Annotated in this window: 57 protein-coding genes and 2 pseudogenes (2 of these 59 cut by a window edge); 36 read left to right on the top strand and 23 right to left on the bottom strand. The window is 66.6% G+C overall.

The window, feature by feature from the left end; translation table 11 throughout:
- Together WS54_RS22905 and WS54_RS22900 are read left to right on the top strand one after the other, a co-directional pair.
- On the top strand, window positions 1-976 hold the 3' portion of the coding sequence (locus WS54_RS22905) for an acetyl-CoA C-acyltransferase (protein ID WP_034207530.1). It extends 203 nt beyond the left edge of the window; only the last 976 of its 1,179 coding nucleotides appear in the window; the start codon falls outside the window, past its left edge; its stop codon occupies window positions 974-976.
- A 267-nt stretch (window positions 977-1,243) separates the two neighbouring features.
- Window positions 1,244-2,644: a GGDEF domain-containing protein gene (locus WS54_RS22900; protein ID WP_034207529.1), complete on the top strand. Its 1,401-nt coding sequence runs from the start codon at window positions 1,244-1,246 to the stop codon at window positions 2,642-2,644.
- A 100-nt stretch (window positions 2,645-2,744) separates the two neighbouring features.
- On the opposite strand, the gene WS54_RS22895 is transcribed toward WS54_RS22900, so the two are convergent.
- Entirely contained in the window at window positions 2,745-4,886 is a 2,142-nt protein-coding gene (locus tag WS54_RS22895; protein WP_059780949.1) for a hypothetical protein, read from the bottom strand.
- 702 nt (window positions 4,887-5,588) lie between these two features.
- On the opposite strand from WS54_RS22895, the gene WS54_RS22890 reads away from it, so the two are divergent.
- The 5 genes and pseudogenes from WS54_RS22890 to WS54_RS22870 all read left to right on the top strand — a co-directional run.
- On the top strand, window positions 5,589-5,924 hold the full coding sequence (locus WS54_RS22890; protein ID WP_059780951.1) for an ArsR/SmtB family transcription factor: 336 nt from the start codon (window positions 5,589-5,591) through the stop codon (window positions 5,922-5,924).
- A 30-nt stretch (window positions 5,925-5,954) separates the two neighbouring features.
- Entirely contained in the window at window positions 5,955-6,449 is a 495-nt protein-coding gene (locus WS54_RS22885) for an arsenate reductase ArsC (RefSeq protein WP_059780953.1), read from the top strand.
- Window positions 6,450-6,513: 64 nt separating this feature from the next.
- The gene (arsB, locus tag WS54_RS22880; protein ID WP_059780956.1) at window positions 6,514-7,587 is read left to right on the top strand and encodes an ACR3 family arsenite efflux transporter; all 1,074 of its coding nucleotides are present in this window, start codon (window positions 6,514-6,516) and stop codon (window positions 7,585-7,587) included.
- Between the two features lie 20 nt (window positions 7,588-7,607).
- On the top strand, window positions 7,608-8,330 hold the full coding sequence (gene arsH, locus WS54_RS22875; protein WP_059780959.1) for an arsenical resistance protein ArsH: 723 nt from the start codon (window positions 7,608-7,610) through the stop codon (window positions 8,328-8,330).
- A gap of 172 nt (window positions 8,331-8,502) precedes the next feature.
- Window positions 8,503-8,784 (top strand): annotated as a pseudogene (locus WS54_RS22870) (SOS response-associated peptidase family protein); the annotation flags it as partial.
- A gap of 86 nt (window positions 8,785-8,870) precedes the next feature.
- Here WS54_RS22870 and WS54_RS22865 read toward each other — a convergent pair.
- The gene (locus WS54_RS22865) at window positions 8,871-9,167 is read right to left on the bottom strand and encodes a DUF4189 domain-containing protein (protein ID WP_257792067.1); all 297 of its coding nucleotides are present in this window, start codon (window positions 9,165-9,167) and stop codon (window positions 8,871-8,873) included.
- A gap of 333 nt (window positions 9,168-9,500) precedes the next feature.
- Between WS54_RS22865 and WS54_RS22860 the strand changes: the two genes are divergently transcribed.
- Window positions 9,501-10,349 carry a hypothetical protein gene (locus tag WS54_RS22860; protein WP_059780966.1) on the top strand — a complete coding sequence of 283 codons (849 nt, stop codon included), beginning with the start codon at window positions 9,501-9,503 and terminating at the stop codon, window positions 10,347-10,349.
- Window positions 10,350-10,395: 46 nt separating this feature from the next.
- On the opposite strand, the gene WS54_RS22855 is transcribed toward WS54_RS22860, so the two are convergent.
- A complete protein-coding gene (locus WS54_RS22855; RefSeq protein WP_236872772.1) occupies window positions 10,396-11,337 on the bottom strand; it encodes a tyrosine-type recombinase/integrase in 942 nt (313 codons plus the stop codon).
- Here WS54_RS22855 and WS54_RS22850 point away from each other — a divergent pair.
- The 4 genes from WS54_RS22850 (at window position 11,318) to WS54_RS22835 (ending at window position 13,701) form a co-directional block, all read left to right on the top strand.
- On the top strand, window positions 11,318-11,632 hold the full coding sequence (locus tag WS54_RS22850; RefSeq protein WP_006483902.1) for a Dabb family protein: 315 nt from the start codon (window positions 11,318-11,320) through the stop codon (window positions 11,630-11,632). The two genes, WS54_RS22855 and WS54_RS22850, sit on opposite strands and share 20 nt — an antisense overlap.
- Window positions 11,629-12,108 (top strand): PaaI family thioesterase, encoded by a 480-nt coding sequence (locus WS54_RS22845; protein WP_034207511.1) that lies wholly within the window; start codon window positions 11,629-11,631, stop codon window positions 12,106-12,108. The genes WS54_RS22850 and WS54_RS22845 overlap by 4 nt, the downstream gene beginning before the upstream one ends.
- Before the next feature lie 159 nt (window positions 12,109-12,267).
- A complete protein-coding gene (locus WS54_RS22840) occupies window positions 12,268-13,227 on the top strand; it encodes an alpha/beta hydrolase (RefSeq protein ID WP_034207510.1) in 960 nt (319 codons plus the stop codon).
- Between the two features lie 27 nt (window positions 13,228-13,254).
- Entirely contained in the window at window positions 13,255-13,701 is a 447-nt protein-coding gene (locus WS54_RS22835; protein WP_034207509.1) for a GNAT family N-acetyltransferase, read from the top strand.
- 16 nt (window positions 13,702-13,717) lie between these two features.
- On the opposite strand, the gene WS54_RS22830 is transcribed toward WS54_RS22835, so the two are convergent.
- Window positions 13,718-14,563: an NRDE family protein gene (locus tag WS54_RS22830; RefSeq protein WP_034207508.1), complete on the bottom strand. Its 846-nt coding sequence runs from the start codon at window positions 14,561-14,563 to the stop codon at window positions 13,718-13,720.
- A 76-nt stretch (window positions 14,564-14,639) separates the two neighbouring features.
- Entirely contained in the window at window positions 14,640-15,674 is a 1,035-nt protein-coding gene (gene ygfZ / locus WS54_RS22825) for a CAF17-like 4Fe-4S cluster assembly/insertion protein YgfZ (protein WP_059780968.1), read from the bottom strand.
- Between the two features lie 77 nt (window positions 15,675-15,751).
- Here ygfZ and mltG point away from each other — a divergent pair, with 77 nt between their 5' ends.
- The 9 genes from mltG to WS54_RS22780 all read left to right on the top strand — a co-directional run bounded on the left by mltG (window position 15,752) and on the right by WS54_RS22780 (window position 24,421).
- Window positions 15,752-16,771, top strand: coding sequence for an endolytic transglycosylase MltG (gene mltG, locus WS54_RS22820; protein ID WP_034207506.1), 1,020 nt, complete (start codon window positions 15,752-15,754; stop codon window positions 16,769-16,771).
- Window positions 16,771-17,391: a dTMP kinase gene (tmk, locus tag WS54_RS22815; RefSeq protein WP_059780970.1), complete on the top strand. Its 621-nt coding sequence runs from the start codon at window positions 16,771-16,773 to the stop codon at window positions 17,389-17,391. Before mltG ends, tmk begins: the two co-directional genes overlap by 1 nt.
- Window positions 17,392-17,409: 18 nt before the next feature.
- Entirely contained in the window at window positions 17,410-18,438 is a 1,029-nt protein-coding gene (locus WS54_RS22810; RefSeq protein WP_059780974.1) for a DNA polymerase III subunit delta', read from the top strand.
- Between the two features lie 141 nt (window positions 18,439-18,579).
- Window positions 18,580-19,359, top strand: coding sequence for a TatD family hydrolase (locus WS54_RS22805; protein WP_034207503.1), 780 nt, complete (start codon window positions 18,580-18,582; stop codon window positions 19,357-19,359).
- Window positions 19,360-19,402: 43 nt separating this feature from the next.
- Window positions 19,403-20,113, top strand: coding sequence for an ankyrin repeat domain-containing protein (locus tag WS54_RS22800; protein ID WP_059780976.1), 711 nt, complete (start codon window positions 19,403-19,405; stop codon window positions 20,111-20,113).
- A 118-nt stretch (window positions 20,114-20,231) separates the two neighbouring features.
- The gene (locus tag WS54_RS22795) at window positions 20,232-20,588 is read left to right on the top strand and encodes a Rap1a/Tai family immunity protein (RefSeq protein WP_006485939.1); all 357 of its coding nucleotides are present in this window, start codon (window positions 20,232-20,234) and stop codon (window positions 20,586-20,588) included.
- Between the two features lie 90 nt (window positions 20,589-20,678).
- Window positions 20,679-21,851: a mechanosensitive ion channel family protein gene (locus WS54_RS22790; RefSeq protein WP_034207501.1), complete on the top strand. Its 1,173-nt coding sequence runs from the start codon at window positions 20,679-20,681 to the stop codon at window positions 21,849-21,851.
- A gap of 43 nt (window positions 21,852-21,894) precedes the next feature.
- Window positions 21,895-23,070: an AAA family ATPase gene (locus WS54_RS22785; RefSeq protein WP_059780979.1), complete on the top strand. Its 1,176-nt coding sequence runs from the start codon at window positions 21,895-21,897 to the stop codon at window positions 23,068-23,070.
- Window positions 23,071-23,356: 286 nt separating this feature from the next.
- On the top strand, window positions 23,357-24,421 hold the full coding sequence (locus tag WS54_RS22780) for a glycosyltransferase family 4 protein (RefSeq protein WP_034207499.1): 1,065 nt from the start codon (window positions 23,357-23,359) through the stop codon (window positions 24,419-24,421).
- Window positions 24,422-24,543: 122 nt separating this feature from the next.
- On the opposite strand, the gene WS54_RS22775 is transcribed toward WS54_RS22780, so the two are convergent.
- The 3 genes from WS54_RS22775 to WS54_RS22765 form a co-directional block, all read right to left on the bottom strand.
- Window positions 24,544-25,131 (bottom strand): BPSL1445 family SYLF domain-containing lipoprotein, encoded by a 588-nt coding sequence (locus WS54_RS22775; protein WP_034207498.1) that lies wholly within the window; start codon window positions 25,129-25,131, stop codon window positions 24,544-24,546.
- Window positions 25,132-25,370: 239 nt separating this feature from the next.
- Window positions 25,371-25,820 (bottom strand): membrane protein, encoded by a 450-nt coding sequence (locus WS54_RS22770; protein WP_034207497.1) that lies wholly within the window; start codon window positions 25,818-25,820, stop codon window positions 25,371-25,373.
- Between the two features lie 258 nt (window positions 25,821-26,078).
- Complete coding sequence (locus WS54_RS22765; RefSeq protein WP_011549641.1) at window positions 26,079-26,369, bottom strand: PsiF family protein; 291 nt, start codon at window positions 26,367-26,369, stop codon at window positions 26,079-26,081.
- Between the two features lie 261 nt (window positions 26,370-26,630).
- Between WS54_RS22765 and WS54_RS22760 the strand changes: the two genes are divergently transcribed.
- Window positions 26,631-27,653: an asparaginase gene (locus WS54_RS22760; RefSeq protein WP_059780982.1), complete on the top strand. Its 1,023-nt coding sequence runs from the start codon at window positions 26,631-26,633 to the stop codon at window positions 27,651-27,653.
- A 103-nt stretch (window positions 27,654-27,756) separates the two neighbouring features.
- Here the strand turns inward: WS54_RS22760 and lysM are convergent, their stop codons facing one another.
- From lysM to gcl, 4 genes are all read right to left on the bottom strand, one after another.
- Window positions 27,757-28,227 carry a peptidoglycan-binding protein LysM gene (gene lysM, locus WS54_RS22755; protein WP_034207495.1) on the bottom strand — a complete coding sequence of 157 codons (471 nt, stop codon included), beginning with the start codon at window positions 28,225-28,227 and terminating at the stop codon, window positions 27,757-27,759.
- A 521-nt stretch (window positions 28,228-28,748) separates the two neighbouring features.
- Complete coding sequence (locus WS54_RS22745; protein WP_059780987.1) at window positions 28,749-29,639, bottom strand: 2-hydroxy-3-oxopropionate reductase; 891 nt, start codon at window positions 29,637-29,639, stop codon at window positions 28,749-28,751.
- Between the two features lie 41 nt (window positions 29,640-29,680).
- Window positions 29,681-30,490, bottom strand: a complete 810-nt coding sequence (gene hyi / locus WS54_RS22740) for a hydroxypyruvate isomerase (protein ID WP_034207492.1) — start codon at window positions 30,488-30,490, stop codon at window positions 29,681-29,683.
- A 44-nt stretch (window positions 30,491-30,534) separates the two neighbouring features.
- The gene (gcl, locus tag WS54_RS22735; RefSeq protein ID WP_034207491.1) at window positions 30,535-32,310 is read right to left on the bottom strand and encodes a glyoxylate carboligase; all 1,776 of its coding nucleotides are present in this window, start codon (window positions 32,308-32,310) and stop codon (window positions 30,535-30,537) included.
- 171 nt (window positions 32,311-32,481) lie between these two features.
- On the opposite strand from gcl, the gene WS54_RS22730 reads away from it, so the two are divergent.
- The 10 genes from WS54_RS22730 to WS54_RS22685 all read left to right on the top strand — a co-directional run bounded on the left by WS54_RS22730 (window position 32,482) and on the right by WS54_RS22685 (window position 40,103).
- A complete protein-coding gene (locus WS54_RS22730; protein WP_059780989.1) occupies window positions 32,482-33,393 on the top strand; it encodes a substrate binding domain-containing protein in 912 nt (303 codons plus the stop codon).
- Between the two features lie 166 nt (window positions 33,394-33,559).
- On the top strand, window positions 33,560-34,207 hold the full coding sequence (locus tag WS54_RS22725; protein WP_034207489.1) for an RNA polymerase sigma factor: 648 nt from the start codon (window positions 33,560-33,562) through the stop codon (window positions 34,205-34,207).
- Window positions 34,197-35,087 (top strand): anti-sigma factor family protein, encoded by an 891-nt coding sequence (locus WS54_RS22720; RefSeq protein WP_059780991.1) that lies wholly within the window; start codon window positions 34,197-34,199, stop codon window positions 35,085-35,087. The genes WS54_RS22725 and WS54_RS22720 overlap by 11 nt, the downstream gene beginning before the upstream one ends.
- Before the next feature lie 231 nt (window positions 35,088-35,318).
- Window positions 35,319-35,693, top strand: a complete 375-nt coding sequence (gene rpsF, locus WS54_RS22715; RefSeq protein ID WP_027784636.1) for a 30S ribosomal protein S6 — start codon at window positions 35,319-35,321, stop codon at window positions 35,691-35,693.
- Window positions 35,694-35,733: 40 nt separating this feature from the next.
- Window positions 35,734-36,033, top strand: a complete 300-nt coding sequence (priB, locus tag WS54_RS22710; protein ID WP_011885023.1) for a primosomal replication protein N — start codon at window positions 35,734-35,736, stop codon at window positions 36,031-36,033.
- A gap of 4 nt (window positions 36,034-36,037) precedes the next feature.
- Window positions 36,038-36,313 (top strand): 30S ribosomal protein S18, encoded by a 276-nt coding sequence (rpsR, locus tag WS54_RS22705; protein ID WP_006486248.1) that lies wholly within the window; start codon window positions 36,038-36,040, stop codon window positions 36,311-36,313.
- Between the two features lie 27 nt (window positions 36,314-36,340).
- Window positions 36,341-36,793 (top strand): 50S ribosomal protein L9, encoded by a 453-nt coding sequence (gene rplI / locus WS54_RS22700; RefSeq protein ID WP_027784634.1) that lies wholly within the window; start codon window positions 36,341-36,343, stop codon window positions 36,791-36,793.
- Between the two features lie 141 nt (window positions 36,794-36,934).
- Window positions 36,935-38,317: a replicative DNA helicase gene (locus WS54_RS22695; protein ID WP_034207487.1), complete on the top strand. Its 1,383-nt coding sequence runs from the start codon at window positions 36,935-36,937 to the stop codon at window positions 38,315-38,317.
- A gap of 138 nt (window positions 38,318-38,455) precedes the next feature.
- The gene (locus WS54_RS22690; RefSeq protein WP_006478627.1) at window positions 38,456-39,082 is read left to right on the top strand and encodes a DUF47 domain-containing protein; all 627 of its coding nucleotides are present in this window, start codon (window positions 38,456-38,458) and stop codon (window positions 39,080-39,082) included.
- A 10-nt stretch (window positions 39,083-39,092) separates the two neighbouring features.
- Entirely contained in the window at window positions 39,093-40,103 is a 1,011-nt protein-coding gene (locus WS54_RS22685; protein ID WP_034207486.1) for an inorganic phosphate transporter, read from the top strand.
- Window positions 40,104-40,252: 149 nt separating this feature from the next.
- Here WS54_RS22685 and WS54_RS22680 read toward each other — a convergent pair whose 3' ends face one another.
- Window positions 40,253-41,338: a C40 family peptidase gene (locus WS54_RS22680; protein ID WP_059780994.1), complete on the bottom strand. Its 1,086-nt coding sequence runs from the start codon at window positions 41,336-41,338 to the stop codon at window positions 40,253-40,255.
- Between the two features lie 236 nt (window positions 41,339-41,574).
- Entirely contained in the window at window positions 41,575-43,377 is a 1,803-nt protein-coding gene (locus WS54_RS22675; RefSeq protein ID WP_059780997.1) for a PhoH family protein, read from the bottom strand.
- On the opposite strand from WS54_RS22675, the pseudogene WS54_RS34475 reads away from it, so the two are divergent.
- A pseudogene (locus tag WS54_RS34475) lies at window positions 43,273-43,514 on the top strand (hypothetical protein); the annotation flags it as partial. The gene WS54_RS22675 and the pseudogene WS54_RS34475 overlap by 105 nt on opposite strands.
- Before the next feature lie 198 nt (window positions 43,515-43,712).
- On the opposite strand, the gene WS54_RS22665 reads toward WS54_RS34475, so the two are convergent.
- The 9 genes from WS54_RS22665 to WS54_RS22625 all read right to left on the bottom strand — a co-directional run bounded on the left by WS54_RS22665 (window position 43,713) and on the right by WS54_RS22625 (window position 52,067).
- The gene (locus tag WS54_RS22665; protein WP_034207483.1) at window positions 43,713-44,174 is read right to left on the bottom strand and encodes a peroxiredoxin; all 462 of its coding nucleotides are present in this window, start codon (window positions 44,172-44,174) and stop codon (window positions 43,713-43,715) included.
- Between the two features lie 102 nt (window positions 44,175-44,276).
- On the bottom strand, window positions 44,277-45,173 hold the full coding sequence (locus WS54_RS22660) for a polysaccharide deacetylase family protein (RefSeq protein WP_059504999.1): 897 nt from the start codon (window positions 45,171-45,173) through the stop codon (window positions 44,277-44,279).
- Between the two features lie 13 nt (window positions 45,174-45,186).
- Window positions 45,187-46,242: a bifunctional UDP-4-keto-pentose/UDP-xylose synthase gene (locus WS54_RS22655; RefSeq protein ID WP_059504997.1), complete on the bottom strand. Its 1,056-nt coding sequence runs from the start codon at window positions 46,240-46,242 to the stop codon at window positions 45,187-45,189.
- Window positions 46,239-47,186, bottom strand: a complete 948-nt coding sequence (locus WS54_RS22650; protein ID WP_059781000.1) for a formyltransferase — start codon at window positions 47,184-47,186, stop codon at window positions 46,239-46,241. The genes WS54_RS22655 and WS54_RS22650 overlap by 4 nt, the downstream gene beginning before the upstream one ends.
- Window positions 47,183-48,220 (bottom strand): glycosyltransferase, encoded by a 1,038-nt coding sequence (locus WS54_RS22645; protein ID WP_059781002.1) that lies wholly within the window; start codon window positions 48,218-48,220, stop codon window positions 47,183-47,185. Before WS54_RS22645 ends, WS54_RS22650 begins: the two co-directional genes overlap by 4 nt.
- Window positions 48,221-48,226: 6 nt before the next feature.
- Entirely contained in the window at window positions 48,227-49,378 is a 1,152-nt protein-coding gene (locus tag WS54_RS22640; protein WP_059781005.1) for a DegT/DnrJ/EryC1/StrS family aminotransferase, read from the bottom strand.
- Window positions 49,379-49,508: 130 nt separating this feature from the next.
- Complete coding sequence (locus WS54_RS22635; protein WP_006482863.1) at window positions 49,509-49,880, bottom strand: EamA family transporter; 372 nt, start codon at window positions 49,878-49,880, stop codon at window positions 49,509-49,511.
- A 13-nt stretch (window positions 49,881-49,893) separates the two neighbouring features.
- A complete protein-coding gene (locus WS54_RS22630) occupies window positions 49,894-51,570 on the bottom strand; it encodes a glycosyltransferase family 39 protein (protein ID WP_059781008.1) in 1,677 nt (558 codons plus the stop codon).
- Between the two features lie 122 nt (window positions 51,571-51,692).
- Window positions 51,693-52,067, bottom strand: coding sequence for an Mth938-like domain-containing protein (locus WS54_RS22625; RefSeq protein ID WP_012328660.1), 375 nt, complete (start codon window positions 52,065-52,067; stop codon window positions 51,693-51,695).
- Window positions 52,068-52,382: 315 nt separating this feature from the next.
- Here WS54_RS22625 and WS54_RS22620 point away from each other — a divergent pair, with 315 nt between their 5' ends.
- The 3 genes in view from WS54_RS22620 to thrC are tightly spaced (at most 54 nt apart) and all read left to right on the top strand, a layout consistent with a single transcriptional unit that may run on beyond the window.
- Window positions 52,383-53,621, top strand: coding sequence for a pyridoxal phosphate-dependent aminotransferase (locus tag WS54_RS22620; protein ID WP_034207477.1), 1,239 nt, complete (start codon window positions 52,383-52,385; stop codon window positions 53,619-53,621).
- Window positions 53,622-53,675: 54 nt separating this feature from the next.
- The gene (locus tag WS54_RS22615) at window positions 53,676-55,004 is read left to right on the top strand and encodes a homoserine dehydrogenase (RefSeq protein ID WP_059781010.1); all 1,329 of its coding nucleotides are present in this window, start codon (window positions 53,676-53,678) and stop codon (window positions 55,002-55,004) included.
- Window positions 55,005-55,014: 10 nt separating this feature from the next.
- Window positions 55,015-55,860, top strand: the 5' portion of a protein-coding gene (thrC, locus tag WS54_RS22610; protein ID WP_059781012.1) for a threonine synthase. Its footprint extends 606 nt past the window's final position; 846 of the gene's 1,452 nt are visible here — the first part of the coding sequence; it begins with the start codon at window positions 55,015-55,017; its stop codon lies beyond the right edge, outside the window.

Raw genomic sequence — 55,860 nt, 5'->3', positions numbered from 1 at the left:
GCGGCAGATCGCGCTGCGCGCCGGGCTGCCGGTGAGCGTGCCGGGGATGACGGTGAACCGTTTCTGTTCGTCGGGGCTGCAGACCATCGCGCTGGCTGCGCAGCGGATCATCGCGGGCGAAGGCGACGTCTATGTGGCCGGCGGCGTCGAATCGATCTCGTGCGTGCAGAACGAGATGAACCGGCACATGATCCAGGAAGGCTGGCTCGTCCAGCACAAGCCCGAGATCTACTGGAACATGCTGCAGACCGCCGAGAACGTCGCGAAGCGCTACGGCATCTCGAAGGAGCGGCAGGACGCGTACGGCGTGCAGTCGCAACTGCGCGCCGCGGCCGCGCAGGAAGCCGGGCGTTTCCGCGACGAGATCGTGCCGATCACCGTGCTCGCGGGCATCGCCGACAAGGCGACGGGCCGCCTGTTCACGCAGGAAGTGACGGTGTCGGCCGACGAGGGCATCCGCCCCGACACGACGCTCGAAGGCGTGTCGAAGATCCGTTCGGCCGTGCCGGGCGGCGTGATCACCGCGGGCAATGCGAGCCAGTTCTCGGACGGCGCGTCGGCCTGCGTCGTGATGAGCGCCGACGCCGCGCAGCGCGACGGGCTGCAGCCGCTGGGCGCGTTCCGCGGCTTCGCGGTGGCCGGCTGCGAACCGGACGAAATGGGCATCGGCCCGGTGTTCGCGGTGCCCAAGCTGCTGAAGCAGGCCGGGCTGACAGTCGACGACATCGGCCTGTGGGAGCTGAACGAGGCGTTCGCGGTGCAGGTGCTGTACTGCCGCGACACGCTCGGGATTCCCGACGATCGCCTGAACGTGAACGGCGGCGCGATCGCGGTCGGCCATCCTTACGGCGTGTCGGGCGCGCGCCTGACCGGCCACGCGCTGATCGAAGGCAAGCGGCGCGGCGTGAAGTACGTGGTCGTCACGATGTGCATCGGCGGCGGGCAGGGCGCGGCCGGCCTGTTCGAAATCCTCTGATCTTTGCGCGGCGGCGTGCAGCGGCGCTGCGGCGTCGCCGCACGCCGCACGTCGCTTTAGCGAATCGGCGCAGCCGACGCGCCATTCGCTACGACGGGGAACCAAAAGGCACGCACCCGGCAATGCCGTTTCCCCTGACTTGTCAAACGAATTGCCCCACCTATACTTGCTCTGACATTTGCCTTTCGGCACGATGGGCCGGATCGTGCGTCGCGCGATCCGCGCCGCGAAGATTCGAATCAACGCAGCAGACCGACCGGGGACCGAATGAGTACGACCTATGCAGCCGGGGAACCGCCGCGCGTCGTCAGCGCGGCCGCGAGGCTCTACGCGAAATGCCTGCTGGTCGGATTCGCGTTGCTGCCTGCCTATCTGATTGCCTATCTGTGGTTCTTCAGCGACCGGAGCGTCGTGTTCGAGAATCACGCCTTCCATGAAATCGCGATCGCGGCGGCGACGATCGAAGGTGCGTTCGTCACCTACGTGACGTGGGTGTGCTACCGGTCGTCGGGCGAGCCGCTGCTGCGCTGGCTGACGCTCGGCTTTCTCGGCTTCGCGATGATCTATGCGTTGCACGGCGCATTCACCGGGATGGCGCACCACAATATCTGGCTGTTCCTGCTGTACGGGCCCGCGTCGCGTTTCGTGATGTCGGCGCTGCTGCTCACGGGCCTGCTGTCGTATTCGCGTCCGCCCGACCGGATCGACAAGCGCACGAGCGCGCGGATGTGGCTGCCGTGGATCGTGTTCTTCGTGATCGTCAACGTGGCGGTCGCGTACATCGCGTATTCGCCGGTCGCGGGCGCGCTCGGCACGCGGCTGTCGATGGAAGGCGGCGCGCTGGTGTTCTCGCTGCTGAACGTGTGCGTGCTGCTCGCGCGGCGGATCCGCTCGCCGCTGATGGTGATCTACGGCGTGTCGATCATGGCGTTCGCGCTGTCGTCGCTCGCGTTCATCCTCGGCAAGCCGTGGAATCACATGTGGTGGCTCGCGCATGCGATCTTCGCGGGCGGATTCTTTCTGCTCAGTTACGGCGTCGTGCAGGCGCTGCAGACGACGCGCTCGTTCTCGGCGATCTACAGCCAGGAAGATCTGATGAGCCGGCTGTCGGAATCGATGGCGCGCACCGAAAGCGCGCTGCAGGAGCTGCGGCGCACGAACCAGAAGCTCGAGTACATGGCCGCGACCGACCCGATGACGGGTGCGTCGAACCGCCGCCAGTTCATCGCGCAGGTCGAGCGCGAGATCGTGCGGGCCGAGCGCGACGGCACGCCGTTCTGCCTGCTCGCGCTCGATCTCGACAATTTCAAGAACATCAACGATGCATACGGGCACCAGATCGGCGACGAGGTGCTGCGCGGCGTCGTGCGCCAGTGCCTCGAGGCGATCCGGCCGGCGGGTGCGCTTGCGCGGGTCGGCGGCGAGGAGTTCATGGCGCTGTTGCCGGAGATGCCGCTCGAGGGCGCGCGGATGACGGCCGAGCGCGTGCGTTCGTCGATCGCGAGTGCGCCGTTCGGGCTCGACTTCAAGCGCGTGCAGGTGACGGTCAGCGTCGGCGTCGCGCAATACGGCATCGACGGCGGCACGGTCGATGCGCTGCTGCGGGCGGTCGACGAGCGGCTGTACCAGGCGAAGCGGGAAGGGCGCAACCGCGTGGTGTCGCGATGATCCGCATCCCGCCGACGCCCCGGCGGCGGGTGCGCCACCGGGGCTTTTTCAGACCAGTGCCGGTGCCGGCCGGCACGCCCGGCACGCGCGCGGCGACGCGCTAGCGCGACGCCACCGCCGTCGCCTGTTTCGGCTGCGCCTCTTCCATCGGCTGCGACGCCTGCCACCAGTACTTGCCCGCGCGCTGCTGCGGATCGCGGATCGCGAGATACGTCGTGCTCCAGAGCTGCGCGGCGTTGGCTTCGGTCGCGTCGGCGCTGCGCGTGCCGAATGCGTCGGTCTGGTACTTGCCGTTCACGTAGGACCACGTCCACATTTCCGATGTGCGCATGTCGCGCCCGTTCGAGATCACCTGCCAGATCGTCTGCCGCGCCTGCGTGAGCAGCGTGCGCGTCGTGGCCGACAGGTCCTGGCGCGCAAGCTGACGATCGAGCCCGGCCACCCACATCGCCTGCTGCCACGACCAGATCACCGTGCCGTGATACGCGGAGCTCGTGAACTTCGGCCACAGCGACGGGTTCGCGTACGCGGGGTTCGCGATCAGCATCCCGGCATCGGTCACGAGCCCGGTCGGGAACGGCCGCGTGACGTCGGCGACGATCCGCTGAAGCTGGTCGTCCGGCGGCGTGCCGAACAGCAGCGCGAAACCGCCGTCGGAATTCATCACCGGAATCGGATTGCCCTGCTGGTCGAGCGACAGCGCGTAGAAGGCCAGCGGCGCGTTGGGCGCGGCGCCGGCCGGCACGCCGGCGGACGGCGCATAGGCCGACACGTCGGTGGCCGCCTGCGCGGCCGGCACGCTGACCTGGAACAGCGGCGGCGCCTGGGTTTCCCAGATGGCCGCTTGGTTCGCCGTGTTGGCGAGCGTCGCGCGCTGCCCGGCGTCGAGGTACGGATCGAGCAGGCCGCGGGCGAGGAACGCGTTCGCCGCCCGCAGCGCGGCCGGCACGAGCACCGCGTTCACGTCGTACGGGTACACGCCGCCGCCGAGGCCGTCGGTGCTGTCGCGCCAGTTGCCGACGATTTCGCCGGGCCGCAGATGGATCAGGTTCGCGACCGACGGCTGCTGCGCGAACGGCTGCGCGGTCGTCGCGACGTGCAGCAGATTGACCACGAGGCGGCTGCCGTTGGTCTGTCCGTCGCTGCCGCGCTGCGCCAGGTACGCGGCCGCGCGCGCCTGGCCGCGCGTATCGTCGATCAGCCACGCGGCCGCGATCGGCGCGAGCAGGTAGTCGCTGTCGATCATCTTGTAGTCGTAGGTCGGTGTCGCATCGTTCGGCCGCCCGTTCTTCTGGTTGTCGATCAGCGCGAATTCGCCGATGCCTTCCTCGTGCGCGACCTTGCCGTCGGCCGACAGGCGACTCAGCACCGACGACAGCCCGGCCTCGATCGCCGCCGGTTCGAGCACGGGCATCAGCATGCGGACCGAGATCAGCGTGTCGCGGCCGAAGTACGTGTCGTACTGCCACGAGCCGGCCAGCAGCTTGTCGTTGAAGCTGAGGAATTCGAGCACGTTCTGGCTGACCGGGTCGGGATTCACGGACGGGGCGAACAGGTCGGCGTGCGTGATCGGCGACAGCGGCGTCTCGCCCGACAGCGCATCGACGTGCAGCTTAAGCGTGTGCGAGCCCGCCGGCGCGCTCAGCACGAGCTTGCCGCCCGCTGCCGGCGCGATGCTGCCGCCGTCGCGCAGCGTGATGCGCAGCGCATAGCCGGGCGCGCCGTCGATCCGGTCGCGTTGCCATTGCGCGGTGCTGCCCTGGACCGTCGGCGCGGTGAGGATCTGTTGCGGAATCGTGGCGCCGCCGTTGAAGTCGCGCAGGAAGCGCACGTTGCTGAGCACGCCCTGGCGGATCGTCAGCGTACCGGTGTCGACCGACACGTCGGCGCCGATGCCGTAGAGCGGGCGCCCGTGTGCGTCCGGGGCCGACAACGCGGACGGCGGCGTGTCGAGGCTCCAGTTCACCGGCTGCGCGGTGTCGTCGAACCACAGCCCGGTGCCGCTGTTGCCGGCGGGGAAGACCACGAGCAGGCGCGGCTTCGTCGACGAGCGCACGAGCAGGTGCGCGGCGACCTTGTCCTGCCGGTAGAACGCGTTGATCTGGCCGCCGGTATCCATGCGGAACGACAACGCGGCGGTGTTCGACGGCGGGTTGTTCGATTTGACGTCGTCGTCGTTGCAGGCCGACAGCAGACCGGCACAGACGAGCCCGAGACACAGCGACTTCGCAAGGCGATGCATGTTGATGTCCCTCCTGATGACTGACGATTTTTATCTGGATGTTCTAATCGGCGGATCTCGGGTCCGCTTGATCCCATCTTGTATTCATTCTGGCGAATGACGGGAACTAATCGGGATGTTGCGATTCTTCGAAAGGAAACAGGTTGGCAATAACCGAATGGCCGGTAAATGCCGAAAGCTGAAAACGACAGGGGCGACGCGTCGATGTTCCGCGAAAAAGGCGATGCGCAAGCCCTTCGCGCGGGTGAGTGGCGAATCCGGGGCGGCGAAGAAGATGATACGTAAGCCGTTGTAGGCGATTCTAAATTTACGGGAAAGTCGAAGTCAATAATGTTTTTGTTTTCGAATATTGAATTGAAAAGACGGCCGCAATTATTACTCGTCTCGCCGGTAAAATGTGCAATTTAACGGATGCGGATTAATTCACTTCGGATATCCGGTGACGAAACCGATCGGCAATACCGTATCGCGCCGGCGATTGATGCCGGACAGGAAAGGAATCGTCATGCTCGTCTCGCCATTTGGCTCACGAGCTGGCGCGCCCCGGGGCGGTGCGCACGCGGCAGTGCAATTCGCGTTCCTGTTCTTCAACCAGGCTCGTGTATTTCGCTTCACCGGAACCGCCCCTTGGGCAGGCGTGGCGGCTATCGTCGCTCATCTGACTCGCTACACAACGTTCCATATTTCGACTATTATGGAAATATGGAAACAAATCAGATCATCGCTGCGCTTGCAGCGCTCGCACACGAATCCCGGCTCGCGGTGTTTCGTGCGCTCGTCCAGGCCGGGCCGGAAGGCATGCCGGCCGGGCAGATCGCCACGTTGCTGGACGTGCCGCCGTCGTCGCTGTCGTTCCATTTGAAGGAGCTCGCGCATGCGCAACTCGTGACGAGCCGGCAAGAAGGCCGCTTCGTGTTCTATTGCGGAAATTTCGCGACGATGAACGGCTTGCTGGCCTACCTCACCGAGAACTGCTGCGGCGGGAATCCCTGTTCGCCGGTGGTGGCGTGCCCGACGCCCGATCGCTGCCAATCCTGACGCCCCGACACGCATGCGCGTGCATCGCCCATGACCACGAACGTACTGATTCTCTGCACCCACAACTCCGCCCGCAGCGTGCTGGCGGAGGGCATGCTCAATTTCTGGGCCGCGACGCTCGGCAAGGACGTCCGGGCGTACAGCGCCGGCAGCGCGCCGAGCGGTCGCGTCAACCCGTTCGCGCTGGAGGCGTTGACGAACGCCGGCGTCGACGTTGACGGATACCGCAGCAAAAGCTGGGACGAATTCGCCGGCGACGGCGCGCCCGAGATGCGTGTCGTCATCACGGTGTGCGATAGTGCGGCAGCCGAAACGTGTCCGTACTGGCCCGGCAGCCCCGTCAAGGTCCATTGGGGTTACGCCGATCCGTCGAATGCGGCCGGCGGTGACGAAGGCAGGCGACTGGCGTTCGACCTGACGCGTCAAGCGATCGGCTATCGCATGCTGCAGTTGCTGGCGTTGCCGCTCGAGCGCATGAGCAATGCCGAGCTTCAGCACGCATTGACCGATATCGCGCGACATTGATCGCCCGTACGACGGCCCGCCGACGTGAGCGGCGGGCGACGCCTTCGAGACCGAACCCCGTGCAATGACCGCGTACGACACCGCCCCGCCGAGCAAGGCCGCTGCCAAGCCGGCCATCAATTTCTTCGAACGCTACCTCACGCTCTGGGTCGCGCTGTGCATCGTCGCGGGTATCGCGCTCGGCCGGGTGCTGCCCGGTTTGTTCCGGCAGCTCGGCCGGATCGAATACGCGCAGGTCAATCTGCCCGTCGGGCTGCTGATCTGGGTGATGATCGTTCCGATGCTCGTCAAGGTCGACTTCGCCGCGTTGCACGAGGTACGTCGACACATGAAGGGCATCGGCGTCACACTTGTCGTGAACTGGCTCGTCAAGCCGTTCTCGATGGCATGCCTGGGCTGGCTGTTCATTCGCCATCTGTTCGCACCGGTGTTGCCGACGGACCAGCTCGACAGCTACATCGCGGGCCTGATTCTGCTGGCCGCGGCGCCGTGTACGGCGATGGTGTTCGTGTGGAGTCGACTCACGGGCGGCGACCCGCTGTTCACGTTGTCGCAGGTCGCGCTGAACGACAGCATCATGGTGATCGCGTTCGCACCGATGGTCGGGCTGCTGCTCGGCATGTCGGCGATCACCGTACCGTGGGCGACGCTGCTCGCCTCGGTCGTGCTGTACATCGTCATTCCGGTCATCTTCGCGCAGTTGTGGCGCAAGCGCCTGCTCGCCAAGGGCGCGGCTGCATTCGATGCCGCAATGGTGAGGACTGCTCCCTGGTCGATCGCCGCGCTCCTCGTGACGCTCGTCCTCCTGTTCGCCTTTCAAGGCGACGCGATTCTGGCGCAGCCGCTCGTGATCGCGCTGTTGGCGGTGCCGATCCTGATTCAGGTGTTCTTCAATTCGGCATTGGCCTACTGGCTCAACCGCACGGTCGGCGAGAAGCACAGCGTGGCATGTCCGTCGGCGCTCATCGGTGCATCCAACTTCTTCGAACTGGCCGTCGCCGCGGCGATCAGCCTGTTCGGATTTCACTCGGGCGCCGCGCTGGCGACCGTCGTCGGCGTGCTGGTCGAGGTGCCGGCGATGTTGCTGGTCGTGCGTGTCGTCAACCGGTCGAAGGGCTGGTATGAGCATCGGGCCTGAGTACACCGAAGAATCTGCAGATGACCGACGACACGAACGATCTACCGCAACTCGACACCGAGCAGTTCCGCGTGCCGGATGCTGCCCAATTGCGGCCGGCGGCGCCGTCGACGCATCCTCCCCGGATTCTGCTGCTCTATGGCTCGCTCCGCGAGCGCTCGTTCAGCCGCCTGCTGGTCGAGGAAGCGGCACGCTTGCTCACGGCGATGGGCGCCGAAGCCCGCGTGTTCAATCCGAGCGGACTGCCTCTGCCGGACGACGCGCCCGACAGTCATCCGAAGGTCGTCGAGCTTCGCGAACAGGTGACGTGGTCGGAAGGGATGGTGTGGTGCTCGCCGGAGCGGCACGGCGCGATGACGGGCATCATGAAGTCGCAGGTCGACTGGATTCCGCTGTCGGTCGGCGCCGTGCGACCGACGCAGGGCAAGACGCTCGCGGTGATGCAGGTCAGCGGCGGTTCGCAGTCGTTCAACGCGGTGAACCAGATGCGGGTGCTCGGACGCTGGATGCGCATGCTGACCATCCCGAACCAGTCGTCGGTGGCGAAGGCTTTCATGGAATTCGACGAAGCGGGGCGGATGAAGCCATCCGCTTATTTCGATCGTGTCGTGGACGTGATGGAAGAATTGGTGAAGTTTACGTTGCTGACGAGAGACATCGGCCCGTACCTGGTCGATCGGTACAGCGAGCGGAAGGAGAGCGCCGAAGCGCTTTCACGGCGTGTGAATCAGCGAAGCATCTAGCGTCCTACGGAAGGACGAGCCGGGGTGGGGCGTGGCGGGACACATCTCGGCGTGGCGTGACGAGCCCGGCGCCGGGCGTTTTCTGGATCGATATCGGCCGTGCAACTCGACGTCGGTATGCTCGCGCTCCTCGAACCTCGAGATACGGCGCCACGGGTGCTCGGGCAATACGCGTATCGGTGTAATCGACCGCCCGACGATGTGCGTTGCCGGCATCTGGCAAACGCTGCGTCGCCGGGACGGCACGGACGTCAATGCGATGGCGATGCTTACCGTCAACGCCGACGGCCACCCGCTGATGTCGCACATGCACAAGCCGGCCGACGAGAAGCGGTCTGTCGTGATCCTGCGGCCCGACGACTGGGAGGAATGGTTGACGACGTCCAACGTAGAGGCTGCGCGCGCGATGCTGCAGCTCTATCCGGCGGACGAGATGGTGGCGGAGCCAAAGTAACTTGACCGTTCGAAGGCTCAACAGAGAGAGTATCTGGCTAGGCGCAAGCCTTCAGACTGTCTCGCGCGGGCTGCCGCTGGGCGTACTTACTGGATCGCCCTGGGCAGGCTGCAACCGGAATAGAACACGCGACAGCCGCTGTCGGCTGCGTTACATGTCTTCAGCGCCTTTGCTGTTGCCTCGTCTAACGTGGTGCCGTAATTGGAGTTGTGCGTGGTCTGGCCCACGACCATTGCTCCGCAGCCGTTGGAGAAAGACACTTCAATCTCGCAATGCGGGCCGCCTTTGGCGGCGCAGTCGGCCATCGCGGCACGTTCAGCCGCCTGCTGGGTATCGAGTCCCATCGACGCCCCCAGCGCACCGACCTTGCCGTCGGTGGCAATGGCTCCTCACCGGGATTCCCACCGGACAGGTGCCTGTTGCTGCTGTGAATTGCCGCGTGCTTGGCGCGGAGCCGGGCCACAGACGCTCGTCGACTGATCGGTGCCATAAGCAATTGTGCCTGGTGGACACGAGATCTGAGCGTGGCTGATCGAAGCCATACCAATGCTTGCCGCAAAGAGGAGGCTACGCACTAGTTTCATGTTTTCTCCGTCCTTTGCGCCGCGTCTACGGGAAGGCAGCGGCGCATTTTTGGGGAACGTATACCGATCGGTCTCGTTTGACTAGGTTTCCGCTAAACTCTGCGGACTAACATCTCACAACGAGGGACGCACATGGCAGGGGTCCACAAGATTACGCCGTCAAACCCACGACTCTCGTCGCCGCTCGCCTTGGTCAACCAGATGATCGCGGATATGTCGCGTCAACGCTCGTTGCTTGTGCGCGCGACAGTCGGGATATTGCTTGTCGCCAGCGTGTTTTCAGGGTGTGCGCCCCTATCGGCGTCTGCGCCGACGGATCCTCAACAACGGTTTGCCGCAGAGCAGCGGAATGCGAATGCGTTGTATAGCCAGAAAGTGTTGGCATATAAGCCGATGTTTGAGAATCCTGGCGGCTATGATCGAGCGCAGATACTGGAAGCGTACGAGGCAGTGCTGCAGCAGTACTCCGTCGCAGCAATCGCTTATGCCCGCACCATTTATCCCGAGGCTCGACAGACGCTTCCACCTTCCCTGCAGGCATTGCCGACGCCGTCGGGGACGGTCACGCTGGCGGTCGTCAATCGCGACTACGAACATGCGCTCGGAATGGACGCTGCGTTGTGGGAGATGAATATGGCGGCAAAGTTTGGCCGACCGTCCAAGTTGCCGATACCGAAATACACCGGCCCTGTGCTTATCATGCCGCCTGCGCCACCGTTACCGCCCCTGCAGGATGTTCGCGATCCAAAGTTCGCGCGGCTCGTGACCATGACGAAGAAACTCGACGATGCGCAGAAGGCCGATCTGGCACGAGAGCAAGCCGCGATCGAGCAACAGTATGCCGACCAAGCCGCGTGGAGGGCTCGACATCCCACGGGGCAGTATGACCACATCGATCCGAGGACCGGACTACCGTATGCGCCTCCGCAACAGGAGATGCAGCGATGGTGCATGATGGGCGGTGGCCGAGTGCCTTGCTGAAACGTACGCGATCAATCAATGGCGCCTTTTTCATAAAGGTCAGCAGCTAGGTGTCCGCGCGGACACTCGTTCGCGGAAGCAGCATCATCAGCAATCGAATCGCAATCGCGGTTCGTCTGCCCCTGTAGGTCGGAAGCTGGCGAAAGAGCCTCTTCAGCTCTTCACGGCTCAACGCCCGAGCATTCTCTGTCGGTGGTTTCAGGACCGAGCCACGTAGCACCGATGCAGGATTTGTATCGGCTCGCAGGGTGATCACCGCATACTGGAACACGTTGGACACGTACTGGCGCAGTTTGATCGCTACAGAAGGGGAACCACGCTCTTCGACCCGCCGCATCAAAGCAAGCACGTCATGGGCGGTGACAGAGCGCATCGGGCGGTTTCCGATGTACGGGTACGCGTCGGTTTCGAGCATCCGCAGAATCTCGCCAAAGTGCCGCTCGGTCCAAGTCTTCCGCTTCTTCTCCAGCCACTCGTCGCTGATTGCGCGAAAAGTTGCTTTGCCTTCGTCGATACGCGCCGACAGCACTTCCTGTCGCGCATGCGACGGGTGCAGTCCCTTCTTGACGAGTTCGCGGGCATGGTCACGCGCTGCGCGAGCCTCTTGAAGGCTGATCGTGGGGTACTCGCCGATGGCGAAGAGATTTTCCTTCCCGGCAATTCGGTACTTGTAACGCCAGAGCTTGGAGCCGGGCGGCTTCACCAATAGATACAGTCCATTGCCGTCGGTAAGTTTGGTAGGCTTGTTGTCTGCCTTTGCTTGTGGGATCTCGACGTCGGTAAGCGGTACGGTGAAAATGTGGGTATCGTCTCTCGATGGCCGACATGATGTCCGCCTTTTATACCCCTTTTTTCTCGGCCGAACACGATTTCCGGCGAACGCAAGCGAACGGTGGAAGGGCGTGAAGTGCCCAACCGGCAACGATTTCAGGCAAACAGCCGAACCAACACGAACAGGAGCGAACGAAGTGATCAGACATATCGTCATGTGGAAGTTGAAGGAATCGGCGGAAGGCGCGACGCGTGCGCAGAACGCGCTGAAGCTGAAGGAGAAGCTCGAAGGCTGCCGCGATCTCGTGCCGGGCACCTTGCAGATCGACGTCGGCGTGGCGACGCCGGGCCTCGACGCGACCGCCGACATCGTGCTCGTCTCCGATTTCGCCGACAAGGCCGCGCTCGACGCGTACCAAGTGCATCCGGTTCACCAGGAAGTGAAGAAATTCGTCGTCGCGGTGGCCGAATCGCGCGAGTGCGTCGACTACATCGTCGACAACGCACGATGAGCGACGCGGCAACCCCGACGGAAGGCCCGTCGATCGAAAGCCCGTTCGTCGATCTGCTCGGCGTGCAACTGGTGTCCGCGAAGGATGGCGCGAGCGAGATCGCGCTGCCGCTCGAGGAGCGCCACATGAACACGTGGAGCATCGCGCACGGCGGCGTGACGATGACGCTCGCCGACATCGCGCTCGCGATGGCGGCGCGCAGCCTGACCGACGACGGCGTCGGCGTCGTCACGGTCGAGATGAAGGTGAACTTCATGCAGCCGGGCCGCGGCGAATTGCGCGCTTACGGGCGCGTGATGCACCGCTCGACGACGATGGCCTACTGCGAAGGCGAAGTGCGCGACAGCGACGGCAATTTCGTCGCGAAGGCGCTCGGTACGTTCAAGTACATGCGGCGGCTCGCGGTCGGCCGCGACATCAAGCGGCAACGCTCGCGCACCGCGCCTGACGCCCAGCCCGGCCCGAGCGACGCGTAAGCATCCGTCGCGCACGGCCCTGTCCCTTCGATGAGGCAGGGCCGTCTCGTTTGGGCGCACGGGCGGGCCGGCGCACCGCGCGCCGCGCCCGCCGGCCGCGCGCGTGGCATCATGTCACGCTTGTCCGTTCACGGCGCCACGCGGGCGCCGTCCACACCGATGCCGCTGAATCCGAAGATCGCCCAGGTGCTCGACATGATCGAGCGCGCGAAACGTCCGTCGTATCACCACCAGACGCCGCAGCAGGCGCGCGCCGCGTACGAGAAGAGCGCGCCGATCCTCGACGTCGCGCCGGCGCCGATGCATTCGGTGGAGGCATGCGTCGTGCCGACGCGGGACGGCCGCACGATCGGTGCGCGGCTGTATCTGCCGGTCGAGCCGAGCCTGGCGGAGCCGCTGCCCGCGCTCGTGTACTACCACGGCGGCGGCTTCACGGTCGGCAGCGTCGACACGCACGATGCGCTGTGCCGGATGTTCGCGCACGATGCGCAATGCGCGGTGCTGTCGGTCGGCTACCGGCTCGCGCCCGAACACCGGTTTCCGACCGCGGTGAACGACGCGGACGACGCATTGCAGTGGCTGCATCGCGAGGCCGCCGCGTTCGGCATCGACGCCGCGCGGCTGGCCGTTGGCGGCGACAGTGCGGGCGGGACGCTCGCGACGGTCTGCGCGGTGCTCGCGCGCGACGCGGGCATCCGTCTTGCGCTGCAACTGCTGATCTATCCGGGCGTGACGGGTTACCAGGACACCGAATCGCATGCACGGCTCGCGAACGGCTACCTGCTGACGCAGGACACGATCCAGTGGTTCTTCACGCAATACGTGCGCGATCGGGCGGACCGCGACGACTGGCGTTTCGCGCCGCTCGACGGCACGCGCGATGCGCCGTCGTTCGCGGGTGTCGCGCCGGCCTGGATCGCGACGGCCGAATTCGATCCGTTGAGCGACGAGGGCGCCGCGTACGCGGACAAGTTGCGCGCGGCCGGCAACACGGTCACGCTGGTCCGCTATCCGGGGATGATCCACGAATTCTTCAAGATGGGCGGCTACGTGCCGGAGGTGCGGGCCGCGCATGCCGATGCGGTCGCGGCGCTGAAGGCTGCATTCGACGAGGTTTGACGGCGCGCATGCCGCGGGAGAGCTGCGATGACGAACGGCGCGGGCGAAGTGGAAACGGGCGACTGGACGGTGCTGGGCGGCGACGCTGCGCGGATTCGCGACGCGGTGTTCGTGCGCGAACAGCAGATTCCGCCGGAATGGGAACTCGACGACGACGATCCGCTGTCGCTGCATGCGGTCGCGTACCGGACCGATGCGGCGACAGGGCTGCGCCGCGCGGTCGCGACGGGGCGGTTGCTGCCGTCCGGCACGATCGGCCGCGTCGCGGTGCTCGCCGACATGCGCGGGCAGGGTGTCGGGTCGGCCGTGCTGAATGCGCTGCTGGACGCCGCGCGGCGTCGCGGCGAAGCCGTCGTGCGGCTGTACGCACAGGATTCGGCGGTGTCGTTCTATCTGCGGCACGGGTTCGCGGCGGTCGGCGAACCGTTCGTCGAGGCCGGCGTGCCGCACGTCGAGATGGCACGCGCGCCGTAGCGCGCAAGGCGTGCGCTCAGCGCGGTCGCGTCGCGTCGATATCGAACGCGAACGCGCGCTCGAACGCGCCCGGGCGGACGGTCCGGTGCGAGCCGTCGTCGTCGCTGCGCTCCTTGACCTCGACCGTCAGCCGCACGCCTTCCTTCATCGTGACGCGCAGCGCCGTGGTGCCGCGCGTGCCGTATTCGGGCGTTTCGATGAACGCGGCCGACAGCGCACGCTCGCGCTCGATCGGAATGCCCGTGTGCGGCAGTGCGTCGTCGTCGGCGACGTGCGGGTCGCGCATCAGCGCGATCAGTTCGTCGAGCGACGGGGTCGGATTGTCGGTGAGCAGCGTGCCGAGCTCCGCGCGCTTGCGCACCACTTTCGGCCAGGGCGTGTCGAGCCGCGCATTCGACAGCGCATGCACGCCCGGTGCTATCGCGACGGGCGCGGCGACGCGGCTTTCGCCCTCGGGCGCGCGGTTGCAGAACCATGCGAGTTCGCGCCGGCGCCAGTCGCCGACGAGCAGGTTGAAGCCGTTGTACACGGCCGCGTGTTCGGCAAGTTGCGCGAGATAGTCGAGCGGCGCGACGGACGCGCCGCCGAGAAAGTCGGATACCAGCTTGCCGCGGGTCGGCGCGCCCGCGCGGATGTCGAACGGCGCGCGGTAGTTGGTCAGCGCGGCGAAGCGGCCGTCGCGCGATACGCCGAGCCACGTGCCGCCCGCTTCGAGATCGCGGCCGGCCAGTACGCCCGGCACGTCCTCCCACCACGAGAGCGGCGCGCTGGTCCGGCGAAAGAACTCGTCGCGATTGGCGGCGAGGGTAAAGACGGGACCGGCGGCGGCATCGGGCTGCCAGTCGAAGGCAATCAGACACATCGGGCGAATCTCTCGCAGGAAACGTCGCGGGCCGGCTGCGACTCGCGAGCCGGCCCGCGAACGGGTTGTCAGTGCATCACGCTTCGGTCGGCCACGCGTACGGCAGCGCGTCGAACGCGAGTGCCGGGCCGTCGGCCGAACCGAGGTGCACCGAGCCGCTGTCGAGCGCGGCGAGCTTGATCTCGACCAGCGCGTCGACGCCGCCCGCCGGCGCGGCCGCCGCATTGACGATCATCCCGCACGGCTGGCCCGGGTCGTCGCTGTGGAACAGCTCGACGCCGGCATGCACGGTATCGGTCTCGCCGGCGACGTGCGCGAGCGCGGTGCGGCGCTTGATCGTGCCGCGGTACTGGCTGCGCGCCACGACTTCCTGGCCCGGGTAGCACCCTTTCCTGAAGTTAACGGCACCGATCACGTCGAAGTTGACCATCTGCGGGACGAACTGCTCGACGGCCGGCTGCGTGATGCGCGGCTCGCCCGCGCGAACGTCGAGCCAGTCCCACACGGCGGGCGACACGACGGGCAGCGTGCCGGTGAGCGCGGCGACGCGCGCATCGACTTCGGCGCGCGGGCCGATCCACAGATAGCGCTTGCGGCCGGCCGCATCGGGCACGCGGATCAGCGCGCCGGCCGGGCCGTCGACCTTCACGTGCACGCCGTCGGGCAACGCATCGAAGATGCCCGACAGCGCCTCGCGCACGTCGCCGACGAAGCCGGCCACCGCGAGCGTGTCGCTCGCGTCGGTCAGCTTCGCCTTCGCGCGCAGCACGAACATCGACAGCCGCTTCTGCACGGCCGGCTGCACGTCCTTCGACACGAGCAGGCGCACGCCGTGGCCGGCCCGCCACGCGAGGAACGACGCAAGCAGGCGGCCCTTCGGCGAGCAGTACCCGGACAGCCGCGCGCTGCCGGCATCGAGATGCTCGATGTCGTTGGTGAGCTGGCTGTGCAGGAACGTGGCGGCGTCGTCGCCGGCCACGTCGATCACGCCGAACTGCGGCAGCGGCATGCAGGCGCCCGGCGCGTCGAAATCGGCGGCGGACGGGCGGGGGAAAACGGGGAGCGAGGCAGATGCGGCCTGGGCAGCCGGTGAAGCGAACGGTGTGCTCATGGAATGAGGGAACAGTCAACCCTGACTTTGACGGAGGCGAGCAAGTATTATATGGGTCTTACCTGAGTCACGTTTCCATGTCCCTACTGAAGAAATGCGCCGCGACGATCGTGGCGCTGGCCGTCGTTGTGGCCGCTGCCGGCGCGGGCGGCGGGTATTACTGGGCGACCCGGCCGCTGTCGCTGGGTTCGGCATCGCTCGACGTCACGATCAAGCCGCGCAGCAGCGTGAAAAGCGTCGCGTCGCAGCTCAAGCGCGGCGGCGTGCCGGTCGAGCCGCTCGCCTTCGTCGCGATGACGCGCGTGCTCGGGCTGTCGAGCCGGCTCAAATCGGGCAACTACGAATTCAAGACCGGCATCACGCCTTACGACGTGCTGCAGAAGATCGCGCGCGGCGACGTGAACGAGTACGTCGCGACGGTCATCGAGGGCTGGACCTTCAAGCGGATGCGCGCGGAGCTCGACGCGAACCCCGATCTCGCGCATTCGACGGCCGGCATGAGCGACGCCGAGCTGCTGCGCGCGATCGGCGCATCGGACAGCGCGGTACAGCGCGGCAGCGGCGAGGGGCTGTTCTTTCCCGATACCTACCTGTTCGACAAGGGCACGAGCGACCTGAACATCTACCGGCGCGCCTACCGCCTGATGCAGACGCGCGTCGACGAGGCATGGGCCGCGCGCACGCCGGGGCTGCCGTACAAGACGCCTTACGAAATGCTGACGATCGCGTCGATCGTCGAGAAGGAAACCGGCCATGCGGCCGACCGCGCGTTCGTCGCGGCCGTGTTCGCGAACCGGCTGCGCATCGGCATGCCGCTGCAGACCGATCCGTCGGTGATCTACGGGCTCGGCGACGCGTACGACGGCCGTCTGCGCAAGCGCGACCTGCAGGCCGACACTCCTTACAATACCTACACCCGACGCGGGCTGCCGCCCACGCCGATCGCGTTGCCGGGTGTCGCCGCGCTGCAGGCGGCGATCAATCCGGCCCCGACGAGCGCGCTCTATTTCGTCGCGAAGGGCGACGGCACGAGCGTGTTCTCGGACACGCTCGGCGACCACAACAAGGCCGTGGACAAGTACATACGAGGTCAATAATGGCGAGCGGTAAATTCATCACGTTCGAAGGCATCGACGGGGCGGGGAAGACCACCCACCTGTCATGGTTCTGCGAACGCCTCCAGGACCGGCTGGCCGCGGCCGGCCGGCAGGTCGTCGTCACCCGCGAGCCGGGCGGCACGCAGCTTGGCGAGAAACTGCGCGAGATCCTGCTGAACCAGCCGATGGATCTCGAGACGGAAGCGCTGCTGATGTTCGCCGCGCGTCGCGAGCACCTCGCGCTCGTGATCGAGCCGGCGCTCGCGTGCGGCGACTGGGTCGTGTCGGATCGCTTCACCGACGCGACCTTCGCGTACCAGGGCGGCGGCCGCGGGCTGCCGCGCGACAAGCTCGAGACGCTCGAGCGCTGGGTGCAGGGCGGTTTCCAGCCCGACCTCACGGTGCTGTTCGACGTTGCGCCGCAGGTCGCGAGCGAGCGTCGCGGCGCCGCGCGCATGCCGGACAAGTTCGAAAGCGAGTCCGACGCGTTCTTTACCCGCACACGCGCCGAATACCTGCGGCGCGCGGAAGAGGCGCCGCACCGCTTCGCGGTCGTCGACGCGACGCGATCGATTCCCGAGATCCGCCAGCAGCTCGAACGCGTGCTCGCCGCGCTGTAACCCGCAAGGAACGCCCCCATGATCTATCCGTGGCAAACCGACGACTGGAACCGCCTGCAGCAACTGCGCGCGCAATGGCCGCATGCGCTGCTGCTGCACGGCCAGGCCGGGATCGGCAAGCTGCAGTTCGCGCAGCATCTCGCGCAGGGTTTCCTGTGCGAATCGCCGCAACCGAACGGCGAGCCGTGCGGCGCCTGCGCGGCCTGCAACTGGTTCTCGCAGGGCAACCATCCGGACTACCGGATCGTGCTGCCCGAGGCGCTGGCGGGCGAGGCGCCGGGTGCGGCGGACGACGCGAAGCCGGCCGACGCGGACGAAGGCGGCAAGAAGACGCGGGCGCCGAGCAAGGAAATCAAGATCGAGCAGGTGCGCGCGCTGCTCGACTTCTGCGGGGTGGGTTCGCACCGCGGCGGCGCGCGCGTCGTCGTGCTGTATCCGGCCGAGGCGCTCAATGTGGCCGCGTCGAACGCGCTGCTGAAAACGCTGGAGGAACCGCCGCCGGGCGTCGTGTTCCTGCTCGTGTCGGCGCGCATCGACCGCTTGTTGCCGACGATCGTCAGCCGCTGCCGCCAGTGGCCGATGACCGTGCCGGCGCCGGAGGCCGCCGCCGCGTGGCTCGCGGCGCAGGGTGTCGACCACGCCAGCGCGCTGCTCGCCGAAGCCGGCGGCGCGCCGCTCGCCGCGCTGGCGCTCGCGAGCGACGAGAACCGTCCGCTGCGCGACTACACGCTCGGGCAACTGGCCGCCGGTGCGGCCTGCGATCCGTTCGCGTGCGGCGAGACGCTGCAGAAGCTGCCGGTGCCGCTGGTGCTCGGCTGGCTGCAGCGCTGGCTGTACGATCTGCTCGCCCAGCGAATGGCCGGTGCGCCGCGCTACTTCCCGATGCATGCGGCAGCCCTGGCGCGCTGCGCGGAAGCGGTCGACGCGAACGCATTCGCGCGCTTCATGAAAGCCGTGACGCGGCAGCGGACGGTCGAGAACCATCCGCTCAACGCGCGGCTCGTATTCGAGGAATTGTTTCTCGGATATCGGGAAATATTCGCTTGATTCTGCATTGTTTCCGATGGGTTGCGAAACGATGAACGGATCACGCGGGGGCGCGACCGTGGCCGGCCGATCCACCCACGTCGCCCGGTGTCGCATGCCGGCGGGCGCATGAGCGCCCGTCTCACGTATTCAGGAAACACGATGTTCGTCGACTCTCACTGCCACATCAATTTCAAGGGCCTGGCCGACCGTCTGCCGGCCGTTCTCGAGAACATGCGCGAGCACGACGTCACGCACGCGCTGTGCGTGTCGGTCGATTTCGAGACGCTGCCCGACGTACTCGCGATCGCCGACGCGCACGACAACGTGTACGCATCGGTCGGCGTGCATCCCGATCACGAGGATGCGCGCGAGCCGACGCTCGCGGAGCTCGTCGAGCTGGCCGCGCACCCGAAGGTCGTCGCGATCGGCGAAACCGGCCTCGACTACTATCGCCTCGAAGGCCGCTCGATCGCCGACATGGAATGGCAGCGCGAGCGCTTTCGCACGCACATCCGCGCGGCGACCGCGACGATGAAGCCGCTGATCATTCACACGCGCGCGTCGTCGGAAGACACGCTGCGCATCATGGCCGAGGAACGCGCGGACGTGCCGGGCGGCGTGATGCACTGCTTCACCGAGCCGTGGCCGGTCGCCGAGCAGGCGCTCGCGCAGAACTTCCATATCTCGCTGTCGGGTATCGTCACGTTCAAGAACGCGACCGACGTGCAGGACGTCGCGCGGCGCGTGCCGCTCGACCGGCTGCTGATCGAGACCGACTCGCCGTACCTCGCGCCGGTGCCGTATCGCGGCAAGCCGAATGAACCTGCGTACGTCAGCCATGTCGGACGCTTTATCGCATCCGAACGCGGGATCGCCGTCGAGGCGCTCGCCGATGCGACGACGCAGAACTTTTTCCGGCTGTTCAAGATCGCCCGCTAACGACGGGCGCGCAGCCGACAACCCAGGGAAGGAGCCCACAACAATGACGAAGCCGACCAACCATCTGTCCAAACGCGCACTCGTTGCGGCCGCATTCGTCGCGAGCGGGCTGTTCGCCGCCGCCGGCGCGCATGCCGAGTCGCTCGACGCGATCGTCAAGGCCGTCAAGTTCGACGACATCGCCGATATCGGCAAGCAGCTCAAGAGCGGCAAGCTCGATCCGAACACGCTCGCGCCGAACGGCGACCCGATCCTCGTGATCGCCGCGCGCGAGAAATCCGACAAGGTCGCGGCGGCGATCGCCACGACGCCGAACGTCGATCTCGAGAAGGAAGACAAGGCCGGCGAAAACGCGCTGATGCTCGCGTCGCTGAACGGCGACCTCGATCTCGTCAAGCTGCTGATCGACAAGGGCGCGGAAGTCAGCAAGAAGGGCTGGGCGCCGCTGCACTACGCGGCGACCAACGGCCACGACGCGGTCGTCAAGGTGCTGCTCGACCACGACGCGTACATCGACACCGCGTCGCCGAACGGCACGACGCCGCTGATGATGGCCGCGCGCGGCAACCATGCGTCGACGGTCACGCTGCTGCTCGACCAGGGCGCCGATCCGCAGGTGAAGAACCAGCTCGGCATCACGGCGCTCGAGTTCGCGAAGCACTACAACGCGCCGGACGCGATCGAGATCCTGAGCAAGCGGACGACGCGTATCGGTGCAGCGACGCCGGCAGATGCTCAAAAGAGTGCAAAATAACGGTTTTTGGTGCGGCGGCGCCTGTCCGCCCGGCCGCCTTCCGGCCGGAACAGGGCATCCGGCGCCGCACCGGCCAACGCAGCAGGCGGTCCCCCGCCGCATTGACATAAGGAACACCATGTTGCGCGCAATGTTTTGTGCCGCGGCGTTTGCCGTGCCGTTGTCGGCGGCGGCTTTCACGGGCGCGGATCTCGACCGGCTGTGCGCGAAGACGGACGTCAAGTCGCGGGCGTCGTGCGCGGCCTATATCGAAGGCGCTGCCGACGGCGTCTACAACACGATCGATGCGATCGGCGGCACCACGGGGCCGCGCGTCGGTCAGTACTTCTGCCTGCCGCCCGACATCCGGGCGCAACAGATGACGGACGCGGTGCGCAAGTACATCGCGGAAAATCCGAAGCTGGCCGACTACAACGCGAGCACCGCGGTGTCGCTCGGTCTCGGCAAGGCGTTTCCCTGCCGGAGCGGCAACTGATCTGACGCCGTGTCCGGGCGCGTGCGCGGCCCGGACGTCGCCGACGCATCCCAGGACGAAGCCAGTGCGCTTCATCACGCGAGGGCGCCGATGATTTCAATCGAGGAACTGCAGCGCATCGCCGATGCGCCGTTGCATTCATGGCTCGGCACGCTGGGCGTGTCGGTCATCGTCATACTGATCGTCGCGGTCGTGCACCGCCTCGGCGCACGCATCGTCAAGCGCGTCGCGCAGCCGTATCCGCTGATGAGCGCGATCCTGCGCTACATCGACAAGCCGTCGCTCGTCGTGCTGGCGCTGCTGGCGCTCGAATTCCTGTGGCTCCAGGCGGACGACGGCATATCGTTCGTGCGCGGCATGCGCACCGCGGCCGCGGTCGGCTCCATCGTGTCCCTCACGTGGCTGCTGGTGCGGCTCGCGGCCGGCGTCGGCGACGCGATCATCCAGGCCCATCCGATCGATACGGCCGACAATCTCCAGGCGCGGCGCGTCCATACGCAGGCCAAGGTGCTCGTGCGGACCGTGATGGTGCTGATCGTGATCATCGGCACCGGCGCCGCGCTGATGACGTTCCCGAACGTGCGCCAGATCGGCGCGAGCCTGCTGGCGTCGGCCGGTGTGGCAGGGCTGGTCGCCGGTATCGCCGCGCGGCCGGTGCTCGGCAACCTGATCGCCGGATTGCAGATCGCGCTCACGCAGCCGATCCGGCTCGACGACGTGGTCGTGATCCAGGGCGAGTGGGGGCGCATCGAGGAAATCACCGGCTCGTTCGTGTCGGTGCGGCTGTGGGACCAGCGGCGTCTCGTCGTGCCGCTGCAGTGGATCATCGAGAACCCGTTCACGAACTGGACGCGCAGCAGCGCGGAGATCATCGGCACCGTTTACCTGTCGGTCGATTACCGCACGCCGCTCGCGCCGCTGCGCGAGGAACTCGCACGGCTCGTCCATGCCGCGCCGGAATGGGACGGCCGCGTGCAGGTGCTGCAGGTGACCGACGCGACGGAGCGCACGATGCAACTGCGTGCGCTCGTCAGCGCGGCCGACTCGTCGTCGTGCTGGGATCTGCGCTGCCGCGTGCGCGAAGGGCTGATCGCCTATCTGCAGAACCGCTACCCGCAATGCCTGCCGCGCAGCCGGATGGAACTGTATCCGCACGAATCCGCGCCCGATGCGCCGAATCCCGAACGGCCGCACGCGCGCTCGCCTGCCGCCAGCACGGCGGCCAACACCGCAGCCGACCCGCAGGCCGTCGACGGCCGCTGAACGCGGCCCGGCGCCGGCCTGCCATGCCCCATCGCCCATTCCCATGACCGCGCTGAAGACGCTCGCCATCGCCAATTACCGCTCGCTGCGCGAGCTCATCGTGCCGCTCGCGGCGCTCAACGTCGTCACGGGGCCGAACGGCAGCGGCAAGTCGAGCGTGTACCGCGCGCTGAGGCTGCTCGCTGACACCGCGCAGGGGCGCGTGATCCCGTCGCTCGCGCGCGAGGGCGGCTTGCCGTCGACGTTGTGGGCCGGGCCCGAGCGCTTTTCGCGCGCGATGCTGGCCGGCGAGGTGCCGGTGACGGGCACCGTGCGCAACGGGCCGGTGAGCCTGAAGCTCGGCTTTGCGTGCGACGATTTCGGCTATTCGATCGATCTCGGCCTGCCGCTGCCGAGCAGTTCGCAGTTCGCGCTCGATCCGGTGATCAAGCGCGAATGCATCTGGGGCGGCGCGTTGCCGCGCCCGTCCACGCTGCTGGTCGACCGGCAGGGCGCGCAGATTCGCATGCGTACCGCGTCGGGCGACTGGCGGACGATTCCGCAACCGGTCGCGAGCTTCGACAGCATGATGACCGAGTTCGCCGATCCGACCGGCGCGCCCGAGATGATCGCGGTGCGCGAGCGGATTCGTTCGTGGCGCTTCTACGACCATTTCCGGACCGATGCGCAGGCGCCGGCGCGCCAGTCGCACATCGGCACCCATACGCCGGTGCTCGCGGACGACGGGGCCGACCTGGCCGCCGCGCTGCAGACGATCCGCGAAATCGGCGACGCGGCGGCGCTCGACGCGGCGATCGACGACGCGTTTCCCGGCGCGTCGGTCGAGATCGACAATCCGGGCGGCCGCGGTCGCTTCGACGTGCTGATGCGCCAGCCGGGGCTGCTGCGGCCGCTGGCGGCGGCCGAGCTGTCCGACGGCACGCTGCGCTACCTGCTGCTCGCGGCCGCGCTGCTGACGCCGCGGCCGCCGGCGCTGATGGTGCTGAACGAACCCGAGACGAGCCTGCATCCCGATCTGCTGCCGGCACTCGGCCGCCTGATCGCGCAGGCCGCCCGGCATTCGCAGGTGCTGGTCGTGTCGCACGCGGCGCGGCTCATCGCGACGCTCGAGCGCGAGGCCGGCTGCGAATCGCTGGTGCTCGACAAGCAGCTCGGCGCGACCGCGCTCGTCGATGCCGACTCGCGCGACCTGCCGGCCTGGAAGTGGCCGTCGCGCTGACGGCCTGATGGCGTGCGTTGGGTCGCGATCGGCGCGCGAAGGCATCGGATCGGCGCCGAGCGGGCTCGATGCGAGGCGGCCGGGCCCGTGCGGCGGAATGTATCCGGTCTGTAACAACCCCCAAAAAATGAAAGGCCTGCGGTTCCGCTCATCGGGATCGCGAATAATAATGGGATATCCGGCTGGCGCCGCGCCGGCCGGCGCGGCATGGACGCGGGGCGTGCGCGCGCAAGCGCGGCCCCCTGCCGGCCGTCCCGCAACGGACAGGACACAGGAGACGTGGACCATGAGAATTGCGCAGATCGCCCCGCTGACCGAATCCGTCCCGCCGAAGCTGTACGGCGGCACGGAGCGCGTCGTGTCCTACATCACCGAGGCGCTCGTCGAGCTCGGCCACGATGTGACGCTGTTCGCGAGCGGCGATTCGACGACGCGGGCGAAGCTCGAGCCCGTGTGGCCGCGCGCGCTGCGACTCGATTCGTCGATCCGCGACCGGGTCGCGCCGCACATGCTGCTGATGGAGACGGTCGCGCGCCGCGCGAAGGATTTCGACGTGCTCCATTTCCACATGGACTACTACTCGTTCTCGGTCTTCAACCGACAGGAAACGCCTTACGTGACGACGCTGCACGGCCGGCTCGACCTGCCCGAGCAGCAACCGGTGTTCGACACGTTCAACACGGCGCCGGTGATCTCGATTTCCAATTCGCAGCGCCAGCCGTTGCCGCAGGCGAAATGGCTGACGACCGTCTATCACGGGTTGCCCGAGACGCTGTACATGCCGCAGCCCGTCGAGCCGCGCTATCTCGCGTTCCTCGGCCGCATCTCGCCGGAAAAACGCGTCGACACAGCGATCCGCATTGCCGGCCAGTGCGGGTTGCCGATCCGGATCGCCGCGAAGATCGACGCGGCCGACCAGGAATACTTCGACCGCGAGATCAAGCCGCTCTTCGCGTTGCCGCACGTCGAATACGTCGGCGAGATCGCCGATCACGAGAAGGCTGAATTCCTGTCGGGCGCGCATGCGCTGCTGTTTCCGATCGACTGGCCGGAGCCGTTCGGCCTGGTGATGATCGAGGCGATGTCGTGCGGCACGCCGGTGATCGCGTTCAACCGCGGTGCGGTGCCGGAAGTGGTGGACGAGGGCGTGTCGGGTTTCATCGTCGAGGATGAAATCAGCGCGGTGGCCGCCGTGAACCGGCTGCACCTGCTGCCGCGTGCGCGCGTGCGGCAGCGCTTCGAGGCGCGTTTCACGTCGCGCCGGATGGCGCAGCAGTACGTGGACGTGTACCAGTCGGTGATCCGCGCGCAGAAGCGCTCGCGCTTCAAGGTGATCGATTCGACGACCTGAGCGGCCCGGCCGACCCGACCGCATTGGCGCAGCGCGCCGGCGGATAAAAAACGGCGATGCCCGCGAGGACATCGCCGTTTGCGCACGACCCGCGCGCGGCACGCGCGGGCAGGGCGTCAACGTCAGATCTTGAGCTTCGTGACCTTCGTGCCGTTGATCGACACGTCGCCCATCAGGCCGGCGTTGGTCAGCACGACGACCTGGACCGGTGCGGTGGCCGTGTTGGAGTCGACCGCGCCGTTCGCGCCCATCTTCACGAGCGCGACCGATGCGCCGGCGCCGGCGGCCCAGCCGTCCGAGTTGCGGAATTCGTCGAGCGCCTGCTGCGTCATGAACAGGAACACGATCGCCTTCGACTGCGCGCCGGCCTGCAGGCCGACCGACAGCGACGACGTGTTGTAGTAGCCGACCGTGCTGCCGCCGACGCGCAGCGCGCCGTTGCCGGACTGGCCGCCGACGATGAAGCCGGCTTGCAGCACTTCGGGGAAGACCAGCACGCCGCGCGATTTCGCGACGAGTTCGCGCGAACCCTTGACCGTGGAGTACATGCGCGACAGCGTGGCGTCGACGCTCGCGTCGATCGACTGGCGTTTGGACGCGTTGGTCGCGGCGTTGTCCGGCTTGTCCGGGGTGGTGGTGCAACCGGTGAGCGCGAGGCTACCGACGATGAGCGCAGCGGCGGCTTTCAGCACAAGATTCCGTTTTTGCATCGTTGTTCTCCATCGGATGACGTTCGGAGTGAGTCTCGCTCAAGGAGCGGATCACGTCGGCAGTTATATCACAGCGGATTACGGCCTCTTTTCGTTGCCGCGTGAAAAAGCGTCAAATCGCGTGAGGGTGTCGCGGCGCGCCAACGGACGATGCGGCGCCGACGCGCGAGGGGCGGGTCGGCATGCGGGGCGCGCGACGGCCGGGCGGGAGGGCGAGGCGTCTGCAGCGCGCGCCCGTGTCAGTGTGTGACGGGCGGAACGGGCGGCTTGATCGGCGGGCGGCGAAGCGCGCGGCGGATCAGCGCGATCACGATGCCGCACGCGAACAGGAACGCGGCCGGGACGACCCAGTAGCCGACGAACGCATGCCACAGATAGCCGGCGAGCGTATTGCGGCGTACCACGTATTCGTCGCGCGCCGCCTGCTGGCGCGGCGCGTTGGCGGCGAGCACGTCGGCCGGGCAGCCGGCCGCGCGCGCTTCGTCAGGATCGCCGTGACACTTCGCGGCGGCGCCGGCGGCCTGCTGCGTGTCGGTGAGCTGCCAGGTGGTCAGCGCGAGCTGCAGGTCCGCTTTGTTGTAGGCCATTTCCTCGCGGATCTCGCGGACGGCGACGATCGCGACGGGCACCGCCCAGAATACGATCACGATCAGCCAGCGGCGGAACCAGCGGTGTTGTCTCCATGCCATCCAAGCCTCCGTTTGACGCGCGTGCGCGTCCGTCTCGAGGGCGGCCCGATGGCGCTTCTTGGTCTTGGGTGGGCCGCGTTGCAGCCATCATAGAAGAAAACGCGGCGAAATGCCGCACCATGTGGCGGCGCCGGGCCGCCAGCCGGAAAAAACGGGGCGGGAAAGACGGGAATGCATGCGTCGATGCGCGTGCAACGAAAACGAAAATGCCGCGCCCGCCGAAGCGGGGCGCGGCATTCGGGACGGGAGCGCCGGGACTCAGGCGGCCGGCTGGTTGCTCAGGCAGCTCTTCATGAACGCCTTGCGATCGTCACCCTTCTTGCCGGTGGCCTGCGTATTGCACGCCTTCATCTTTTCCTGCTGCGTCATCGCCTTCGCGGGCTTCGCCGACAGGCAGTCCTTCATGAACGCCTTGCGTTCGTCGCCCGTCTTGCCGGCTGCCTGGGTGTTGCAGGCCTTCATCTTGTCCTGCTGGCTGTTCGCCGCGAACGCGGGGGAAGCCAGCATGCCGCCGAGAAGCACTGCGGCTACGAGCGATTGGATTTTCATTTCGACACTCCCATGGGGTGAATTGCGTGTGATCGACGCCGTCACGAAGCACGACGCGATGAGGACAGGGCCACATCGCACCGCGCGCTCCGATTATGGCAAATCAAGGTGAAAACACCAAAACGGCACTTTCTATAACGTTGCGGACGCCACGGCCGTTGACGCCGCGCGCGGCCCGGAGATCAGGACAAACCATGATGCGCGCCGGCCGCCGCGCCGGAACCTGCCGGCTCGCGGCCGCGAGCCATTACAATCGCGGCCATGAATACACCGAACACCGCATCCCCTTCGTCCGCGGCGACACTGCCGCGCATCGCTGTACTCGCCACCGGCGGCACGATCGCCGGCGCCGCGCCCGACGCGGCCAGCACGGCCGGCTACCAGGCCGGCGCGCTCGGCGTCAATTTCCTGGTCGACGCCGTGCCGGCGCTCGCGTCGGTCGCTCGCATCGACGCGGAACAGGTCGCCAGCATCGACAGCAAGGATCTCGCGCTGTCGCTGTGGAACACGCTCGCCGCGCGGATCGACGCGCTGATGGCCGACCCGGCCGTCGACGGCATCGTGATCACCCACGGCACCGATACGCTCGAGGAAACCGCGTATGCGTTGCATCTGGTCGTGCGGGGCGACAAGCCGGTCGTGCTGACGGCCGCGATGCGGCCGGCCACCGCGCTGTCGTCCGACGGCCCGCTGAACCTGCTGAACGCGGTGACGGTGGCCGCGCATCCGGCCGCGCGCGGGCAGGGCGTGCTGGTCGCGTTCAACAACCGGATCCACGGCGCGCGCGATGTCGTGAAGACGAGCACCTATGCGGTCGACGCGTTCCAGTCGCCGGAACTGGGCGCGCTCGGCTGGGTGCAGGACGGCCGCGTCGAATTCGCGCGCCGCGTCACGCGCACGCGCGACACGCAACTGGCGATCGCCGCGACCTGGCCGCCGGTCGAAGTCGTCGCGAGCTATGCGGGCGCGACGCGCACGGCCGTCGATGCGCTCGTCGCGGCCGGCGTGCGCGGCCTCGTCGTCGCGGGCACCGGCAACGGGTCGATCCATGCGGCGCTGCAGGCGGCGCTCGCCGATGCGGCGAACGCGGGCGTGGCGGTGGTGCGTGCATCGCGCGTCGGTTCGGGGCATGTGATGCGCAACGGCGCCGCGAGCGACGATGCGCTCGGTTTCGTGAGCGCGGGCTCGCTGCACCCGTTCAAGGCGCGCGTGCTGCTGATGCTCGCGCTCGCGAACGGCGTTCGGGATCGCGACGCACTGCAGCACGCGTTCGATACGCTGTGACGGCTGGCCGCCGCTCGGGCGGCGTGCGGCGCGCATAAAAAATGGCAGGCCGATGGCCTGCCATTTTTGCGTCGGTGCTGCGAGAACGCTCAGGACCGCACGTTCAGGACTGCGGCGGAATCACGAGCTTCTGGCCCGGGTAGATCCGGTCCGGGCTCGACAGCATCGGCTTGTTCGCCTCGAAGATCGCCGGGTACTTGCTCGCGTCGCCATACACTTCCTTGGCGATCGCCGACAGCGTGTCGCCCGGCTTCACGTCGTGGTACTGCACTTCCGGATCGTCCGGCTGCAGATCGTCGTCGTTGACGCCCGCGACGCCTTGCACGTTGCCGGCCGCGACCTTGACCTTCGCCTTCGTGTCGAGATCGGCGACGCTGCCCGACAGCGTGACGGTGCGCGATGCACCGTCGAACGCGACGGTCAGGTTCGACGTGTCGAGACCTTGCGTGTTGATGTAGTTCTTGATTGCGTCGGCCGCGGTCTGGTTCGCGGCATTCGGATCTTCCGCCGCTTGCGCGTCGGCATGACCCAGCAGTTTTTCACCCGCCTCCTTGATAAACGAAAGAAGACCCATCGTTGCACTCCTTAGGTGGTTGAAAAGAAAACGCGCCGTGAAGTGGCGAAAAAAACACCGCGCTGGATGCGGGCCCCGAAGGGCGCGCAAGCGCGGCGGTTTTCTCGAAAGGCGTGGCGAAAGTGTAGGCGTTCAACGCGACGATTGCATGAAAAATCGCACGCTCGAACGTAAAGAAATGTAATACGCGAAATCCGACAGGCGGACACCCGACGACGACGTCTGACCGACCAAGGCTTCCCCGGCGCCGCCGGGTGCCGCTGCGGACCCCACCACGCCGCTCTCAGCCCAGAGCGGCGTTTTTCGCTCCGTCGCGCACGCGTTTCAGCGATACGCGGCGGGGCGCCCCACCGTGATGCGCGTGTGCCCGCGCATCGATGCGACCGGCCGTGGCCGGGTCGCCTGTGTCGTTCGCGCATCCGCCGTGGCGGCGGATCGCGCGTCATTGCATTTGCCGCGGCATTCGCCGAATGCAGCCGGCGAAGCAGCCGCCGAACGCGACGGCATGCCGCGGCGTGCGCTCAGCCCTGCGTCTTCTCGATCTCGAAATTCGACATGATCTCGAGCGCGCGCACGAGGGCCGAGTGGTCCCATGCCTTGCCGCCGTGCGATGCGCACACGCTGAACAGCTGCTGCGCGCTGGCCGTGTGCGGCAGCGCGAGGCCGAGCTTGCGCGCGCCGTCGAGCGCGAGGTTCAGGTCCTTCTGGTGCAGCTCGATGCGGAAACCCGGATCGAACGTGCGCTTGGTCATCCGCGCACCGTGCACTTCGAGGATGCGCGACGCGGCGAACCCGCCCATCAGCGCCTGGCGCACGCGCTCCGGATCGGCGCCCGAACGGGCGGCGAACAGCAGCGCTTCGCCGACCGCCTCGATGTTCAGCGCGACGATGATCTGGTTCGCGACCTTGCAGGTCTGGCCGGCACCGTTGTCGCCGACGAGCGTGATGTTCTTGCCCATCTTCTCGAACAGCGGCTTCGCGCGCTCGAACGCCTTTTCCGGGCCGCCGACCATGATCGTCAGCGTCGCTTCGCGTGCGCCGACTTCGCCGCCGGACACCGGTGCGTCGAGGTAGTCGCAGCCGAGCGCGTTGATCTGCTTCGCGAAGGCCTGCGTGTCGAGCGGCGAGATCGAGCTCATGTCGATCACGAGCTTGCCGGCCGTCAGGCCCTTCGCGACGCCGTCGTCGGCGAACAGCACGTTACGCACGTCGGGCGTGTCCGGCACCATCGAGATGATGATGTCCGCGTGCTGCGCGACTTCGGTCGAGTTCGCGACGACCTTCGCGCTGCCGCGCAGGTCGTCCGGAATCGGGAACGCACCGTTCACGACGAGCTGATGATCGCCCTTGAGCAGGTTGCGCGCCATGTGCGCGCCCATGATGCCGAGGCCGATGAAACCGATGGTTGCCATGTGAAAGTCTCCTATAGGGCTGAAAACGGGAAGGGCGCGACTCAGGCGGCGCGACGCGCCGACGCCGGTGCGCAGCCGGCCACGCTTTGCAGCCAGCCGAGGCCTTCCGTCGTGGTGGTACGGGGCTTGTATTCGCAGCCGACGTAGCCGGCATAGCCGAGCCGATCGAGCAGCGCGAACAGGAACGCGTAGTTGATTTCGCCGGTGCCGGGCTCGTTGCGGCCCGGGTTGTCCGCGAGCTGCACGTGGCCGATCGACGCGAGGTTGCGTTCGATCGTCGCGGCCAGTTCGCCTTCCATGCGTTGCATGTGATAGATGTCGTACTGCAGGAACAGGTTGTCCGAGCCGACCGCGCGGATCACGTCGAGCCCTTCGGACGAGCGGTTCAGCGCGAAGCCCGGGATGTCGAAGCTGTTGCACGGCTCGACCAGCAGGCGGATGCCTTCGCGCTTCAGCGCGTCGGCGGCGAAGCGCAGGTTGTCGACGATCGTCACGAACGTCTTGTCGCGCGCCGTGCTCGCCGACGGGATGCCGACGAGGCAGTTCAGCTGCGGCACCTTCAGCGCCTTCGCGTACTCGATCGCCCGGCCGACCCCTTCCTGGAATTCGCTCACGCGATCGGGCAGGCACGCGATCCCGCGCTCGCCCTGATCCCAGTTGCCGGCGGGCAGGTTGTGCAGCACGAGGCGCAGGCGGTGCGTCTCGAGCCGCTCGGCGAGTTCCTCTTTCGCGTACGGATACGGGAACAGGAACTCGACGGCGTCGAAGCCCGCGTCCGCGGCCGCCTTGAAGCGGTCGAGGAACGGCACCTCGTTGAACAGCATGGTCAGGTTTGCAGCAAACTTCGGCATGAGCTAAGCCTCTTCGGTCGGTCAGTCAAAAAATGGCGTGCGGTTCAGTCGAGCATCGAGATCGCGGTCGGCGCGTGCTCGGCCTTCTCGGCGAGTTCCTCGAACTCGTTGATCGCGTCGATTTCAGTGCCCATCGAGATGTTGGTCACGCGCTCGAGAATCACTTCGACCACCACCGGCACGCTGAACTCGTCCGCGAGCGTTTGCGCCTGGCGCAGCGCCGGCTCGATCTCTTCCGGCTTGAACACGCGCAGCGCCTTGCAGCCGAGGCCTTCGGCGACGGCCACGTGATCGACGCCATAGCCGTTCAGCTCCGGTGCGTTCACGTTGTCGAACGCGAGTTGCACGCAGTAGTCCATGTCGAACGCGCGCTGCGCCTGGCGGATCAGCCCGAGGTACGAGTTGTTCACGACGACGTGCACGTACGGCAGCTTGAATTGCGCGCCGGCCGCCAGCTCCTCGATCATGAACTGGAAGTCGTAGTCGCCGGACAGCGCGACGATCGGGCGGCTCGGATCGGCCGCACGCACGCCGAGCGCGGCGGGGATCGTCCAGCCGAGCGGGCCGGCCTGGCCGCAGTTGATCCAGTTGCGCGCCTTGAACACGTGCAGGAACTGCGCGGCGGCGATCTGCGACAGGCCGATCGTGCTGACGTAGCAGGTATCGCGGCCGAACACCTTGTTCATCTCCTCGTACACGCGCTGCGGCTTGACCGGCACGTTGTCGAAGTGGGTCTTGCGCTGCAGCGTGCGCTTGCGTTCCTGGCATTCCGCGACCCACGCGCTGCGGTCCTTCAGCTTGCCGGCGGCCTTCCATTCCCGTGCCACCGCGACGAACAGCTCGAGCGCCGCCTTCGCGTCCGACACGATGCCGAGATCGGGGCCGAACACGCGGCCGATCTGCGTCGGCTCGATGTCGACGTGCACGAACTTGCGGCCCTTCGTGTAGACCTCGACGCTGCCCGTGTGGCGGTTCGCCCAGCGATTGCCGATGCCGAGCACGAAATCGGATGCGAGCATCGTCGCGTTGCCGTAGCGGTGCGACGTCTGCAGGCCGACCATGCCGGCCATCAGCGGGTGGTCGTCGGGAATCGCGCCCCACGACATCAGCGTCGGGATCACCGGCACGCCGACCGTTTCGGCGAACTGCACGAGCAGGTCTTCGGCCGCCGCGTTGAGCACGCCGCCGCCCGACACGATCAGCGGCTTGTCCGCGTCGTTCAGCATCGCGAGCGCCTTCTCGATCTGCGCGCGGGTGGCCGCGGGCTTATAGACCGGCAGCGGTTCGTACGTGTCGATGTCGAATTCGATTTCGGCGAGCTGCACGTCGATCGGCAGGTCGACCAGCACCGGGCCCGGACGGCCCGAACGCATCAGGTGGAACGCCTGCTGGAACACGCGCGGCACGAGCGCCGGCTCGCGCACGGTCACGGCCCACTTGGTGACGGGCTTCGCGATCGATTCGATGTCGACGGCCTGGAAATCTTCCTTGTAGAGGCGTGCGCGCGGCGCCTGGCCCGTGATCGCGAGGATCGGAATCGAGTCGGCCGACGCGGAGTAGAGACCGGTGATCATGTCGGTGCCGGCGGGGCCCGACGTGCCGATGCACACGCCGATGTTGCCCGGTGCGGCGCGCGTGAAGCCTTCGGCCATGTGCGATGCGCCTTCGACGTGACGGGCCAGCACGTGGCTGATGCCGCCCGACTTGCGCATGGCCGAGTAGAACGGGTTGATCGCGGCGCCCGGCACGCCGAACGCGGTCTGGATGCCTTCCTTCTCGAGCACGAGTACGGCTGCGTCGACGGCTCTCATCTTGGCCATGAATGTCTCCTTGAATGTGGCGGATCGTGCGAATCGGTCTGTTGGGAACACTTTAGGGATGCAGGAAAGGTTTGATAAGATCAGCCGAAGTCGCTTATTTCGAAACTAAAAGTATGGAATGACGGCCGGACGGGGCTTCCCGCCGGCGTCGGAGCCGGGTGGAGACGCGAGATGGATCGTTTCAAGCAGATCGAGACGTTCGTGCGGGTCGCGGACGCGGGTAGCCTCGCGGCGGCGGCGCTCGAGGAGGGTGTGTCGCCGGTGGTGCTCGGGCGGCGCATCGACGCGCTGGAGAAGCGCCTCGGCGTGAAGCTGATGTACCGCTCGACGCGGCGGCTGGTGGTCAGCGAGGAGGGGGCCGCGTTCCTCGAGCGCTGCCGCGGGCTGCTCGCCGAATGGGATCAGGCCGAGAACGAGTTGGCCGCCGGGCGGCGCGCGGTGAGCGGCCACCTGATCGTGTCGGCGCCGGCTGCGTTCGGCCGCAAGCACGTCGCGCCGCACGCGCCGGGCTTTCTCGCCGACAAGCCGGAAATGCAGCTGTCGTTCAACCTCACCGACCGCGTCGTCGATCTCGTGCGCGAGGGCTATGATCTGTCGATCCGGATCGGCGGCGCGGTCGATCCGAACTTCGTCGCGGTGAAGCTCGCGTCGAACCGGCGCGTGGTATGCGGCACGCCCGGGTATTTCCGCAAGCACGGCCGGCCGAAGTCGCTCGACGACCTGCTGAAGCACAACTGTCTCGCGTTCAACCTGCAGGGCGGCCAGAACCGCGGCTGGTATTTCCAGCGCCACGGCAAGATCGCGACGATGCGCGTGACCGGCAATCTCGACTGCAACGACGGCGAGCTGCTGCACCGCTGGGTGGCCGAAGGGCTCGGGCTCGGCTGGCGCTCGACGTGGGAAATCGCCGCGCAGCTCGAAACGGGCGAACTCGAGACCGTGCTCGACGAATATGCGCTGCCCGACTACGACATCCTCGCGGTCTACCCGCAGCAACGCTACGTGCCGGCGCGCGTGCGCTATTTCATCGACTACCTGCGCGCCGCGTACGCGCGCCCCGGCTACTGGAGCACCACGCCGTGACGGGGCGGCCCGCGCGGCCGTCCGGCGATTTTTTACGCTTCGTGCGCACGGCACGGGAATAAACTCGACGCAGCAGCGGTAAGGTCATCGAGCGCGCACGTTGCCGGTCTGTCCGGGCGCCGTGCGCGGAACGGGCGGCGTCGGCCGCCGGGACCAGGGAGGCCATGTGGGGCAAGCCGGACAGGCGGTCGATGAACGGGCGGCGGACGATGCGGTCGCGCGCGGCGAGCGGTTTCGCGCGCTCGTGCTGCCGCATCTCGACGCCGCGTACAACCTCGCGCGCTGGCTGAGCGGCAGCGCCGGCGATGCGGACGACGTCGTCCAGGACGCGTGCATGCGCGCGCTGCGTTTCGTCGATTCGTGTCGCGGCGACAACGCGCGGCCGTGGCTGCTGACGATCGTGCGTCACACCTGGTACACCGAGTGGCGGCGGCGCACGCATGCGCACGAGGTCGCGCTGCCCGACACGCTCGACGACGCCGACGTGCCCGACGACTGGCAGCCGGCCACGGAGGATCCGCTGGCGCACCTGCTGCGCGGCGAGAACGTGCGGCTCGTGAATGCGGCGCTCGCGAAGCTGCCGCCCGAATACCGCGAGGTGCTCGTGCTGCGCGAGATGGAGGACCTGAGCTACCGCGAGATCGCGGCGATCGCGGACGTGCCGGTCGGCACGGTGATGTCGCGGCTCGCGCGCGGCCGGCGCAAGCTCGCCGCGCTGCTGGGCGGCGCGCCGGCGCCGGCGCCGGCGACCGAAGGCCGGCCGGGCCGTACGCCGGCAGGCGGAACCGCATCGGAGGCTATCGATGGACTGTAACGAAGCGCGAGCGTTGCTGGACGCGGACGTCGATCGCGAGCTGTCGGCGCCCGATGCGTTGCGGGTCCAGCAGCATGTCGAAGGGTGCGACGCGTGCCGCCGCGAACGGGCGCGGATCGTCACGCTGGTGCAGGCCGTGCGGCAGGCCGATTATCACCGCGCGCCGGACGCGCTGCGGGCGAGCATTCTCGCGAGCCTGCCGGCGGCCGCCGACGCGCATGCCCAGGCGCCGTCGCGGGCCGAGCCGCGGCCTGAGCCCCAGTCGCCGCCGCGGGCGCGCGGGCGCGACCGGTTCTCGTGGCTGCCCGGGCGCGGCGCGGCGGCACGACCGGTATCGACCGGTGCCGGGCCACGCGTGGCCGCGTGGCCGGGCCTCGGCTGGGGCGTCGCGTTGCTGATGGCGCTCGCGGCGGCGGGCGGCATGGGATGGTCCGCCCGCCATGCCGACGTCGACCGGACGGTCGACGAACTCGTCGCGAGCCACGTGCGGGCCGACCTGTCGGCGCGCGACATCGACGTGATCTCGACCGACCGGCACACGGTCAAGCCGTGGTTCAACGGCCGGCTCGACTATGCGCCGCCGGTCGAGGACCTTGCGGCGAGCGGCTTCGCGCTGGTCGGGGGCCGGCTCGACTACGTCGGGCGTCGCCGTGTCGCGGTGCTCGTCTACCGCCACCGGCAGCACGTGGTCGACGTCTACGTGCAGCCGGCCGGGGAGCGGCCGGCGGCCCCGTATGCGACCGTGTCGCAGGGCTATGCGCTCGACCGCTGGAGCGCGGCCGGGATGACGTGGTGGGCCGTGACCGACGCGGAGCCGTCGGCGCTCGCGGCGTTCCGGACGGCGCTCGACGCGCGGCTTGCGGGCACGCACGGCGAATGACCGCGCCGATAGCGGGGCGGCGCGTGGCGGTTCCGACCCCGGCGCCATAACGTCCGAACCGGTGGCATTTGCGCCGGCATACCTGTTCAAGTCTTTGAAAACACGGCCGAATCCGTTTGCCAATCGTCGATTGGCCTTGCATGCGCCCCGTAACCGGGTTAGAATCTTCGGCTTCTCACTTGCCACACCGGTTCAGACGCCCGGGTGGCTTCAATCCACAAGGAGTGTGTAATGCGTCATTACGAAATCGTATTCATCGTGCACCCCGATCAAAGCGAGCAAGTGCCCGCGATGATCGAGCGTTACAAGACCACGATCACGTCGCACGGCGGCCAGATCCACCGCGTCGAAGACTGGGGCCGTCGCCAACTGGCCTACATGATCGAGAAACTCGCGAAGGCTCACTACGTCTGCATGAACATCGAGTGCGACCAGACGACGCTCGACGAACTCGAACACGCGTTCAAGTTCAACGACGCCGTGCTGCGCCACCTCATCGTCAAGATGAAGAAGGCCGAAACCGGCCCGTCGCCGATGATGAAGGAAGTTCAGCGCGAAGAAGCCAAGAAGGCGGCTGCAGCTCAGCCGGCCGAAGCGCAGGCTTAAGTTCGTCACGCATTAAGCCATCAAGGAGCGCGCCACTCACGTGAACAGGTTGCAATTGACGGCGAGCGTCGTCGAACGCGCACCGGTGCGATATACGCCGGCAGGTGTTCCGATCGCAAGCGCCACGTTGCATCACCGCACGGAAGTCGTCGAAGCAGGCATTCCCCGTCAGGTCGACATGACGATCGAGGCGGTGGCGGCCGGTGAGGCGAGCGGCAAGCTGGAAAGTCGTGAAATGGGCGTCGAAACGCTGTTCACGGGCTTCCTGGCCAAGAAAAGCCGCAACGCGAGAACCTTGGTGTTTCACATCACAGCATTGCAGGACATTGGAAAGGACTGAAATCATGCCCCGCCCGACTGGTAAGAAATTCGACAAGCGTCGTCAGCAACAAAACCCGCTCTTCAAGCGCAAGAAGTTCTGCCGTTTCACGGCTGCCGGCGTCGAGCAGATCGACTACAAGGACACGGAAACGCTGAAGGACTTCATCGGCGAAAACGGCAAGATCACGCCGGCTCGTCTGACGGGTACGAAGGCGCACTATCAGCGTCAGCTGGATACGGCCATCAAGCGTGCGCGTTTCCTCGCGCTGCTGCCGTACACCGATCAGCACAAGGCGTAATCAGGCGACGCAATAAGGAGAATTCGAATGCAAATCATTCTGTTGGAAAAAGTCGCCAATCTGGGTAACCTCGGCGATATCGTCAAGGTCAAGGACGGTTACGCTCGCAACTTCCTGATCCCGAACCGCAAGGCTCGCCGTGCAACGAAGGAAGCGATCGCCGAATTCGAAGTGCGCCGCGCCGAACTCGAAAAGATCGCCGCTGAAAAGCTGGCGGCATCGCAGGCAGTCGGCGAGAAGCTGAACGGCCAGACGTTCGAAATCACGCAGAAGTCGGGCGTCGACGGCCGTCTGTTCGGCTCGGTCACGAACGGCGACGTCGCGGAACTGCTGAAGAAGGCAGGCTACGAAGTCGAGAAGCTGCAAGTGCGCATGCCGGAAGGCCCGCTGAAGATGATCGGCGAGCACAACGTCCAGGTCGCGCTGCACACGGACGTCGTCGTCGACGTCACGATCAACGTGATCGGCGACCACGCGTAAGCGTATGCAAGCTTGCCGGGCGGCTTCCGCCGTCCGGACAAGGGCAGGCGCCCGGGCAACCGGGGCCTGCCTTTTTTATTGCCCGCTCGCCCGGCAAGCGGTGGTAGCGCTGCCGCCATCTATTCGCGATAATCCCAACCCATGAACGCGCCGCAAGATCCCCAAATCGAATCGCTGAAAGTCCCGCCGCATTCGGTCGAAGCCGAGCAGTCGGTGCTCGGCGGCCTGTTGCTCGACAACGCGGCATGGGACCGGATTGCCGATTTCCTGTCGCAGGGCGACTTCTACCGCTACGACCACCGGATCATCTACGAGCACATCGGCCGGCTGATCGCGGCGACGCGCCCGGCCGACGTCGTGACCGTGTACGAAGCGCTGACCACGTCCGGCAAGGCCGACGACGTCGGCGGGCTCGCGTATCTGAACGCCCTTGCGCAGAACACGCCGAGCGCGGCGAACATCCGCCGCTACGCGGAAATCGTGCGCGACCGCGCGGTGCTGCGCCGGCTGGTGTCGGTCGCCGACGAAATCTCGGCCGACGCCTTCAATCCGCAGGGCAAGGAAGTCCGCCAACTGCTCGACGAAGCCGAATCGAAGGTGTTCTCGATCGCCGAAGAGGGCGCGCGCGGCAACCAGGGCTTCCTCGAGATCGGCCCGCTGCTCACGCAGGTGGTCGAGCGCATCGACACGCTGTACCACACCGCGAATCCGAGCGACGTCACCGGCACGCCGACGGGCTTCGTCGACCTCGACCGGATGACGTCGGGGATGCACGGCGGCGAACTGATCATCGTGGCCGGAAGACCGTCGATGGGTAAGACCGCATTTTCGATGAACATCGGCGAATACGTCGCGGTCGAGTACGGGCTGCCGGTCGCGGTGTTCTCGATGGAAATGCCGGGCACCCAGCTCGTGATGCGTATGCTCGGCTCGATCGGCCGGCTCGACCAGCACCGGATGCGAACCGGCCGCCTGACGGACGAGGACTGGCCGAAGTTGACGCACGCGGTGCAGAAGATGAGCGAGGCGCAGCTCTTCATCGACGAGACGGGCGGCCTGAACCCGATGGAATTGCGCTCGCGCGCGCGGCGTCTCGCACGCCAGTGCGGCAAGCTCGGCCTGATCATCGTCGACTACCTGCAGCTGATGTCGGGTTCGTCGCAGGGCGAGAACCGCGCGACGGAAATCTCGGAGATTTCACGTTCGTTGAAGAGTCTCGCGAAGGAGCTCGACGTGCCGGTGATCGCGCTGTCGCAGCTGAACCGCGGCCTCGAACAGCGCCCGAACAAGCGTCCGGTGATGTCGGATTTGCGCGAATCGGGCGCAATCGAACAGGATGCGGACGTGATCCTGTTCATCTATCGCGATGAAGTCTACAATCCCGACAGTCCTGACAAGGGGACGGCCGAAATCATCATCGGCAAGCAGCGTAACGGCCCGATCGGGCCCGTTCGGCTCACGTTCCTGGGGCAATACACGAAGTTCGACAACTTTGCCGGGGCGCAAACCTTCTACGGCGAGTAAAGCCGGTTGTAAACACCTATTTCGCCAAATGTTGTATCCAATCCCGGCGTGCGCATATGCGCACGTCGCGTCGCGACCGGAAACGGTACAATGTCGCCCGTTTTCGTGACAGTAGTTTGACAATCTCTCAGGAATCCCATGTTCGGTCGATTCATGCCCACCGAGGGCAAGTTCTTTGAACTCTTCAACGCGCACGCGAAGCACATCGTTTCCGGTGGCCGCGAGCTCGAACTGCTGATCGACAATCTCGCCGACGCCGAGATTCACAAGCAAAACGTGCAAATCGCCGAGAAGGCCGCCGACAAGCTCACGCACGAGGCGATCGATCTGTTGCACAAGACCTTCATCACGCCGCTCGATCGCGACGAGATCCACAAGCTGATCACGACGATGGACGACATCCTCGACCTGATGGAAGACGTCGCGACGGCCGTGTCGCTGTACGACGTGCAGTCCGTCACGTCCGAGGCGAGCCAGCTCGCGCACATCGTCACGCAATCGGCGCAACACGTGCAGCAGGCCGTCGGCTTGCTGTCCGACATGAAGCAGTCGGCACAGATCCTCAAGCAGTGCGAGGAAATCGACCGCTGGGAGTCGGAAGCCGATCGCGTGCTGCGCGCGGCGATGTCGAAGCTGTTCCGCGAGGAAGACGACGTGAAGACGCTCATCAAGCTGAAGGCGATCTACGAGCTGCTCGAGGAGATCACCGACAAGTGCGAGGACGTCGCGAACATCATCGAAGGCATCGTGCTGGAAAACGCCTGAGCGGACCACGATGCATTCGATACAACTCGCCCTATGGATGGTCGCGACGCTGGTGCTCGTCGCGCTCGTATTCGACTTCATGAACGGCTTTCACGACGCGGCGAACTCGATCGCCACCGTCGTGTCGACCGGCGTGCTGAAGCCCCAGCAGGCCGTGGTGTTCGCGGCCGCGTTCAACGTGATCGCGTACTTCATCTTCCACCTGAAAGTCGCGCAGACCGTCGGTAAAGGCACGATCGATCCCGAGATCGTCGACCATTACGTCGTGTTCGGCGCGCTGGTCGGCGCGATCGGCTGGAACGTGATCACGTGGTACTACGGGATTCCGTCGAGCTCGTCGCACGCGCTGATCGGCGGCCTCGTCGGCGCGGCGCTCGCGAAGTCCGGCTGGAGCGCGCTCAACATCGACGGGCTGCTGAAGACGATCGCGTTCATCTTCATTTCGCCGCTGCTCGGTTTCATCCTCGGTTCGCTGTTCATGCTCGGCGTGTCGTGGCTGTATTTCCGTACCGCGCCCAGCAAGGTCGACCGGCGCTTCCGCCGGCTGCAACTGCTGTCGGCCGGGCTGTACAGCCTCGGTCACGGCGGCAACGACGCGCAGAAGACGATCGGTATCATCTGGATGTTGCTGATCGCGAGCGGTTACGCATCGGCGACCGCCGATGCGCCGCCGGCCTGGGTGATCGGCGCGTGCTACCTGTCGATGGGCCTCGGCACGCTGTTCGGCGGCTGGCGCATCGTGCGGACGATGGGCCAGAAGATCACGAAGCTCAAGCCGGTCGGCGGTTTCTGCGCGGAAAGCGGCGGTGCGATCACGCTGTTCATCGCGTCGTTCCTCGGCATTCCGGTGTCGACCACGCACACGATCACCGGCGCGATCGTCGGTGTCGGCGCGACGCAGAAGCTGTCGGCCGTGCGCTGGGGCGTCGCCGGCAACATCGTGTGGGCGTGGGTGCTGACGCTGCCGGCGGCCGCGCTGTTTGCAGCCGGCGGGTGGTGGCTCGGACGCCAGATCTTCTGAGCGCCGACACGGCCGGATCGACATGAAATGCGCCGCAAGCCGAAAGGCTGCGGCGCATTTTCTTTTGGAGGCTGGCAAGAGAGCGGCGACGAGGCGGGAGGGGCGGCAGATGCCGCCAACGTCGTTGACGGGCGGACTCGGGCAATCGCTCAATAACTGCCGTTCGCAAACCGCGCGATCGGATCGTCGGCCGTACCGGTGCGCGGGCTGATGGGCGCGGATTGCGTCGATGCTCGCCACACCTGCACGGGCGCGGGCTCGATACCGCGTGGGGGCGTCGACGCGGTCGCGGGCGGCGGCTCGGCATCGAAGGCGGCCGCTTGGGCAGCCGTCAGCGCGGTCGTGGGGATCTGCGTGCCGACTTCTGCCGGGGCGGCCGGTGCGGTATTGGCCGTCATCGCGGGCATCGCGTCATTCGCCGACGTGGCTTGCTGCTGCGCCGCCTGCATCCACGGCGGCGGCGGTTCGTACGGATCGGCGACCGGCGCTGCCGGTGCAACTGCGGCGGCCGTCACGACCGGCGTGGTCGGGGTGGCTGGCGCCTGCGTCGCTCTCGCTTGCGGCGGCGCATACGCGGGTTGCCGCGGTGCGGCGGCAGCCGTCACGACCACCGGAGCGGCCGCGACCGCCGGCGCATTGCGCGGCTCGTCGCGCTTGGCTTCGTAGGTCGGCGCATCGAATGGCGTCGGGGCCGAGCGCGGCGGCGCGACGCGGCGAATGCCGTCGAAGCGCTTCGCCCAGTATGGGTTCGTCAGGTAGTCGAGCCGTACGGTGCCGCCCGTCGACGGCGCGTTGACGAAGCGCAGCTTGCCGACATAGATACCGACGTGCGAATGCGGCCGCCCGGTCGTATTGAAGAAGATCAGGTCGCCCGGCGCGATCTCGTCGGGTTCGATCGACACGCCGCGGCTGCTCATGTCGGCGGTCGTGCGCGGCAGGTTCACGTCTGCGGCACGGCCGATCACGTAGCGGACGAGCCCGCTGCAGTCGAAGCCGCTCGCCGGCGTGTTGCCGCCCCAGCGATACGGGACGCCGACGAGGCTCATCGCCTGGATCGAGATTTCTTCCTGACCGACGCTGTGGTCGACGAATTTCGGGAAATTGGCGGGCGCCGGGAATGCACGCGGCGTCGTGATCTTCATGCCCGAAGCGGAACGCGATGCCGACTGCGGCGGCACGCTGGAACAGGCCGCAAGCAGGGAGACGACGGCGACGGGAACCCAGATTCGAAGCATGGCGAGGCGGGCGAGCGCGGTGCGCTCGCGAATCGTATGACAACAGACAGACCCGATGGTAGACGCACCGGCGGGGCTTAAGCAACCATTCTTGAGAATTTACTTGAAGTTTCGCGCGTAAACTGCGTTGTTGCGTGACGAAGCGTTACTTATGTCTTCGACCCCAAATAAAAACGGCGCTCCGGAAACGGAGCGCCGCGTGGCGTCGACAGCCGGCCGATTGGCCGGCTCGCGCGTTACAGAATGTCCGACGCGTAGTCGGCGAGTCGCGAGCGTTCGCCGCGCGCGAGGGTCACGTGGCCGCTGTGGCCCCAGCCCTTGAAGCGGTCGACGACGTAGGTCAGGCCCGAACTGCCTTCGGTCAGGTAAGGCGTGTCGATCTGCGCGATGTTGCCGAGGCAGACGATCTTCGTGCCGGGGCCCGCGCGCGTGACGAGCGTCTTCATCTGCTTCGGCGTCAGGTTCTGCGCCTCGTCGATGATCAGGTACTTGTCGACGAACGTGCGGCCGCGCATGAAGTTCATGCTCTTCACCTTCAGGCGCGAACGGATCAGTTCCTGTGTCGCGGCACGGCCCCATTCGCCGGCCGCGTCGTCGGTCTTCTGCAGCACTTCGAGGTTGTCGTCGAATGCGCCCATCCACGGCTGCATCTTCTCTTCCTCGGTGCCGGGCAGGAAACCGATGTCCTCGCCGACGGGCACGGTCGCGCGCGTCACGATGATCTCGTTGTAGCGCTTGTCGTCGAGCACCTGCGCGAGGCCGGCCGCGAGCGCGACGAGCGTCTTGCCGGTGCCGGCCTGACCGAGCAGCGTGACGAAGTCGATCTCGGGGTTCATCAGCAGGTTCAGCGCGAAGTTCTGCTCGCGGTTGCGCGCGGTGATGCCCCACACGTTGTTCTTGTGGTGGCTGTAGTCGCGCAGCGTCTGCAGCAGCGCCGTCTTGCCGTTCAGCTCGCGGACGATCGCGTGGAACGTCGGCTCGCCGTTCTGCGGCTCCAGATAGACGAACTCGTTGACGAGCATCGACGCGACGAGCGGGCCCGTCACGCGGTAGTACGTGGTGCCCGTCTTCGTGTCCTGCCAGCTCTCCATGCCCTTCGCGTGCTTGGTCCAGAAGTCCTGCGGCAGTTCGCGCACGCCGTTGTACAGGAGATCCGAATCCTCGAGCACCTGGTCGTTGAAGTAGTCTTCCGCGGGCAGGCCGAGCGCGTGCGCCTTGATCCGCATGTTGATGTCTTTCGACACCAGCACGACCTGGCGATCGGGGCGGTCGCGCTGCAGCGCGCGCACGACGCCGAGGATCTGGTTGTCGGCCTTGCCTTCGGGCAGGCCTTCGACGGGCGCGATGTCGGCGAGCTTCGTCTGGAAGTACAGGCGGCCGAGCGCGTCGCGGCTGCCGAGGCGCGACAGCGGAATGCCGGCCGAGATCGGGCCGCCGTCGGCGACGAGCGCGTCGAGCGTGCGGCTGACCTGGCGTGCATTGCGCGCGACTTCGGACATCCCCTTCTTGTGGTTGTCGAGTTCCTCGAGCGTCATCATCGGCAGATAGACGTCGTGTTCCTCGAAGCGGAAGAGGCTGCTCGGGTCGTGCATCAGCACGTTGGTGTCGAGCACGAACAGTTTCTGCTGTTCGGCTTCGGCGGGTTTGCGGCCGCGCGACTTCGTCGCGGCGCCGGCGTCGCGCGCGGGCGTGGCCGCCGGTTTGCCGGCGGCCGGTTTGTCGTTGCGTGCGACGACCGGCGCCGTGGGCTCGACGGGTGCCGGCAGCGGCTGCAGCAGGGCGGCCGTCTGCTTGGTCTTGCGGCCGCGCGCGGGTGCGCTCGCGGCGCCGGACACCGAAGACGCGACGGCGCGCAACGGCGCGGCCGTGTTCGCGGCTTCGATCATCGGTGGGGCCACGCTGGCCGAACCATAGTCACCGGCTGTGGATGCGTCCCCTTCGGCGGATTTCTTCGCGGCTTTCGCGGGCCGCGCTTTCGCCTTGTATTCGTCGGGCGGCAGCAGGCTGCCGAGCTTGCTGGGGGGAGTAGGCAAAGGCATGGTGTCCCTCGGGAGGAATCGTGTCGCATGAAGTGCGCCGCTGATCGCATCCTGCGTGACGTAGACGCATGCAGTTTGCGCGCGGTGGCGCACAGGAATTTCGTCTAGCCGGTTCGCCTAAGTGTCGATCAGCTCCTCGATGCGGTAAGGGCCGGACCGGGGAGGGCCGGCGCGCGTTCCATAAAAAAAGCCGCTGCCCCGTCGACAGGGACATGCGGCTCGGCTGATGCCGTCGTGATGCGCGTCAGGTGCCGGCAAGCATTGCAACGGGCACCGGCGCAGCTACGAGAAATATGGGGCGAACTGGCATTCATTGCGGCCCAATATAACGCGCCTCAAAGCGCTTGTACAGCCTTTAGCACGTCGTCCACGTGACCCGGTACCTTGATGCCGCGCCATGCCTGGCGAAGCACGCCGTCGGCGTCGATCAGGAACGTCGAGCGCTCGATTCCGCGCACTTCCTTGCCATACATTTTCTTCATCTTGATGACATCGAACAACGCGCACAGCGCTTCGTCGGCATCGGAGATCAGCGGGAACGGCAGCTCGAGCTTGGCCTTGAAATTGTCGTGCGAGCGCAGGCTGTCGCGCGACACGCCGATGACTTCCGCACCGGCTTTCTTGAACTTCGGATAGAGATCGCGGAACTGCAGCCCTTCGGTCGTGCAGCCCGGCGTGTTGTCCTTCGGATAGAAGTACAGCACGAGCTTCTTGCCCTTCAGGTCGGACAGCGAAATGTCGCCGCCCGTGGCCGGTGCGGTGAAATCGGGAACTTGACGGTCAACTTCGACGGACACGTGTTTCTCCTGTTGTTATGGAAGAGCGCCGCTGCGGCGGCGCGGTTCGGCGGGGCGGCGCAGCAGCGCTTCGCAAGGGCGGCGACGCCGGCGCGCGCGAACTCAGTCGGGCTGGACGATCAGCTCACCGGAGCGGCCGGGGATTTCGCCCCACGCGACAGGGTACGATGGCAGCGAGTCGCGGTCCAGCGTCGCATGGTAGTCGCCCATCGTCGCGAACGTGTGGCCTTGCGCACGCCAGCCGGCGAGCAGTTGCTCGAATACGGGCGCGAGCTTCTGGCCTTCGAGCTCCGCATGCAGCGTGAACACCTGGTCGTGCGGATTGGTTTCGGTGAACTTGAGGAGGTGCGCGGCGACGTTGTGCGTGTCGACGCCGTCGACGCCGAGCACTTCGTCGAGCGTCGGCAGCGTGGTCGGCATCTGCACGTGCGACAGCGTGCGGCCGCCGACCACGGGCAGGTACGGCGAGTGGCCGCGACCGTCGGACGCGTAGCGCATCCCCCACGCGTCGATCTGCTCGAACGCGGCGTCGTTCATCTGCCAGCCCGCCGCGCCGTGCGTGACGGGCGGCGCGCCGAAGATCTCGACGAAGCGCGCGTGACTCTTCTGCATTTCGCGCGCGGTCCAGTCGCGATCGCGTACGCGCACGTTGTCCTGCCAGTAGACGTGATCCCACGTGTGGATCCCGCATTCGAAGCCGGCCTCGTGAATCGCACGCATGTCGGCGATCGCGCGGCGACCGATGTCGGGGCCGGGCAGCAGCACGCCGTACATCAGTTGCTTCACGCCGTAGTGCTCGACCACCGACGTGCGCGACACCTTCTTCAGGAAGCCCGGGCGGAACACGCGCCGCAGTGCCCAGCCCGTGTGATCGGGGCCGAGGCTGAAGAGGAAGGTCGCGCGCGCATTGAAGCGATCGAAGATGCGCGCGAGGTTCGGCACGCCTTCGCGCGTGCCGCGCAGCGTGTCGACGTCGATCTTGAGGACGATACGAGCCAAGCGAGCGTCCCGATCAGCCTTGCTGTTCGACGAGCGCGCGCGCGTCGGCGACGTGGCCGCGATACGCTTCGAAGATGTTGCGCAGCGCGTCGTCGAACGTCGCCTGCGGCGCCCAGCCGAGCTCCTGCATCGTGTTGTCGATCTTCGGCACGCGGTTCTGCACGTCCTGGTAGCCGTTACCGTAGTAGGCGCCGGACGTCGTTTCGACGAGCTTCACCTGCTTGGCCGACTCGGCGTACTCGGGGAATTCCGCGGCCAGTTCGAGCATCTTGTGCGCGAGCTCGCGAACCGAGAAGTTGTTCTTCGGATTCCCGATGTTGTAGATCTTGCCCGACGCGACGCCGCCCTTGTTCTCGATGATCTTCATCAGCGCGCTGATGCCGTCGCCGATATCGGTGAACGCGCGCTTCTGCGAGCCGCCGTCGACGAGGCTGATGTTCTCGCCGCGCACGATGTGGCCCAGGAACTGCGTGACCACGCGCGAGCTGCCTTCCTTCGGCGTGTAGATCGAGTCGAGGCCCGGGCCGATCCAGTTGAACGGACGGAACAGCGTGAAGTTCAGGCCTTCCATCCCGTAGCCCCAGATCACGCGGTCCATCAGCTGCTTCGAGCACGCATAGATCCAGCGCGGCTTGTTGATCGGGCCGTAGGTGAGCGCCGACGCGTCCGGGTCGAACTGCTCGTCCGAGCACATGCCGTAGACCTCGGAGGTCGACGGGAACACGAGGTGCTTGCCGTACTTGACGGCCGAACGCACGATCGGCAGGTTCGCCTCGAAGTCGAGTTCGAACACGCGCAGCGGCTGCTGGACGTAGGTGGCCGGCGTCGCGATCGCGACGAGCGGCAGGATCACGTCGCACTTCTTCACGTGATACTCGACCCACTCCTTGTTGATCGTGATGTCGCCTTCGAAGAAATGCATCCGCTCGTGGTTGACGAGGTCGCCCAGCCGGTCGGTCTGCATGTCCATGCCGAACACTTCCCAATCGGTGGTTTCAAGAATGCGCTTCGACAGGTGATGGCCGATGAAGCCGTTCACACCCAGGATCAGGACTTTTTTTGCTTTCATGAATGACGGGAAGAATGAATGAACTGCGCGAATTCCGCGGGCGTCACGACGGTTTCGCCGCCGTCGCGCTGCTGCCACAGCTCGAGAATGGATAGGGCGCGGCTGTCGCCGCAGACGCCGAATAGCGCATTATCGCTTACGTGCAGGCCGGGCGGCAAATCTGCCGCGGCCGCCGCCGCCGCGCTGCCGGGCGCCGCGAGGCGCGCGCGCGCGATCACGAAGCGCGCGCCGCCGACGTCCGTGAATGCACCCGGATACGGGGGGGCGACCGCGCGCACCAGGTTGTAGACCTGCGCGGCCGGTTTCGACCAGTCGACGCGGCCGTCCTCGGGCTTGCGTCCGCCGTAGTAGCTGCCGGTCGCGAGATCGTTCGGCAGGTGCGGCGCCTCGCCCGCGAGCAGCGCGGGCAGCACGCGCCACAGCGTCTGCTCGGCGGCCACCGTGACCTTGTCGAATACCTGCGCGGCCGTATCGTCCGGCAGGATCGGCACCGCGGTCTGCGCGAGGATCGCGCCCGCGTCGGGCTTGGCGGCCATTTCGTGCAGCGTCGCGCCGGTTTCGGTCTCGCCGTTCAGCACGGCCCAGTTGGTCGGTACCCGACCCCGGTATTTCGGCAGCAGCGAACCGTGCATGTTGTATGCGCCGCGCGGCGCGATCGCGAGCAGGTCCACCGGCAACATGTGCCGATAGTAGAACGAGAAGATGAAATCGGGCTGCGCGTCGGACACCGCGCTGCGCAGCGCCGGATCGGCGGGATCGGCCGGCGTGACGACCGGAATGCCGTGTTCGGCTGCGACGGACGCGACGCTGCCGAACCAGATGTTCTCGTTCGGATTGTCCTCGTGCGTGACGACCAGCGCGACGTCGACGCCGCGCGCGAGCAGCACCTGCAGGCAGCGTACGCCGACGTTGTGATACGCGAAGACGACCGCGCGCGGCTTCATTGCGCGGCTCCCGGGTGGTGCCCGGCGGCCGGCACCGGCGGCACGCCGTCGTGCTGCTCGAGCACGGCCTGGATCAGGTAGCGCGGCCGCGCGCGCACCTGCTGGTAGATGCGGCCGACGTATTCGCCGAGCAGGCCGAGCGCGAAGATGATCACGCCGAGCAGGAAGAACGTGATCGCGAACAGCGTGAACACGCCTTGCACTTCCGCGCCGACGATGAAGCGGCGCACGAGCAGCAGCACGAACAGCGCGGCGGAGCCGAGCGACAGGATCACGCCGATGAACGACAGCCACTGCAACGGCACGACCGAGAAGCCCGTCACCAGGTCGAAGTTCAGCCGGATCAGGCTGTACAGCGAATACTTCGATTCGCCCGCGAAGCGTTCCTCGTGCGCGACCTCGATTTCGGTCGGGTTCTGCGCGAACGTGTACGCGAGCGCGGGGATGAACGTGTTGACTTCGCCGCACACGTTGATCGTGTCGATGATGCGGCGGCTGTACGCGCGCAGCATGCAGCCCTGGTCGGTCATCTTGATGCGCGTGATGCGTTCGCGCAGCCGGTTCATCATCTGCGACGCCTTGCGTCGCCACAGGCTGTCCTGGCGCTGCTTGCGGATCGAGCCGACGTAGTCGTGGCCCTCGCGCATTTTCGCGATCAGCTTGCCGATTTCCTCGGGCGGGTTCTGCAGGTCGGCGTCGAGCGTGACGACGATCTCGCCGCGCGATTGCGCGAAGCCGGCGAGGATCGCCATGTGCTGGCCGTAGTTGCCGTTGAGCAGCACCACGCGCGTCGTGTCGGGGCGCACGTGGAACTGGTCGGCGAGCATCGCGGCCGAGCGGTCGCGGCTGCCGTCGTTGATCAGGATCACTTCGTACGACACGTCGAGTGCGTCGAGCGCCGGATACAGCCGCGCGAACAGCGCGGCGAGGCCGTCTTCCTCGTTGTACACGGGGATGATGACCGATACTTCGGGCCGGCCGGCGTCCAGGTGCGCGGCGCCCGAATGCCCGGCGCGTGCTTCAAGGTGACTCATGTACGCTTATTTTCCGTATTGTTCGCAAATCTGATTGACGGCGTCGACCACGCGACGCACGTCGCCTTCCGTCATCTGCGTAAACAGCGGCAGCGTGACGGTCGACGCGCCGTACCGCTCGGCGTGGGGGAACATGCCCTCCTTGAAACCGCGCGCACGGTACAGCGTGAAAAGATGGATCGCCGGGTAGTGGATGCCCGTGCCGATGCCGCGTTCCTTCATCTGCGCCATGAACTCGGCGCGCGAGATCGACAGCCGCTCGAGCGGCAGCGTGACCAGGAACATGTGCCAGTTGCCGTTCTCGAATTCGGCGACCGGCAGGCCGACGCCGAGCTTCACGGCCGCGCCGCCGTCGAACGCGGCGAAATACGCGCGGGCGAGGGCGCGGCGCTGCGCGGTGAAGCGCTCGATGTGCGGCAACTGGCCGAGGCCGACGCGCGCGGCCACGTCGGTCAGGTTGTACTTGCCGCCGAGCACGTCGCAGTCCATCCCGTCGAAGCCGGTGCGCGTGATGCCCTGCAACCGGTACTTCTGCGCGAGCACGGCTTCGTCCTTGTCGTTCAGCACGAGCGCGCCGCCTTCGATCGTCGTCAGGTTCTTGTTCGCGTGGAAGCTGAACGACACGATGTCGCCGATTGCGCCGATGCGCTTGCCGCGCCACGTCGAGCCGAACGCCTGCGCGGCGTCCTCGATCACGCGCAGCTTGTGCGCGCGGGCGATCGCGTACAGGCGGTCCATGTCGACCGGCAGGCCGGACAGGAACACGGGGATGATCGCCTTCGTGCGCGGCGTGATCGCCTGTTCGAGCTTGTCGAGGTCGATGTTGCGCGTGACGGGATCGATGTCGGCGAACACGGGCGTCGCGCCCGTTTCGATGATCACGTTGCTGGTCGAGACCCACGACGCAGGCGTCGTGATCACCTCGTCGCCGGGGCCGACGCCCGCGATGCGCAGGCCGATCTCGAGCGTGCAGGTGCCCGAATTGAATGCGCGGACCGGACGGCCGCCGCAGTACTCGGACAGCGCGGCCTCGAATTTCTGGCACTGCGGGCCGGTGGTGATCCAGCCCGAGCGCAGCACGTCGACGACGCCCTGGATGGTTTCCTCATCGATCTCGGGGCGGGTGAACGGCAGAAACGGAGCAGTAGTCTGGCTCATGAACGCGTTTGGCCTGTAATGGCGTGTAATAAAAGGGTCGGGCGATCCGTCCGAAACCGGCATTAAACACCGGTTGGCCGATTCGCACCGTGATTTTTTGTAGGCGGACGCTTAACGCGGCGGGCCGTGTTCAGCTGCGCGCGAGCACGAGCACGCCGATCAGGATGATGCCGATGCCGACGAGCCGCTGGACCGACAACACCTCGCCGAACAGGTACCACGCCGCGAACGCGTTGACGACGTAGCCGAGCGACAGCATCGGGTACGCGATCGACACGTCGACCCGCGACAGCCCGACGATCCACACGACGACGCTCAGCACGTAGCAGCCGAGGCCGCCGATGATCGGCAACTGGGTCGCGATCTTGAGCCCGACCGGGATGATGTTCGCACGGCTGAATTCGAAGTGTCCAACGGCGTTGACGCCGGCTTTCAGCAGAAGTTGCGCACAGGCGTTGAGCATCACGCCGGTGACGATGCAGACGAACGAAACGGGATTCATGCGGCGGGCGTCCTTACGATTGCGGTTTCTCGACGATCACGCGGCGGTTGTCGCGCGCGATCACGCGCATCGGCACGCCTTCCTTGACCAGCGCGTCGTACTGGCCAGGCGCCATGATCGCGAGCGCATGGGTGTCCTGCTTCCAGCGCGCGATCCATTCGCCGACGGTCGGGATCCATTTGTTCGGCTCGACCGAGATTCCGAACGCGAGCTCGTCCTGGCGCTGCACCATGATCGTCGTGTGGCCCACGTAGAACGGGAACGTGTGATCGAGCATCTCGACCGAGTAGAACGGCGTGTCGGGCGGCAGTTTCGCCAGTTCGGCGCGCACGGCCGGCGCGAGCAGCGCGCCCGAGCTGTAGCGGCCGAACTCGTCGTGCCCGGTGCCGCCGATCGTGCCGAACGCGAGCCACGCGGCGCCGAACGCGGCGAGCGCGGCGGCCACGCCCGCGCGGCGGTTCAGCCACGCGGCCGCGAGCGTCAGCGCGGCCGAGACCGCGAGACCGGCGTACAGCCATATCTGGAATGCGCGGTACAGCGCGTTCGGCGTGCGGGCGTCGCCCTGGTAAGCGAGGAAGATGATCCCGAACGCTGCGGCGACGAAGAACACGAGGTAGCCGAGCAGATGGCGACGGAAGCGCTCGGCCGTCATCAGCGGCAGGTACGCGCCGATGATCAGCGCGAGCGCCGGCGCGACCGGCAGCACGTACGAGATCAGCTTCGAATGCGACGCGCTGAAGAACAGGAAGATGAACGCGCTCCAGATCAGCAGCACGAGCATCGGCGAGAAGCCGTTCGGCTGGCGCGGCATGCGCAGCGCATGACGGACGCTCTGCCACGCGACCGACAGCCACGGCAGGAAGCCGACCAGCAGCACCGGCACGAAGTAGTACAGCGGGCCCGGGCGGTTCTGTTCCGGGGTCAGGTACCGGCGGAACTGCTGGACGATGAAGAAGAAGTTGAAGAATTCGGGGTTGCGCTGCTGGACGAGCACGAACCACGGCAGGACGATCGCGAAGAAGATCACGAGGCCGCTGACCAGGTACAGGCGCTTCCACAATGCCCAGTCGCGCGCGATCAGCGTATACAGCACGAGCACGGCGCCGGGCAGGATCAGGCCGACGAGGCCCTTGGACAGCACCGCGAACGCCATCGCGGCCCAGCACGCCCACATCCAGCCGCGCACCGCGGCCGGGCGCAGCCCGGGCCGTTGCGCGAGCAGCAGCGAGCAGAGCGACAGCGCCATCCAGAACGCGAGCCCCATGTCGAGCGCGTTGAAGTGGCCCATCAGGTTCCAGTACGGCGAGCTGGCGAGCACGACGGCCGCGAGGAAGCCCGACAGCGGGTTGAACAGGCGCGCGCCGGTGTAGCCGACGAGCAGCACGCCGGCGAAGCTCGCCACCGCGGTATACAGACGCGCCTGCCATTCGCCGATGCCGAACCACGCGAACGTCAGCGCGTTCAGCCAGGTTTGCAGCGGCGGCTTCTCGAAGTACTTGTAGCCGTTGTAGCGCGGCGTGATCCAGTCGCCGGTGACGAACATCTCGCGCGCCATTTCCGCATAGCGGCCTTCGTCGCTCGGGATCAGGTGGCGCAGCCCGAGCGGCGCGAACCAGACGATCGCGAGCGCGACGAGCAGGAGGACGAGCGTGATGCGATTGAGCGGTAGCCTCGACGGCGTATCGTTCATGGGTTTTCAGCCTGTTTGGTTGTTGTGACGGGCCGCCGGCGGATGCGCCGGGGCCGGGCGGCCTGACTGGGCGATCGGGGGATCGACCCGCTGCGCCGGCCCGATTTTTACCGCATCGGGGCTTAACGTTCAATTAAGAGCGCGGCGGCGACTTTGCGGCCCTCGGCCATCAGGATGTTGTAGGTGCGGCAGGCGGCCTGGAAATCCATCGTCTCGACGCCGATCCGCTTCGCGGTGAGCGCCGCGACGAGCCGCGGGTGCGGGAAACGCAGCCGCGCGCCGCTGCCGAAGATCACGAGCTCGGGCGTCGGGTCGAGCAGCATCGCGAAATGCTCGGGCGCGAGCGCGTCGAACGACGACACGGGCCACGCCTGGACCGGCGCGCCGGGCAGCACGATGACGCTCGTTTCATGGCGTTCGAGGTTGACGTCGACATAATCGGGGCCGTAGCCGGTGACGGTGTTGAGCGCGCCGCTCGTGTCCTGGTGCAGTTTCAAATCGGTATTCCGCGGTTCCGTAGGGGAATGGGTTGGCGGGGCCGTACGGCCCGGCTGGCCGGTTTCGCGCCCTCGGGCACGCGCGGACGCCCGACGGCGCGGGCCCGGCGCGGCTATGGTGCATTGCGAAAGTCGGCCAAAATCCGCTAAATTATAACTTTTTGGTCGCCTGCGGGCGCCACTTGCGTCGTGCGCCGCCACAAGCTGCGTCCGACCGCCGCTTTTTCCCAGCCTAGACAGCGCGCACAGACCGGCCGCTTTCCAGTTTTGATCCCGTCCCCCCGGCCGCAAGGCCAATCCAGGAACCGTGTCGTCGTGAAACCGATTCAGAAGTCGAACAAGCTGCTCAACGTCTGCTACGACATCCGTGGCCCGGTGCTCGAGCACGCGAAGCGCCTCGAGGAAGAAGGCCACCGCATCATCAAGCTGAACATCGGCAACCTCGCGCCGTTCGGGTTCGACGCGCCGGACGAGATCATCCAGGACATGATCCGCAACCTGCCGGCATCGTCCGGCTATTCGGATTCGAAGGGCGTGTTCTCGGCGCGCAAGGCCGTGATGCACTACACGCAGGAAAAGGGCGTCGTCGGCGTCGGCCTCGACGACATCTACATCGGCAACGGCGCGTCCGAGCTGATCGTGATGGCGACCCAGGCGCTGCTGAACGACGGCGACGAAGTGCTGCTGCCCGCGCCCGACTACCCGCTGTGGACGGCCGCCGTGAGCCTGTCGGGCGGCACGCCGGTGCACTACGTGTGCGACGAGCAGAACGCGTGGATGCCCGATCTCGACGACATCCGCAGCAAGATCACGCCGAACACGAAGGCGATCGTCGTCATCAACCCGAACAATCCGACCGGCGCGCTTTATTCCGACGAATTGCTGCTCGAGTTGCTCGAGATCGCGCGCCAGCACGGGCTGATCGTGTTCGCCGACGAGGTCTACGACAAGATCGTCTACGACGGCCTCGAGCACACCGCGCTGGGTGCGCTGTCGGAGGACGTGATCACCGTCACGTTCAACAGCCTGTCGAAGAGCTATCGGTCGTGCGGCTATCGCGCGGGCTGGATGGCCGTGTCGGGCCTCGGCGGCGACAACCGCCGGCGCGCAAAGGATTACCTCGAAGGGCTCGGCATCCTGTCGTCGATGCGCCTGTGCGCGAACGTGCCCGGCCAGTTCGCGATCCAGACGGCGCTCGGCGGCTACCAGAGCATCAACGAGCTGATCGTGCCGAGCGGGCGCCTGTACAAGCAGCGCGAGCTCGCGTACGACATGCTGACGTCGATCCCGGGCGTGACCTGCGTGAAACCGCAGGCCGCGCTGTACATGTTCCCGCGCCTCGACCCGAAGCTCTACCCGATCCAGAACGACCAGCAGTTCATTCTCGACCTGTTGCTCGAGGAACGCGTGCTGCTCGTGCAGGGCACGGGGTTCAACTGGGCGACGCCGGACCACTTCCGCGTGGTCTTCCTGCCGAACCTCGACGACCTGGCCGATTCGATCAACCGGATCGCACGCTTTCTCGACGGCTACCGCAAGCGCCATTCGGTCTGAGCGGGCAGGGGCCGCACGGAACTCACTACTTCTTACTCATCGATCACACGCAGCATGGAACCGATCAAAGTTGGCCTGTTGGGCTTCGGCACCGTCGGCAGCGGCACCTTCACGGTGTTGCACCGCAACCAGGAAGAAATCAAACGACGCGCGGGGCGCGGCATCGAGGTCGCGCGCATCGCCGTGCGCAACCCGGCCAAGGCGCAGGCCGCGCTCGGCGCTCACGCCGGCACCGCGCAGATCACCGACGATTTCAACGCGGTCGTCGACGATCCGTCGATCGCGATCGTCGCCGAGATGATCGGTGGCACGGGCATCGCGCGCGAGCTCGTGCTGCGCGCGATCGCGAACGGCAAGCACGTCGTGACGGCGAACAAGGCGCTGCTCGCGGTGCACGGCACCGAGATCTTCGAAGCCGCGCGCGAGCAAGGCGTGATGGTCGCGTTCGAGGCGGCCGTCGCCGGCGGCATCCCGATCATCAAGGCGCTGCGCGAAGGCCTGACCGCGAACCGCATCCAGTACATCGCCGGCATCATCAACGGCACGACGAACTACATCCTGTCGGAAATGCGCGACCGCGGGCTCGACTTCGCGACCGCGCTGAAGGCCGCGCAGGAACTCGGCTACGCGGAAGCCGATCCGACCTTCGACATCGAAGGCGTCGACGCCGCGCACAAGGCGACGATCATGAGCGCGATCGCGTTCGGCGTGCCGGTGCAGTTCGACCGCGCGTACGTCGAAGGCATCAGCAAGCTCGACGCGACCGACATCCGCTACGCGGAGGAGCTCGGCTACCGGATCAAGCTGCTCGGCATCGCGCGCCGCGCCGCGAACGGCATCGAGCTGCGCGTGCACCCGACGCTGATCCCGGAAAAGCGCCTGCTCGCGAACGTCGAGGGCGCGATGAACGCGGTCGTCGTGCATGGCGACGCGGTCGGCACGACGCTGTACTACGGCAAGGGTGCGGGCGCGGAGCCGACTGCGTCGGCCGTGGTCGCGGATCTCGTCGACGTCACGCGCCTGCATACGGCCGATCCCGAGCATCGCGTGCCGCACCTCGCGTTCCAGCCGGACAGCCTGTCGAATACGCCGATTTTGCCGATCGAGGAAGTGACGAGCGGCTACTACCTGCGCCTGCGGGTCGCCGACCAGACCGGCGTGCTCGCCGCCATCACGCGCATCCTCGCCGAATCGGGCATCTCGATCGACGCGCTGCTGCAGAAGGAATCGGAGCAGATCGACGGCGCGAACGGCGAAACCGACATCATCCTGATCACGCACGAAACGGTCGAGAAGAACGTCAATGCGGCGATCGCACAAATCGAGAGCCTCGCGACCGTCGTGTCGAAGGTGACGAAGCTGCGCATGGAAGCGCTGAACTGAGGCTGACGACATGAACTACATTTCCACGCGCGGCGCCGGCATCGGCGAGCGCCACACGTTCTCCGACATCCTGCTCGGCGGTCTCGCGAAGGACGGCGGGCTCTATCTGCCGGCCGAATACCCGAAGGTCTCCGCCGACGAGCTCGCGCGCTGGCGCACGCTGCCGTACGCGGATCTCGCATTCGAGATCCTGTCGAAGTTCTGCGACGACGTGCCGGCCGACGACCTGCGCGCGATCACGCGCCGCACGTATACGGCCGCCGTGTACAGCAACACGCGCCACGGCGAGAACGCGTCCGACATCACGCCGCTGAAGACGCTCGGCACCGAGAGCGGTGCGGCGCTGTCGCTGCTCGAACTGTCGAACGGCCCGACGCTCGCGTTCAAGGACATGGCGATGCAGTTGCTCGGCAACCTGTTCGAGTACACGCTCGCGAAGCACGGCCAAACGCTGAACATCCTCGGCGCGACGTCGGGCGACACCGGCAGCGCGGCCGAATACGCGATGCGCGGCAAGGCCGGCGTGCGCGTGTTCATGCTGTCGCCGCACAAGAAGATGAGCGCGTTCCAGACGGCGCAGATGTTCAGCCTGCAGGATCCGAACATCTTCAACCTCGCGGTCGAAGGCGTGTTCGACGATTGCCAGGACATCGTGAAGGCCGTGTCGAACGATCATGCGTTCAAGGCGCGGCAGAAGATCGGCACCGTCAACTCGATCAACTGGGCGCGCGTCGTCGCGCAGGTCGTGTACTACTTCAAGGGCTACTTCGCGGCGACGCGGTCCAACGACGAGCGCGTGTCGTTTACGGTGCCGTCGGGCAACTTCGGCAACGTCTGCGCGGGCCACATTGCGCGG

Source organism: Burkholderia sp. NRF60-BP8 (assembly GCF_001522585.2).
GTDB lineage: Bacteria > Pseudomonadota > Gammaproteobacteria > Burkholderiales > Burkholderiaceae > Burkholderia.
Note: the sequence above shows the minus strand (reverse complement) of the source record. Positions and strands in the feature narration are given on the sequence as shown.

Coding starts and splice junctions, on each gene's coding strand:
- WS54_RS22900 (WP_034207529.1), top strand. CDS start 1,244: ATGAGTACGACCTATGCAGCCGGGGAACCGCCGCGCGTCGTCAGCGCG.
- WS54_RS22895 (WP_059780949.1), bottom strand. CDS start 4,886: ATGCATCGCCTTGCGAAGTCGCTGTGTCTCGGGCTCGTCTGTGCCGGT.
- WS54_RS22890 (WP_059780951.1), top strand. CDS start 5,589: ATGGAAACAAATCAGATCATCGCTGCGCTTGCAGCGCTCGCACACGAA.
- WS54_RS22885 (WP_059780953.1), top strand. CDS start 5,955: ATGACCACGAACGTACTGATTCTCTGCACCCACAACTCCGCCCGCAGC.
- arsB (WP_059780956.1), top strand. CDS start 6,514: ATGACCGCGTACGACACCGCCCCGCCGAGCAAGGCCGCTGCCAAGCCG.
- arsH (WP_059780959.1), top strand. CDS start 7,608: ATGACCGACGACACGAACGATCTACCGCAACTCGACACCGAGCAGTTC.
- WS54_RS22860 (WP_059780966.1), top strand. CDS start 9,501: ATGGCAGGGGTCCACAAGATTACGCCGTCAAACCCACGACTCTCGTCG.
- WS54_RS22855 (WP_236872772.1), bottom strand. CDS start 11,337: ATGACGATATGTCTGATCACTTCGTTCGCTCCTGTTCGTGTTGGTTCG.
- WS54_RS22845 (WP_034207511.1), top strand. CDS start 11,629: ATGAGCGACGCGGCAACCCCGACGGAAGGCCCGTCGATCGAAAGCCCG.
- WS54_RS22840 (WP_034207510.1), top strand. CDS start 12,268: ATGCCGCTGAATCCGAAGATCGCCCAGGTGCTCGACATGATCGAGCGC.
- WS54_RS22835 (WP_034207509.1), top strand. CDS start 13,255: ATGACGAACGGCGCGGGCGAAGTGGAAACGGGCGACTGGACGGTGCTG.
- WS54_RS22830 (WP_034207508.1), bottom strand. CDS start 14,563: ATGTGTCTGATTGCCTTCGACTGGCAGCCCGATGCCGCCGCCGGTCCC.
- ygfZ (WP_059780968.1), bottom strand. CDS start 15,674: ATGAGCACACCGTTCGCTTCACCGGCTGCCCAGGCCGCATCTGCCTCG.
- mltG (WP_034207506.1), top strand. CDS start 15,752: ATGTCCCTACTGAAGAAATGCGCCGCGACGATCGTGGCGCTGGCCGTC.
- tmk (WP_059780970.1), top strand. CDS start 16,771: ATGGCGAGCGGTAAATTCATCACGTTCGAAGGCATCGACGGGGCGGGG.
- WS54_RS22810 (WP_059780974.1), top strand. CDS start 17,410: ATGATCTATCCGTGGCAAACCGACGACTGGAACCGCCTGCAGCAACTG.
- WS54_RS22805 (WP_034207503.1), top strand. CDS start 18,580: ATGTTCGTCGACTCTCACTGCCACATCAATTTCAAGGGCCTGGCCGAC.
- WS54_RS22800 (WP_059780976.1), top strand. CDS start 19,403: ATGACGAAGCCGACCAACCATCTGTCCAAACGCGCACTCGTTGCGGCC.
- WS54_RS22795 (WP_006485939.1), top strand. CDS start 20,232: ATGTTGCGCGCAATGTTTTGTGCCGCGGCGTTTGCCGTGCCGTTGTCG.
- WS54_RS22790 (WP_034207501.1), top strand. CDS start 20,679: ATGATTTCAATCGAGGAACTGCAGCGCATCGCCGATGCGCCGTTGCAT.
- WS54_RS22785 (WP_059780979.1), top strand. CDS start 21,895: ATGACCGCGCTGAAGACGCTCGCCATCGCCAATTACCGCTCGCTGCGC.
- WS54_RS22780 (WP_034207499.1), top strand. CDS start 23,357: ATGAGAATTGCGCAGATCGCCCCGCTGACCGAATCCGTCCCGCCGAAG.
- WS54_RS22775 (WP_034207498.1), bottom strand. CDS start 25,131: ATGCAAAAACGGAATCTTGTGCTGAAAGCCGCCGCTGCGCTCATCGTC.
- WS54_RS22770 (WP_034207497.1), bottom strand. CDS start 25,820: ATGGCATGGAGACAACACCGCTGGTTCCGCCGCTGGCTGATCGTGATC.
- WS54_RS22765 (WP_011549641.1), bottom strand. CDS start 26,369: ATGAAAATCCAATCGCTCGTAGCCGCAGTGCTTCTCGGCGGCATGCTG.
- WS54_RS22760 (WP_059780982.1), top strand. CDS start 26,631: ATGAATACACCGAACACCGCATCCCCTTCGTCCGCGGCGACACTGCCG.
- lysM (WP_034207495.1), bottom strand. CDS start 28,227: ATGGGTCTTCTTTCGTTTATCAAGGAGGCGGGTGAAAAACTGCTGGGT.
- WS54_RS22745 (WP_059780987.1), bottom strand. CDS start 29,639: ATGGCAACCATCGGTTTCATCGGCCTCGGCATCATGGGCGCGCACATG.
- hyi (WP_034207492.1), bottom strand. CDS start 30,490: ATGCCGAAGTTTGCTGCAAACCTGACCATGCTGTTCAACGAGGTGCCG.
- gcl (WP_034207491.1), bottom strand. CDS start 32,310: ATGGCCAAGATGAGAGCCGTCGACGCAGCCGTACTCGTGCTCGAGAAG.
- WS54_RS22730 (WP_059780989.1), top strand. CDS start 32,482: ATGGATCGTTTCAAGCAGATCGAGACGTTCGTGCGGGTCGCGGACGCG.
- WS54_RS22720 (WP_059780991.1), top strand. CDS start 34,197: ATGGACTGTAACGAAGCGCGAGCGTTGCTGGACGCGGACGTCGATCGC.
- rpsF (WP_027784636.1), top strand. CDS start 35,319: ATGCGTCATTACGAAATCGTATTCATCGTGCACCCCGATCAAAGCGAG.
- rpsR (WP_006486248.1), top strand. CDS start 36,038: ATGCCCCGCCCGACTGGTAAGAAATTCGACAAGCGTCGTCAGCAACAA.
- rplI (WP_027784634.1), top strand. CDS start 36,341: ATGCAAATCATTCTGTTGGAAAAAGTCGCCAATCTGGGTAACCTCGGC.
- WS54_RS22695 (WP_034207487.1), top strand. CDS start 36,935: ATGAACGCGCCGCAAGATCCCCAAATCGAATCGCTGAAAGTCCCGCCG.
- WS54_RS22690 (WP_006478627.1), top strand. CDS start 38,456: ATGTTCGGTCGATTCATGCCCACCGAGGGCAAGTTCTTTGAACTCTTC.
- WS54_RS22685 (WP_034207486.1), top strand. CDS start 39,093: ATGCATTCGATACAACTCGCCCTATGGATGGTCGCGACGCTGGTGCTC.
- WS54_RS22680 (WP_059780994.1), bottom strand. CDS start 41,338: ATGCTTCGAATCTGGGTTCCCGTCGCCGTCGTCTCCCTGCTTGCGGCC.
- WS54_RS22675 (WP_059780997.1), bottom strand. CDS start 43,377: ATGCCTTTGCCTACTCCCCCCAGCAAGCTCGGCAGCCTGCTGCCGCCC.
- WS54_RS22655 (WP_059504997.1), bottom strand. CDS start 46,242: ATGAAAGCAAAAAAAGTCCTGATCCTGGGTGTGAACGGCTTCATCGGC.
- WS54_RS22650 (WP_059781000.1), bottom strand. CDS start 47,186: ATGAAGCCGCGCGCGGTCGTCTTCGCGTATCACAACGTCGGCGTACGC.
- WS54_RS22645 (WP_059781002.1), bottom strand. CDS start 48,220: ATGAGTCACCTTGAAGCACGCGCCGGGCATTCGGGCGCCGCGCACCTG.
- WS54_RS22640 (WP_059781005.1), bottom strand. CDS start 49,378: ATGAGCCAGACTACTGCTCCGTTTCTGCCGTTCACCCGCCCCGAGATC.
- WS54_RS22635 (WP_006482863.1), bottom strand. CDS start 49,880: ATGAATCCCGTTTCGTTCGTCTGCATCGTCACCGGCGTGATGCTCAAC.
- WS54_RS22630 (WP_059781008.1), bottom strand. CDS start 51,570: ATGAACGATACGCCGTCGAGGCTACCGCTCAATCGCATCACGCTCGTC.
- WS54_RS22615 (WP_059781010.1), top strand. CDS start 53,676: ATGGAACCGATCAAAGTTGGCCTGTTGGGCTTCGGCACCGTCGGCAGC.